At 71.9% G+C, this 48,434-nt stretch carries 46 protein-coding genes and 3 tRNA genes (1 of these 49 only partly in view); 24 read left to right on the top strand and 25 right to left on the bottom strand.

All coding sequences use genetic code 11. From position 1 onward, the window contains the following. Window positions 1-1,134 carry the 5' portion of a D-mannonate dehydratase ManD gene (gene manD / locus FYX01_RS00955; protein WP_150236491.1) on the bottom strand. The gene continues 81 nt to the left of window position 1, outside the view, so the window shows 1,134 of its 1,215 coding nt (coding positions 1-1,134); its start codon is at window positions 1,132-1,134; its stop codon lies off the left edge, out of view. A 76-nt stretch (window positions 1,135-1,210) separates the two neighbouring features. Beyond that, window positions 1,211-3,154 carry a cellulase family glycosylhydrolase gene (locus tag FYX01_RS00960; protein WP_150236493.1) on the bottom strand — a complete coding sequence of 648 codons (1,944 nt, stop codon included), beginning with the start codon at window positions 3,152-3,154 and terminating at the stop codon, window positions 1,211-1,213. Window positions 3,155-3,418: 264 nt separating this feature from the next. Between FYX01_RS00960 and FYX01_RS00965 the strand changes: the two genes are divergently transcribed. Then, the gene (locus FYX01_RS00965) at window positions 3,419-4,459 is read left to right on the top strand and encodes a LacI family DNA-binding transcriptional regulator (RefSeq protein ID WP_150236495.1); all 1,041 of its coding nucleotides are present in this window, start codon (window positions 3,419-3,421) and stop codon (window positions 4,457-4,459) included. A gap of 432 nt (window positions 4,460-4,891) precedes the next feature. Further along, window positions 4,892-6,463, top strand: coding sequence for a glycoside hydrolase family 10-like protein (locus FYX01_RS00970; RefSeq protein WP_150236611.1), 1,572 nt, complete (start codon window positions 4,892-4,894; stop codon window positions 6,461-6,463). Between the two features lie 189 nt (window positions 6,464-6,652). Here FYX01_RS00970 and FYX01_RS00975 read toward each other — a convergent pair whose 3' ends face one another. Further along, complete coding sequence (locus FYX01_RS00975; protein WP_223830243.1) at window positions 6,653-7,222, bottom strand: suppressor of fused domain protein; 570 nt, start codon at window positions 7,220-7,222, stop codon at window positions 6,653-6,655. Between the two features lie 124 nt (window positions 7,223-7,346). Further along, entirely contained in the window at window positions 7,347-7,820 is a 474-nt protein-coding gene (locus FYX01_RS00980; RefSeq protein ID WP_150236499.1) for a hemerythrin domain-containing protein, read from the bottom strand. A gap of 147 nt (window positions 7,821-7,967) precedes the next feature. On the opposite strand from FYX01_RS00980, the gene FYX01_RS00985 reads away from it, so the two are divergent. The 3 genes from FYX01_RS00985 to FYX01_RS00995 all read left to right on the top strand — a co-directional run bounded on the left by FYX01_RS00985 (window position 7,968) and on the right by FYX01_RS00995 (window position 13,538). Then, on the top strand, window positions 7,968-8,684 hold the full coding sequence (locus tag FYX01_RS00985) for a TetR/AcrR family transcriptional regulator (RefSeq protein ID WP_150236501.1): 717 nt from the start codon (window positions 7,968-7,970) through the stop codon (window positions 8,682-8,684). 347 nt (window positions 8,685-9,031) lie between these two features. Further along, window positions 9,032-12,409, top strand: a complete 3,378-nt coding sequence (locus tag FYX01_RS00990; RefSeq protein ID WP_150236503.1) for a pyruvate carboxylase — start codon at window positions 9,032-9,034, stop codon at window positions 12,407-12,409. 178 nt (window positions 12,410-12,587) lie between these two features. Beyond that, on the top strand, window positions 12,588-13,538 hold the full coding sequence (locus FYX01_RS00995; protein WP_223830244.1) for a Sir2 family NAD-dependent protein deacetylase: 951 nt from the start codon (window positions 12,588-12,590) through the stop codon (window positions 13,536-13,538). Here the strand turns inward: FYX01_RS00995 and FYX01_RS01000 are convergent. Both FYX01_RS01000 and FYX01_RS01010 read right to left on the bottom strand, forming a co-directional pair. Next, on the bottom strand, window positions 13,489-14,472 hold the full coding sequence (locus tag FYX01_RS01000; protein ID WP_150236505.1) for an alpha/beta fold hydrolase: 984 nt from the start codon (window positions 14,470-14,472) through the stop codon (window positions 13,489-13,491). The two genes, FYX01_RS00995 and FYX01_RS01000, sit on opposite strands and share 50 nt — an antisense overlap. Before the next feature lie 271 nt (window positions 14,473-14,743). Further along, window positions 14,744-15,310, bottom strand: a complete 567-nt coding sequence (locus FYX01_RS01010; protein WP_150236509.1) for a PadR family transcriptional regulator — start codon at window positions 15,308-15,310, stop codon at window positions 14,744-14,746. Between the two features lie 141 nt (window positions 15,311-15,451). Here FYX01_RS01010 and FYX01_RS01015 point away from each other — a divergent pair, with 141 nt between their 5' ends. The 3 genes from FYX01_RS01015 (at window position 15,452) to FYX01_RS01025 (ending at window position 18,749) form a co-directional block, all read left to right on the top strand. After that, on the top strand, window positions 15,452-16,186 hold the full coding sequence (locus FYX01_RS01015) for a HEAT repeat domain-containing protein (RefSeq protein WP_223830245.1): 735 nt from the start codon (window positions 15,452-15,454) through the stop codon (window positions 16,184-16,186). Beyond that, complete coding sequence (locus tag FYX01_RS01020; RefSeq protein WP_150236613.1) at window positions 16,173-17,207, top strand: HEAT repeat domain-containing protein; 1,035 nt, start codon at window positions 16,173-16,175, stop codon at window positions 17,205-17,207. The genes FYX01_RS01015 and FYX01_RS01020 overlap by 14 nt, the downstream gene beginning before the upstream one ends. Before the next feature lie 321 nt (window positions 17,208-17,528). Then, a complete protein-coding gene (locus FYX01_RS01025) occupies window positions 17,529-18,749 on the top strand; it encodes a cytochrome P450 (protein WP_150236511.1) in 1,221 nt (406 codons plus the stop codon). A gap of 87 nt (window positions 18,750-18,836) precedes the next feature. Here the strand turns inward: FYX01_RS01025 and FYX01_RS01030 are convergent, their stop codons facing one another. The 8 genes from FYX01_RS01030 to FYX01_RS01065 all read right to left on the bottom strand — a co-directional run bounded on the left by FYX01_RS01030 (window position 18,837) and on the right by FYX01_RS01065 (window position 25,529). After that, window positions 18,837-20,099, bottom strand: a complete 1,263-nt coding sequence (locus FYX01_RS01030; protein ID WP_150236513.1) for a cytochrome P450 — start codon at window positions 20,097-20,099, stop codon at window positions 18,837-18,839. Next, a complete protein-coding gene (locus FYX01_RS01035; protein WP_150236515.1) occupies window positions 20,096-20,740 on the bottom strand; it encodes a GTP-binding protein in 645 nt (214 codons plus the stop codon). The genes FYX01_RS01030 and FYX01_RS01035 overlap by 4 nt, the downstream gene beginning before the upstream one ends. Continuing rightward, the gene (locus FYX01_RS01040) at window positions 20,721-21,080 is read right to left on the bottom strand and encodes a DUF742 domain-containing protein (protein ID WP_150236517.1); all 360 of its coding nucleotides are present in this window, start codon (window positions 21,078-21,080) and stop codon (window positions 20,721-20,723) included. The genes FYX01_RS01035 and FYX01_RS01040 overlap by 20 nt, the downstream gene beginning before the upstream one ends. After that, window positions 21,077-21,547 carry a roadblock/LC7 domain-containing protein gene (locus tag FYX01_RS01045; RefSeq protein ID WP_150236519.1) on the bottom strand — a complete coding sequence of 157 codons (471 nt, stop codon included), beginning with the start codon at window positions 21,545-21,547 and terminating at the stop codon, window positions 21,077-21,079. Before FYX01_RS01045 ends, FYX01_RS01040 begins: the two co-directional genes overlap by 4 nt. 103 nt (window positions 21,548-21,650) lie before the next feature. Then, the gene (locus tag FYX01_RS01050; RefSeq protein WP_190394135.1) at window positions 21,651-23,261 is read right to left on the bottom strand and encodes a sensor histidine kinase; all 1,611 of its coding nucleotides are present in this window, start codon (window positions 23,259-23,261) and stop codon (window positions 21,651-21,653) included. A gap of 235 nt (window positions 23,262-23,496) precedes the next feature. Continuing rightward, entirely contained in the window at window positions 23,497-23,916 is a 420-nt protein-coding gene (locus tag FYX01_RS01055; protein ID WP_223830246.1) for a hypothetical protein, read from the bottom strand. After that, window positions 23,916-24,989: a serine hydrolase domain-containing protein gene (locus tag FYX01_RS01060; protein ID WP_223830247.1), complete on the bottom strand. Its 1,074-nt coding sequence runs from the start codon at window positions 24,987-24,989 to the stop codon at window positions 23,916-23,918. Before FYX01_RS01060 ends, FYX01_RS01055 begins: the two co-directional genes overlap by 1 nt. A 15-nt stretch (window positions 24,990-25,004) precedes the next feature. Further along, entirely contained in the window at window positions 25,005-25,529 is a 525-nt protein-coding gene (locus FYX01_RS01065; RefSeq protein WP_150236621.1) for an ArsR/SmtB family transcription factor, read from the bottom strand. A 179-nt stretch (window positions 25,530-25,708) separates the two neighbouring features. Here FYX01_RS01065 and FYX01_RS01070 point away from each other — a divergent pair, with 179 nt between their 5' ends. Beyond that, complete coding sequence (locus FYX01_RS01070) at window positions 25,709-26,206, top strand: DUF7144 family membrane protein (protein WP_150236521.1); 498 nt, start codon at window positions 25,709-25,711, stop codon at window positions 26,204-26,206. Window positions 26,207-26,516: 310 nt separating this feature from the next. On the opposite strand, the gene FYX01_RS01075 is transcribed toward FYX01_RS01070, so the two are convergent. Then, a complete protein-coding gene (locus FYX01_RS01075) occupies window positions 26,517-26,963 on the bottom strand; it encodes a carboxymuconolactone decarboxylase family protein (protein ID WP_150236524.1) in 447 nt (148 codons plus the stop codon). Window positions 26,964-27,224: 261 nt separating this feature from the next. Here FYX01_RS01075 and FYX01_RS01080 point away from each other — a divergent pair, with 261 nt between their 5' ends. After that, window positions 27,225-28,580, top strand: coding sequence for an MATE family efflux transporter (locus FYX01_RS01080; protein WP_150236526.1), 1,356 nt, complete (start codon window positions 27,225-27,227; stop codon window positions 28,578-28,580). A gap of 21 nt (window positions 28,581-28,601) precedes the next feature. Here FYX01_RS01080 and FYX01_RS01085 read toward each other — a convergent pair whose 3' ends face one another. From FYX01_RS01085 to FYX01_RS01095, 3 genes are all read right to left on the bottom strand, one after another. Continuing rightward, entirely contained in the window at window positions 28,602-29,294 is a 693-nt protein-coding gene (locus FYX01_RS01085; RefSeq protein WP_150236528.1) for a response regulator, read from the bottom strand. Between the two features lie 61 nt (window positions 29,295-29,355). Then, a complete protein-coding gene (locus FYX01_RS01090) occupies window positions 29,356-29,799 on the bottom strand; it encodes a nitroreductase family deazaflavin-dependent oxidoreductase (protein ID WP_150236530.1) in 444 nt (147 codons plus the stop codon). A 56-nt stretch (window positions 29,800-29,855) separates the two neighbouring features. After that, a complete protein-coding gene (locus FYX01_RS01095; protein ID WP_394350416.1) occupies window positions 29,856-31,178 on the bottom strand; it encodes a sensor histidine kinase in 1,323 nt (440 codons plus the stop codon). A gap of 101 nt (window positions 31,179-31,279) precedes the next feature. Here FYX01_RS01095 and FYX01_RS01100 point away from each other — a divergent pair, with 101 nt between their 5' ends. The 4 genes from FYX01_RS01100 to FYX01_RS01115 all read left to right on the top strand — a co-directional run bounded on the left by FYX01_RS01100 (window position 31,280) and on the right by FYX01_RS01115 (window position 35,783). Then, a complete protein-coding gene (locus tag FYX01_RS01100; protein ID WP_223830255.1) occupies window positions 31,280-31,450 on the top strand; it encodes a hypothetical protein in 171 nt (56 codons plus the stop codon). Between the two features lie 100 nt (window positions 31,451-31,550). Further along, window positions 31,551-32,600 (top strand): hypothetical protein, encoded by a 1,050-nt coding sequence (locus FYX01_RS01105; RefSeq protein ID WP_223830248.1) that lies wholly within the window; start codon window positions 31,551-31,553, stop codon window positions 32,598-32,600. Next, entirely contained in the window at window positions 32,552-33,211 is a 660-nt protein-coding gene (locus tag FYX01_RS01110; protein ID WP_150236532.1) for a TetR/AcrR family transcriptional regulator, read from the top strand. The genes FYX01_RS01105 and FYX01_RS01110 overlap by 49 nt, the downstream gene beginning before the upstream one ends. Window positions 33,212-33,254: 43 nt before the next feature. Then, on the top strand, window positions 33,255-35,783 hold the full coding sequence (locus tag FYX01_RS01115) for an MMPL family transporter (RefSeq protein ID WP_150236534.1): 2,529 nt from the start codon (window positions 33,255-33,257) through the stop codon (window positions 35,781-35,783). A 55-nt stretch (window positions 35,784-35,838) separates the two neighbouring features. Here the strand turns inward: FYX01_RS01115 and FYX01_RS01120 are convergent, their stop codons facing one another. Then, a complete protein-coding gene (locus tag FYX01_RS01120; RefSeq protein ID WP_150236536.1) occupies window positions 35,839-36,474 on the bottom strand; it encodes a TetR/AcrR family transcriptional regulator in 636 nt (211 codons plus the stop codon). Window positions 36,475-36,732: 258 nt separating this feature from the next. Between FYX01_RS01120 and FYX01_RS01125 the strand changes: the two genes are divergently transcribed. After that, window positions 36,733-37,908 (top strand): acyl-CoA dehydrogenase family protein, encoded by a 1,176-nt coding sequence (locus tag FYX01_RS01125; RefSeq protein WP_150236538.1) that lies wholly within the window; start codon window positions 36,733-36,735, stop codon window positions 37,906-37,908. Between the two features lie 89 nt (window positions 37,909-37,997). Here FYX01_RS01125 and FYX01_RS01130 read toward each other — a convergent pair whose 3' ends face one another. Together FYX01_RS01130 and manA are read right to left on the bottom strand one after the other, a co-directional pair. Further along, a complete protein-coding gene (locus FYX01_RS01130) occupies window positions 37,998-38,372 on the bottom strand; it encodes an FKBP-type peptidyl-prolyl cis-trans isomerase (protein WP_150236540.1) in 375 nt (124 codons plus the stop codon). Between the two features lie 103 nt (window positions 38,373-38,475). Beyond that, window positions 38,476-39,660, bottom strand: a complete 1,185-nt coding sequence (manA, locus tag FYX01_RS01135) for a mannose-6-phosphate isomerase, class I (protein WP_150236543.1) — start codon at window positions 39,658-39,660, stop codon at window positions 38,476-38,478. Between the two features lie 404 nt (window positions 39,661-40,064). On the opposite strand from manA, the gene FYX01_RS01140 reads away from it, so the two are divergent. Further along, the gene (locus FYX01_RS01140) at window positions 40,065-40,562 is read left to right on the top strand and encodes a GNAT family N-acetyltransferase (protein WP_150236545.1); all 498 of its coding nucleotides are present in this window, start codon (window positions 40,065-40,067) and stop codon (window positions 40,560-40,562) included. A gap of 37 nt (window positions 40,563-40,599) precedes the next feature. Here FYX01_RS01140 and FYX01_RS01145 read toward each other — a convergent pair whose 3' ends face one another. Then, on the bottom strand, window positions 40,600-41,151 hold the full coding sequence (locus FYX01_RS01145) for a TetR/AcrR family transcriptional regulator (protein ID WP_150236547.1): 552 nt from the start codon (window positions 41,149-41,151) through the stop codon (window positions 40,600-40,602). 190 nt (window positions 41,152-41,341) lie between these two features. On the opposite strand from FYX01_RS01145, the gene FYX01_RS01150 reads away from it, so the two are divergent. Further along, window positions 41,342-42,943 carry an MFS transporter gene (locus tag FYX01_RS01150; RefSeq protein WP_150236548.1) on the top strand — a complete coding sequence of 534 codons (1,602 nt, stop codon included), beginning with the start codon at window positions 41,342-41,344 and terminating at the stop codon, window positions 42,941-42,943. A gap of 108 nt (window positions 42,944-43,051) precedes the next feature. On the opposite strand, the gene FYX01_RS01155 is transcribed toward FYX01_RS01150, so the two are convergent. Further along, window positions 43,052-44,221 (bottom strand): molybdopterin molybdotransferase MoeA, encoded by a 1,170-nt coding sequence (locus FYX01_RS01155; RefSeq protein WP_150236550.1) that lies wholly within the window; start codon window positions 44,219-44,221, stop codon window positions 43,052-43,054. A gap of 169 nt (window positions 44,222-44,390) precedes the next feature. Here FYX01_RS01155 and FYX01_RS01160 point away from each other — a divergent pair. From FYX01_RS01160 to FYX01_RS01180, 5 genes are all read left to right on the top strand, one after another. After that, a tRNA-Gly gene (locus FYX01_RS01160) sits at window positions 44,391-44,463 on the top strand. Between the two features lie 41 nt (window positions 44,464-44,504). Further along, window positions 44,505-44,575 (top strand) — tRNA-Cys (locus FYX01_RS01165). Between the two features lie 15 nt (window positions 44,576-44,590). Beyond that, window positions 44,591-44,667: transfer RNA gene (locus FYX01_RS01170), tRNA-Val, on the top strand. A gap of 584 nt (window positions 44,668-45,251) precedes the next feature. Next, complete coding sequence (locus tag FYX01_RS01175; RefSeq protein ID WP_150236552.1) at window positions 45,252-46,112, top strand: hypothetical protein; 861 nt, start codon at window positions 45,252-45,254, stop codon at window positions 46,110-46,112. A gap of 486 nt (window positions 46,113-46,598) precedes the next feature. Then, entirely contained in the window at window positions 46,599-46,802 is a 204-nt protein-coding gene (locus tag FYX01_RS01180; RefSeq protein WP_150236554.1) for a DUF2795 domain-containing protein, read from the top strand. Window positions 46,803-46,902: 100 nt separating this feature from the next. Here the strand turns inward: FYX01_RS01180 and FYX01_RS01185 are convergent, their stop codons facing one another. Both FYX01_RS01185 and FYX01_RS01190 read right to left on the bottom strand, forming a co-directional pair. Beyond that, window positions 46,903-47,145, bottom strand: a complete 243-nt coding sequence (locus FYX01_RS01185) for a hypothetical protein (protein WP_150236556.1) — start codon at window positions 47,143-47,145, stop codon at window positions 46,903-46,905. Between the two features lie 148 nt (window positions 47,146-47,293). Further along, window positions 47,294-47,656: a hypothetical protein gene (locus tag FYX01_RS01190; protein ID WP_150236558.1), complete on the bottom strand. Its 363-nt coding sequence runs from the start codon at window positions 47,654-47,656 to the stop codon at window positions 47,294-47,296. A gap of 104 nt (window positions 47,657-47,760) precedes the next feature. Here FYX01_RS01190 and FYX01_RS01195 point away from each other — a divergent pair, with 104 nt between their 5' ends. Both FYX01_RS01195 and FYX01_RS01200 read left to right on the top strand, forming a co-directional pair. Further along, a complete protein-coding gene (locus tag FYX01_RS01195; RefSeq protein WP_150236625.1) occupies window positions 47,761-48,168 on the top strand; it encodes a MerR family transcriptional regulator in 408 nt (135 codons plus the stop codon). A gap of 17 nt (window positions 48,169-48,185) precedes the next feature. Continuing rightward, a partial coding sequence (locus tag FYX01_RS01200) for a GTP-binding protein (RefSeq protein ID WP_263363597.1) occupies window positions 48,186-48,434 on the top strand: 249 nt, incomplete at its 3' end.

A 48,434-nucleotide genomic window follows, 5' to 3' on the forward strand; every position in this document is an offset into this window, starting at 1 on the left:
CTCGTCGATCTCCACGCCCAGGCCCGGCGCGTCGCCCGGGTGCATGTAGCCGTCCTCGAACGTGTGGGTGGTCCGGAACACCTCGCTCGCGGGTTCCAGGTGTCCCATGTACTCCTGGATGCCGAAGTTGGGCACGGTGAGGTCCAGGTGCAGGGCAGCGGCGAGGGAGACGGGCGACAGGTCGCCCGCGCCGTGCGAGCCGGTGCGCACGCCGTACAGGTCGGCGAGGTCGAAGACCCTGCGCAGGTGCGTGATGCCTCCGCTGTGCGAGACCGACATCCGTACGTAGTCGATGAGCCGCTCGGTGATCAGGTGCTGGCAGTCCCAGATCGAGTTGAAGACCTCTCCCACGGCCAGCGGGGTCGTGGTGTGCTGGCGGATCGTGCGGAAGGCCTCCTGGTCCTCGGCCGGGGTCGGGTCCTCGATCCAGAACATGCGGTAGGGCTCCAGCGCCTTGCCCAGCTGGGCCGCCTCCAGCGGGGAGAGCCGGTGGTGGACGTCGTGCAGCAGGTGGAAGCCGTAGCCGAACCGCTCCCGGACCGCACGCACCATCTCGGGCGCGAAGTCCAGGTAGGCGGGGGTGTGCCACACGTTGTCGGTGGGCACCGCGCCGTCGGCGGGCTCGTAGGTGGCGCCGGTGCCCGGGTGGTGCAGGCCGTAGGTGCTCTCCAGCCCGGGTACGGCGGCCTGCACGCGGACCGCCCGGTACCCCCGGTCCAGGAACTCCGCGACCGAGTCGAGGAGTTCGTCGACGGACCCGCCGCTGGCGTGGCCGTAGACCATGACGCCCTCACGGGCCGCACCGCCCAGCAACTGGTGGACGGGCCTGCCGACCTCCTTGCCGAGGATGTCCCACAGGGCGCAGTCCACGGCGGCGATCGCGGTCATCGTCGCGGGGCCGCGCCGCCAGTAGGCGCCCCGGTACAGGTACTGCCAGATGTCGTTGATCCGCCCGGCGTCGCGGCCGACGAGCAGGGGGCAGACATGGTCGCGCAGGTAGGAGGCGACGGACAGCTCACGGCCGTTCAGGGTGGCGTCGCCGAGGCCGGTCACACCGTCCTCGGTGGTGATCCTCAGGGTGACGTAGTTGCGCCCCGGACACGTCACGATGACGTCGGCGGAGGTGATCCTCATGGGTGCTTCCTCGTGTGTCGGTGTCCTCGGTCCGGTCGGCGGCGGAGGCCTCGCCCCGCCCCCGTCCCGGCGTGGTTCAGGTGATGAGTTCGGCGACCCTCACCCCGTAGGCGGGCAGGTCGACCGAGCGGATCCCGGCCCCGTCGAGGTCGGCCAGGCGGCCCCGGTCCAGGACGGGCTCGGCGCTCAGGGGCTCCGGGTGCTGGCTGAGGAACCAGACCAGCTCCCGGCCGCCCTCGTGGCGCATCGTGCCCACCAGGACCCTGGGGTCCTCCACCCGCACGTGGGGGCGGACCCCCGCCTCCACCGCCAGCGCCGCGTACAGCCGCCACGTGGGTTCGGGGTTGACGGCCGGGGTGAGGGCGGCCATGTGCTCCAGCGGGTAGGTGCACAGTACGAGCTGTCCCCGGCCGGTGCGCCTGCGCAGCAGTGCGGGGCGCCCGTGCGCGTCGGTGGCCACGACCTCGGCGCCGTCGGGCACGACCGGGAGGAAGGTCCGTGAGTGCGCGTTGCCCGCGACGGGGAACTCCAGCGTCTCGCCCGCGCCGACACCGCCGAAGTCCAGCCGGAAGGTCATGCGCAGCCGGTCGTCCTCGATGGGGTCGGTGAGCCCGTAGCGCAGCTGCTTGACCACCCCGAAGGTCTCGTCCAGCCTGGGCCACCACGGCCCGCGCTGGGTCCCGTGCTCGCCGACGAAGTAGGAGGCGTAGACGGTGGCGCCCTCCTCCGCCCGGCGCACGAGCTGACGCCAGGCGGGCGCGGTGAGCTGTTTGGCGGACGGCAGCAGGTACAGGGCGCAGTCCTCGGGCAGCCCGTCGGCCTCCCGGGCGACGCCCACGGGCAGGTCCGCCTCGCGCGCGGCCACGTAGGCCTGCCGGGTGTGGGCCAGGACGCTGCTCGCGTCCTGCGGCTGGGTGAAGGGGTACATCCGCTCCAGGAAGGAGGACACGACCAGGGCGACCGACGTGTCCGGGCGTGACAGGCGCGCGAAGTCGGTGCGACGCAGCAGGTCGGTGAACTCCCGGACCTCCCTCAGCTGCGCTTTGGGCCTGCCCTGGTCGTCGGTGAGGCCGAAGTGCATCTCGAAGGGATGGTGGCTGTAGGGCTCCTGGTCGTACAGCGCGTCGTAGTCGGTGTTGTTCCACGGGATCCAGCCGGTGGCGCCCGCCAGCAGGGTGTTGTGCAGGGTCTGGCGGTAGTAGTGCGCCGCGTTCTCCTCGGAGGTGTAGTCCGAGGTCACGCCGAACTCCTCCATGACCACCGGCTTGCCTCCCAGGTCCAGGAGTTCGCAGGTGAAGGCGGCGCCGAGGTTCTGCCGTACCGGGTCGTCCTCCATCCGGTACACGTGCGGGCCGTGGAAGTCGATGAGGGGTTCGAGTTCACGCACCCGGAAGCCGTTGTCGGCTCCGGTCGTCTCCACGCCCCAGGCACCGTCGCCGACGGAGACGGGCTGCTGCGCGCCCGCCTCGCGCAGCGCTCCGACCAGGGACCGGGCCCAGGCGGTGACCGCACGGTGGTCCAGGGTGCCGATGCCGCGCCCCCGCCAGTCGGCGTAGATGGGGATCTCGTTGGTCAGGAGCCACCCGGCGATGCTCTCGTGGTCCTTCCAGCGCTCGGCGACGCTCCGTACGTACCAGGCCTGGCGGTCCACGAACCACGCGTCGGTGAAGATGTCGCGGCCCTCGCGCCATGCGGGGTCCCAGTTCTGCCCCGACATGTGGCCGACGATGAACGTGGGGATGGTGTGCATGCCCAGGGCCCGGTGGCGTTCGAGGAAGTCGTCGAACCGCTCCAGCATGTGCGGGTCGAGGGTGTCGGGGGCGGGCTGGAAGTCGGGCCAGTACAGGAAGCTGCGCGTCACGGTGATGCCGTGGTCGCGCAGGACGCGCAGTTCCCCGTCGATGACCGCGCCGTCGTAGTCCCGCCACATCAGCGGTCCCCCGGTGCGGGACCAGAAGTTGACGCCGACCCAGGTCCGGGGCTCGTCGGCCGTACCGAGTTTGGCGGAGTTGCGCTGCATACCGGTCCTTCCTCATGTGGGCTCCCGGTGTAGGTATATCGTTTTCCTTCCGGGGTGTCGATCCCCCCGGCCGCTGTGAGGAGAGGACTCCGGACAGGTGGTCGCTCCGGATACGTGCCCGTGGCGACTGGTAATCTGACCGCCCCCGGTCGGCGCCGCCCCTCCCGGCGGCGGGACGCGGGACCCCACGATCGCGAAGGGAGCGGCACTGGTGCGCGAGACGGCCCCCGTACCCGGTGCCCCGCCCGGGCCCGGAGCACGGTGATGGGCGCCCGTAGGAGCGGCGGCCGTCCCACGATCTCCGATGTCGCCGCACTGGCGGGGGTGTCGGTCTCGGCCGTGTCGAAGGTGGTCAACAACAAGGGCAGCATCGCCGAGCCCACCCGCAGGCGCGTCCTGGACGCGGTCGGCGAGCTCCAGTGGTCGCCCTCGGCCGCGGCCGTGGCTCTGCGTGGAGCGCGCACCCGGGCCATCGGCATGGTCTCGCGCCGTCCGCCGGACCTGCTGACCTCCGATCCGCACTTCACCGTGCTGATATCGGGGATCGAGCGCGAACTCGCCCCCGTGGACTACGGGCTGCTGCTGCACATCGTGGGCGAGCAGGAGGACGCCGAGCGGCGCGCCTACCGGCGCCTGGCCGAGGAGCGCAGGGTCGACGGCGTCATCCTCACCGAGAGCCTGGTCAGCGACACCCGCTTCGACCTGTTGCGGGGGCTCGGGCTGCCCGCGGTGCTGATCGGCACGCCGTGGCGGGAGGACCCCGTACCCGTGGTGCGCGCTCCCCACCAGGAACGGGGCGTGACCGAGGCGGTCGAGCACCTGGCCGCGCTGGGCCACCGGCGCGTGGCCTACGTCCTCGGCCCCGAGGACCGCGTGCACACAGGCTTCCGCCGCCGTGTCCTCGAGGAGGCGGCCCTGCGGCACGGGCTCTCCCCCGTCCTGCTGCAGGTCTCCGACTTCACCGCGGAGGCCGCGGCGGTCGCCACGGAGGAGTCGCTGTCCCTGGCCGGGCGGCCCACCGCGATCCTGTACGCCAACGACATGATGGCGATCGCGGGGATCAACGCGGCGCGCAGGCGGGGGCTGGAGGTGCCCCGGGACCTGTCGGTGGTCGGCCACGACGACCTTCCCCTGGGGGCGCTGGTGCAGCCGCGGCTGACCACCGTCGGCCAGGACCTGGTCGGACTCGGGCGCGCGGCCGCGCTGCGGCTCGTCGCCGAACTCGACGGCACGGCGGCCGAGGTCCCCGCCATCGCCCCTCCCCGGCTCGTGGTGCGCGAGTCCACGGCGGCGCCCGGCGCTTGAGCCGCGCCACGAACACGAACAGCACGCGGCCGGCCACCTCGCCGACCGGACGGGCGGGCCCCGCTCCGGCCGCTACGCGCTCTCCGCGGAGCGGTGGCCGTGTTCCTCCTCGCGCGCTCCTGCCCGCGGGAGTGCGCGGACCCTCCTGAGACGGCCTGACCTCCCAGAACAATGTGCGCGAGCGGGAACGTTCACGCCGTCGGCGGTGTTGGAGGGAGGAACACTCAGAAGGCACCTCCCAGAGGCCGACAAGTTGTTCTCCCCGGCTAGATGAGATCCAAACCACGAATCGGCCCAGCGTTGTCCAAAACGTTACTCCTTCGCCTACTCTGAGGTCCGATACGGCGTCGACCCGACGTCACCCCAGCTCAAGGAGTTCTCTTGACCCCTGGACGACGAGCCGGCCTCTCACCGCGCTGGCGCTCCCGGTGGATGGCCGTGGCCGCCGCCACGGGACTCATGGTTTCCGGATACGCCATCGTCGGTGCCGCCGACAACCCGACCGCACCGGGAACCAGTCCCGGTCCCGGCCCGGGATCCGCCGCCGGGTGCGCGGCGACGCAGGACAAGCGCGAGATGCGCGGTGCGTGGCTGACCACGGTCGGCAACATCGACTGGCCCTCCGAGTCGGGCCTGAGCGCGGACGAGCAGAAGAAGGAACTCGGCGAGCGCCTCGACCAAGCGGTCGATCTCGAACTGAACACGGTGTTCCTGCACGTGCGCCCCACCACCGACGCGTTCTACGAGTCGGACCTGGAGCCGTGGTCCAAGTACCTGACCGGCGAGCAGGGCGGCGACCCCGGCTACGACCCGCTGAAGTACGCGGTGGCCGAGGCCCACGAGCGCGGTCTCGAACTGCACGCCTGGTTCAACCCCTACCGGATCGGCATGGACTCCGACATCGAGGAGCTGGCCGACGACCACCCGGTCAAGGAGCACCCCGACTGGATGATCCGCTACGGCGGTGAGGGCTTCATGGACCCGGGCAACCCCGAGGTCCAGGAATGGGTGACCCGCGTGATCATGGACGTGGTGAACCGCTACGACGTCGACGGCGTGCACTTCGACGACTTCTTCTACCCCTACCCCGACGGGGACGAGGAGTTCGACGACGACGAGTCGTGGGAGAGGCACGGCGAGGACTTCGACGACCGCGAGGACTGGCGCCGCGACAACGTCAACGAGTTCGTCGGCGGCGTGCACGACCAGATCCAGGAGACCAAGCCCTGGGTGCGCTTCGGGATCTCGCCGTTCGGCATCTGGCGCAACGGCACCAGCGACTCCAACGGTTCGGACACCTCGGGTCTGGAGTCCTACGACGTCCAGCACGCCGACACCCGGACCTGGATCAAGGAGGAGATGGTCGACTACATCGTGCCCCAGCTGTACTGGGAGCGCGGATTCGACGTCGCCGACTACGAGAAGCTGGTGCCGTGGTGGTCCGAGCAGGTCAAGGGCACCGACGTGGACCTCTACATCGGCCAGGCCGCCTACCGCGCCGGTGACGAGGGCTGGGACAGGGACACGCTCAGCAGCCAGCTCCACTACACCGCCGACTACCCCGAGGTCGAGGGAGACGTCTACTTCTCCTTCAAGTCCCTGACGAACGTGGCCGACGAGGCCTACGAGGAACTGGCCGGCGACCACTACAGCGATCCCGCCCTGCCGCCGCTGTCCGACGACTCCCGTGAGGGAGAGCCGCTGGTCGAGGCAGTGAGCGGGCTGACCGCCACGTCCGAGGACGACCGGGCCAAGCTGGAGTGGGAGAGGACCGAGGGGGCGAGCTCCTACGCCGTCTACCGCCTCGACTCCGAGGAGGCCGAGCCGGTGGAGTCGGGCGACGTGGAGGAGTACTGCGAGGCGCTGTCCTCCGAGAACCTCGTGCGCGTGACCGGGGACACCTCGCTGGAGACCGAGGACAAGGACTCCGTGTACGTGGTCACCGCGCTGGACGACTACCGGGTCGAGGGGCCCGCCAGCAACCTCGCCGACACGCGGAGCTGACGGACCGGAGCCGCATCCGAGGGACCTGGGAGGTCCCGAGGAGCTGAGGGGCCTGAGGGAGGGGTCCGCCCGTCCCGTGTAGCTCCCCGTGTCCGAGCAGAGGACCCGCCGCCCGGAAGGGTGGCGGGTCCCCGCTGCCTCCGGGGCCAACGATCGCTCGCTCTCGGCCGGGGAGGACGGAAGTCCGCTTCACACGAGAGGGGCCCGGTCGAGGTCCAGGACGTTGACGCCCTCCGCCTCCAGGATCTCCTCGAAGGCGTCGAGCGACTCGGTTCCGATGAGGGCCGCCTCGCTCCGGTGGATCGGCAGCAGCCACAGGAAGCGCGCTTCCCCGGCCTCCTCCGGAGCCCGTTCGAGCGCGGGACCGTAGGAGTGGGGCAGGCACACCAGGAGGTGGTCCATGCGCGAGTCCTCCATCCACGGTCCGCCGATGTCGATCACGGAGCCGACGTCGAGCCGGTACTCCTCGAAGGAGTGCAGGTGGCTCACCATGGCCAGGGTCTCCGTGTGGGCCTCCGCCGCGGCCGGCGACATGACGAAGAACTCCGTGCCGCCCTCGGCCTCGTGGACGGACGAACCCGCCGTCACGTACACCCAGGCCTCGCCAGCGCTCCGGGGAGCCACCCGGTAGGTGGTGAAGCCCGGGACCCGGTCGAGGATGAGCCCCTGTTCCCAGGTGACGGCCTCCACCTCGTGCCCGTGCCAGAACTCCCGGACGTGCCGTTCGAGCGCGGAGATCCGCGCGTCCTCCCCGATCATCAAGGAACCCGGTCCCCCGCTCCGCCCCGGCCCCGGAGCCTTCCAGGCCCCGAGGTACCCGCTACGCCGACACTCTGAGGGCTCAGACTACGGTTCCCCGCCGCGAGCCCTCCGGCGGCACCCCTCAGATGGTGACGGGGCCGTAGGAGTTCAGGGCCTCCACGATCTGGCGCTCCTCGTAGTCCAGGTGCGCCTCCACCTCGGCGGCGAGGCGCTCGACGTCGTCACGGACGCGGACGGGGTCACCGCCCTCCACCAGTTCCTGTATCCGGTCCAGCGACCGGCTGATGGCCGAGTGCTCCCTGGTCAGGCGCTCAAGGACGGGCGCGAACCCGGGGTGGCTCTCGGCCAGCCCGGGCAGCAGGTGCTCGTCCTCCGCGGTGTGGTGGCCGTGCAGGAACCCGCAGAAGGACAGGCACTTCTTGCGGAGCTGCTGCTCGAAGGACGCCCCGTCGCTGGAGGTGCTCTTCCCCGCCGCGAGGTCTTCGCGCAACGAGGCCAGCTCTGCTCGCAGCATGTCGTGGACCTTGACGAGCTGGTCTCCCAGCGCCTCGACGCGCTGGCCCCGCGGGACGGGGGCGGTGCTCTCGTCGTTCATGTGCTCACTCTCGGAGGAGGGGGTGACCGGACATCCGGATAAACTGCCAGTTACTGGCATAATACCTTCATTGGCACTATGCCGTCACTGGCGCCTGTGGGCAACGGTTTTTCCGGCCCCGGAGCGCACCGCCGCTATGCTGGCCCGATGACCGTCGAGCCCCTGAGGAACGAGGAGTCCGCGCTCCCCCTGCGCGAACGCAAGAAGCTGCGTACGCGGCGCCTGCTCGCCGACACCGCCCTGCGGATGTTCCTCGAAGGGGGATTCGAGGAGACCACGCTGGACGACCTGGTGGACACGGTCGAGGTGTCGGTGCGCACCTTCTTCCGCTACTACTCCTCCAAGGAGGAGGTCGCCATGGCCGCCGAGGGCGAGCTGTGGGAGGCCTACGCCTCCGAGGTGGCCCGCCTGCGGATCAGCGGACCGGTGCTGCCCCTGCTGCGCGACTGCTACGCGGACGCGGTCCGGGGCCTGTCCGGGGACTGGGCCAGGCGCTACCTGGCCACCCGGAAGCTGGCAGCCCGCACCCCGGCCCTGCGCGTGTACCACGCGGGCACCACACAGGACCTGCAGGCGCGGCTGGTCGAAATGCTGGAGGACAAGCTCGGCGTCGACAGCCGCGAGGACGTGCGGTTGCGGCTCATCGGCGAGATGGCCCTGGCCTCGGTGCGTTACGGCACCAAGAACTGGATGCGCGCCCTCGGGCACCGTGGCGGCGCCGACGGCACCGAGACACTGATCACCGAGGTCGGGCGTGCCTTCGACGCCCTCCCCGGCGCACTGTCCCTGTCTCCGGACACCCTCGACCGTCCTCGTCGGCACGGTGACCAGAAAGGCGCACCGACCCGCCCTCCGCGCGGTTGATCCCGTACTCAGAGCGAGGTTGGAGCGTCGGACCTCGCCACGAGTACAAGATCACCGAGGTCCAGGGCCATCACGTCATACCAGCAACGTCTCCGGCCAGTCCGCCGGGGCGTCCGAGAGCGGCGCCGACGACGGTGCGGCGGGCCGCGGAGCCCGGGGCCGCCGATTCCTGCAAGGTAGCGTGACGTGACCAGCGGTGGAACGCCGCCACCTGCGTGAAAGACGTACCCGGGTGGTTTTCCCGAATCACCTTCTGGTTATCGTGCCCCTGACCCGCCCGACCGTGGGCCCGGCAACGACGCCGGACTCCCCCGGCATGACGCGTGACCGACCAGGAGGAGACCTCCGTGTTCCACAAAGTGCTCGTGGCCAACCGGGGCGAGATCGCCATCCGCGCAATGCGCGCCGGGTACGAACTGGGCGCCCGCACCGTCGCCGTCTTCCCCCACGAGGACCGCGGCTCGCTGCACCGGCTCAAGGCCGACGAGGCCTACCAGATCGGCGAATCCGGCCATCCGGTACGCGCCTACCTGTCCGTGGACGAGATCGTCCGCGCCGCCCGCGAGGCGGGGGCCGACGCCGTCTACCCCGGCTACGGCTTCCTGTCGGAGAACCCCGAACTGGCCCGCGCCTGCGATCGGGCCGGGATCACCTTCGTGGGCCCGCCGGTCGAGGTGCTGGAGCTGACCGGCAACAAGGCCAGCGCGGTGGCCGCCGCCCGTGAGGCGGGCGTGCCCGTCCTGGAGTCCAGCGAGCCCTCCGACGACGTGGAGGCCCTGTTGGCCGCCGCGGAGCGGATCGGCTTCCCGCTGTTCGTCAAGGCCGTCGCCGGTGGCGGCGGCCGGGGCATGCGCCGCGTCCAGGGGCCGGAGCAGCTGCGCGAGTCGATCGAGGCCGCCATGCGCGAGGCCGCCTCCGCCTTCGGCGACGCCACCGTGTTCCTGGAGCGGGCCGTGGTCGACCCCCGCCACATCGAGGTGCAGATCCTCGCCGACGGCGAGGGCGGCGTCGTCCACCTCTACGAGCGCGACTGCTCGGTGCAGCGGCGCCACCAGAAGGTGATCGAGCTCGCCCCCGCGCCCAACCTCGACCCGGACCTGCGCGAGCGCATCTGTGACGACGCCGTACGTTTCGCCCGCAGGATCGGCTACCGCAACGCGGGCACGGTCGAGTTCCTGGTCGGCGCGGACGGCAGCCACGTCTTCATCGAGATGAACCCGCGCATCCAGGTCGAGCACACGGTGACCGAGGAGATCACCGACGTGGACCTGGTGCAGTCGCAGCTGCGCATCGCCTCCGGCGAGACCCTGCCCGACCTCGGGATCTTCCAGGAGGGCGTCTACGTGCGCGGCGCGGCGCTGCAGTGCCGCATCACCACCGAGGATCCCGCCAACGACTTCCGGCCCGACACCGGCACCATCAGCGCCTACCGGTCCCCGGGCGGCTCGGGCATCCGCCTGGACGGCGGCACCTCCGCGGCGGGCACCGAGATCAGCCCGCACTTCGACTCCCTGCTGGTCAAGCTGACCTGCCGGGGCCGCGACCTGGCCACGGCGGTCAGCCGGGCGCGACGGGCCGTGGCCGAGTTCCGTATCCGCAGCATCGCCACCAACATCCCCTTCCTCCAGGCGGTGCTGGAGGACCCCGACTTCCAGGCGGGCCGGGTCACCACCTCCTTCATCGAGGAGCGCCCACAGCTGCTGACCGCGCGCCCCTCCGCCGACCGCGGCACCCGCCTGCTGACCTACCTGGCGGACGTGACGGTGAACAAGCCGCACGGGGAGCGCCCGCAACTGGTGGACCCGGCCACGAAGCTGCCGCCGCTGCCCGAGGCCGGATCGCCGCCCCCGGGCTCACGCCAGCGCCTGGCCGAGCTGGGACCGGAGGGGTTCGCGCGGTGGCTGCGCGAGTCCCCGGGCCTGGGGATCACCGACACCACCTTCCGCGACGCCCACCAGTCGCTGCTGGCCACCCGGGTGCGCACCCGCGACCTGTTGGCCGTGGCGCCCGCCGTGGCGCACACCCTGCCCGAGCTGCTGTCCCTGGAGTGCTGGGGCGGCGCCACCTACGACGTGGCGCTGCGCTTCCTGGCCGAGGACCCCTGGGAGCGGCTGGCCGCGCTGCGCGAGGCCGTGCCCAACATCTGCCTGCAGATGCTGCTGCGCGGGCGCAACACGGTGGGCTACACCCCCTACCCCGCCGAGGTGACCAGCGCGTTCGTACAGGAGGCCGCGGACACGGGCGTGGACGTCTTCCGGATCTTCGACGCGCTCAACGACGTCGAGCAGATGCGCCCGGCGATCGAGGCCGTGCGTGAGACGGGGACCTCGGTGGCCGAGGTGGCGCTGTGCTACACCTCGGACCTGTCCGACCCCGGCGAGAAGCTCTACACCCTCGACTACTACCTGAAGCTGGCCGAGAGGATCGTGGACGCGGGCGCGCACGTGCTCGCGATCAAGGACATGGCCGGGCTGCTGCGCGCCCCGGCCGCCGAACGGCTGGTCACGGCGCTGCGCCGCGAGTTCGACCTGCCGGTGCACATCCACACCCACGACACCACGGGCGGCCAGCTGGCCACCTACCTCGCGGCGGCGGACGCCGGGGCCGACGCGGTGGACGGCGCGGTGGCGTCGATGGCGGGCACCACCTCCCAGCCGTCGCTGTCGGCGGTCGTGGCGGCCTTCGACCACACCGAGCGCTCCACCGGTCTGAGCCTGGACGCGGTCAACGAGCTGGAGCCCTACTGGGAGTCGGTGCGCCGGGTCTACGCGCCCTTCGAGGCGGGGCTGTCCTCGCCCACGGGACGGGTGTACCACCACGAGATCCCGGGCGGGCAGCTGTCCAACCTGCGCACGCAGGCGGTCGCTCTGGGGCTGGGCGAGCACTTCGAGGAGGTGGAGGCGATGTACGCCGCCGCCGACCGGATGCTCGGCCGCCTGGTGAAGGTCACCCCCTCCTCCAAGGTCGTGGGCGACCTGGCACTGCACCTGGTGGGCGCGGGGGTGTCCCCGTCCGACTTCGAGGCCGACCCGGGGCGCTTCGACGTCCCGGACTCGGTGGTGGGCTTCCTCCGCGGTGAACTGGGCGTTCCCCCGGGCGGGTGGCCCGAGCCCTTCCGCACGCGGGCGCTGGAGGGACGGCCCCCGGCACGGGACACGGAGGAGCTGAGCGAGGAGGACCGCGCCGGACTGGCCGAGGACCGGCGCGCCACCCTCAACCGGCTGCTCTTCCCCGGCCCGACGCGGGACTTCGAGGAGCACCGGTCCGCCTACGGCGACACCAGCGTGCTGTCCAGCACGGACTTCTTCTACGGTCTGCGCGAGGGCGAGGAGTACTCGGTGGACCTGTCCCCGGGTGTGCGGCTGCTCATCCAGCTGGAGGCGGTGAGCGAGGCCGACGAGCGCGGGGTCCGCACGGTCATGGCCACGCTCAACGACCAGCTGCGCCCGCTGCAGATCCGCGACCGCGCTCTGGCCTCGCACGTGCGTACCGCCGAGAAGGCGGACAAGAACGACCCCGGGCAGGTCGCCGCGCCCTTCGCGGGTGCGGTCACCCTGACGGTCGCCGAGGGCGACGAGGTGGAGGCCGGAGCGACGGTGGCCACCATCGAGGCGATGAAGATGGAGGCCTCGATCACCACTCCCGTGGCGGGACGGGTCACGCGGGTGACTGTCGACCCGGTGCAGAAGGTCGAGGGCGGCGACCTGCTCGTCTGCCTCGGCTGACCCGGCGGCTCCGCGACCCGCGAACGGCGGGCGCCCCTGGTACGGGGGCGCCCGCCGCCGGGGCCGTTTCGACGGGGGCGCCGGGCGGCTCCCGGGCGTTCCGTGGAGAAGCTGGGGAGAAGCGTCTGACCGCCGGGGAGGCCGCGCGCACTCCGGACCGCCGCGTACCCTCGAAGGCGTGAGGAACACGCTCGACGCCGACGACCCGGAGGTCATGGCGGCCCGGATGCGCGAGGCCCTCGGCGAGGGGCCGGTGGTCGCACTGACCGGTGCGGGCCTGTCCACCGACTCGGGTATCCCCGACTACCGCGGCCCGGACTCGCCACCGCGCAAGCCGATGACCTACCAGCAGTTCGTCGGCGACGCCGCGTTCCGCCGCCACTACTGGGCCCGCAACCACGTGGGCTGGCGCCACGTGCACCGGACCCTGCCCAACGGCGGCCACCGCGCGCTGGCCGCGCTGGAGTCCTCCGGCGCCCTGGCGGGGGTCATCACCCAGAACGTGGACACCCTGCACGAGAAGGCGGGCAGCAGACGGGTGATCGACCTGCACGGCCGCTACGACCGCGTCATCTGCCTGTCCTGCTCCGAGGTGACCGCCCGCGACGCGCTGGCCGAGCGGCTCAGCGCGCTCAACCCCGGTTTCGCCGACGGGGTCCCCGACGTGGAGGTCGCCCCCGACGCCGACGCGGTCCTGGCCGCCACCGAGGGGTTCCGGGTGGCCGACTGCGGGTCGTGCGGCGGCATGCTCAAACCGGACATCGTCTACTTCGGCGAGAACGTGCCCAAGGCGCGCGTGATGGAGGGCTACGACCTGGTGGACGGGGCGTCGGCCCTGCTCGTGGCGGGTTCGTCGCTGACCGTCTTCTCTGGGCGGCGCTACGTCAAGCGCGCGGTCGAGCGGGGCAGGCCGGTGGTGGTCCTCAACCGGGGCGGCACCCGGGCCGACGACGTGGCCGCGCTCACCGTCCACGCGGGCTGCTCCGAGGTGCTGACCGCCCTCGTGGCGGTCTACGCCGATGGCCCCGGCCCGGACCGCGCTTCGACCCGCACGGCCCGGGTCACCGGTGGGGAACCGCTCAGTCCCGCGTCCCGAGGTGGGCGAGGAAGTCCACCAGGGCGGCGTTGACCTCCGCGGGGCGCTCCTGCTGGGTCCAGTGGCCGCAGCCGGGCAGGGTGACGTTGGCGTGCAGCTTCGGTGCGATCGTCGGCAGGGCCTCGCGCAGTTCGGGGATCCCCCGCATGACGGTGACCATGTCCATGTCCCCGACCATGTACAGGGCGGGGACGTCGATGCCGCGCCCCTGGAAGGGCGACATGAGCCCCTGGTTGCGCTCGATGTTGCGGTACCAGTTCAGAGGTCCGGTGTAGGCCCGGGCACCGTGCAGGGCGTGGTCGCGGGCGAAGGCTGCCACGTCCTCCTCAGTGAGCCACGAGGGCAGCTCCTCCGGCTCGGGCAGGGGCTCCAGCAGGGTGGCGCCCTCGGGAACGATCCACAGCCGCGGCTCGTCCGCGTACGGGTTGTCCCCCGAGGCGCCGACCAGGATCCGGCGCAGGAACGAGGCGGGATCGGCGGCCAGTTCGGCGTCGGCGACGCCGGGCTCCTGGAAGTAGACCTGGTAGAAGCCCTCACCGTAGATCTCGCGGGTGACCGAGGGCGCGGGCATCATGGCGGGCGGGAACGGCGGGACGCTCAGGCCAGCCACTCCGCGGACCAGGTCGGGACGCATCATGGCGGTGCTCCAGGCCACGGGCGCGCCCCAGTCGTGGCCGACAAGGACCGCGCTCTCCTCGCCCAGGGCCCTGATGAGGCCGACGACGTCGCCGACCAGGTGCGGCAGCGTGTAGGCGTCCACGTCCTCGGGCTGGTCGCTGCGGGCGTAGCCGCGCTGGTCGGGGGCGACCACGCGGTACCCCGCCTCGGCCAGCGGCCCGAACTGGTGGCGCCAGGAGTACCAGCTCTCGGGAAAGCCGTGCAGGAGCAGCACGAGCGGTCCGCTGCCCTGCTCCGCGATGTGCATGCGGATCCCGTTGACCTCGACGTCCCTGTGTTCCACGTTCATTGCGCGCTCGCTCCCCGGTACTGAGGTGGTGGTCGGAATCACGCTATCCCAGTGGTGGCCGGGCTTTCGGGCCGCCCCGGCAACGTGGGGAGGACACATCCGGGAAGGTGCGGGGACCTCCTTCGCGGTGGCCCGAGGAGGCCCGCCGCGCCCCTTCCCCGCGTCCGATCCCCCTGGTCAACCGCTTGTGGCCCGCCCTGGCCGACGGCGGGGCGCGGGTGGTGTCGGTGGCCTCCACCGGGCTCGGTCGTCCCCGGAGGAGTCGGTGCGGTCACTCCTGGCGGACGACGGCACGGCGGTCCAGGGCGTCCAGGACCCGCTCGCCCCAGCGCACGTTCTCGCGTTCGAGTGCCAGGCCTCCCATGAGGGTGAGGTAGGGGCCGATCCGCTCGGCGCGGGCCAGGTGCTCCTCCTCGGTGCGGCCGTCGAGCAGGCGCTCCCGCAGGCGCTCGTAGCGGGCCAGCCTGCCGCGCGCCCACTCGATCCTCTCGGCGACGGAGGCCCGTACCGCATCGGTGTCCCCGGCGTCGGCGGCCTGCAGCTGGACGAGGAACTCGTCGCGTAGCGCGGCCGGCCGGGGCGGTTTGGCGGTGAACTCGCGCAGGACGCGGCGTCCCTCGTCGGTGAGCGAGAAGACCCGCTTGTTGGGGCGCCGCTCCTGTTCGACGACGGTGGCCCCGACCAGCCCGTCCGCCTCCATGCGGTCGAGCTCGCGGTAGAGCTGTTGGGGGGTGGCCGCCCAGAAGTTGGCCACGGAGGCGTCGAAGTTCTTCGCCAGGTCGTACCCGGAGGCCGGGCCGTCCAGCAGGGCGGCCATCACGGCGTTGCGCAGTGCCATGCCGGCAGCATAACCGTCGCTAGGCAACGACACACCTAGACAACTCGTTGCCCCTGGACACCTGTGGCTGGCCGTTGCCACTCTCCACAACACCTGTTCAACGAACTGACCATCGCGTCGCCGGTCGATATCACCCCACGCTTGACATTGACACTGTGGCAAGGTCTTGGCTGGTCGCCGGAGGTGGTTCCCATCAACACGCCGCGCACGAACCCACTGGACGCGCACCTGGTCGACGCTCTGGCCGCCAGCGCCTCGTCAACGCGCCTCGAGGCCGCCCTCGCGGTCGGCGCCCGCCCCGACCCCGCTCTGCTCGACACCCTCGTGGCGCGGTGCGCGGTCGAACCCGACTTCTTCGTGCGCGACATGCTCACGTGGGCGTTGACCCGTCTCCCCCCGGCCATCACTGTGCCCAGACTGCGCGCGCAGCTGTGTTCGGAGAACGCCCGGGCCCGGAGCCAGGCATTGCATACACTGTCCAAGGTCGGGGACGCCAGCGCGTGGCCCGCGCTGACGCGGTCCCTGCTGCGCGACTCCGACGACGAGGTCGCCCGGAGCGCATGGCGTGCCGCCGTCGCCCTCGTGCCCGACGGGCGGGAGAAGGACCTGGCCGAGGAACTGGCCACGCAGCTCGGTCGCGGCGACCGGGAGGTGCAGCTCAGTCTGAGCCGCGCCCTCGTCGCACTCGGGGAAGCGGTCGAGCCGATGCTTCGGGCGGCGACGGGAAGCGACGACCCGGGCGTCCGCGCGCATGCGAGCGCCACGGAGCGGCTCCTGCGCGACCCCGACGCCGGTTTCGAGCTCGCCGTCGACGAGGCGAGACGATTAGTCGCGCTTGGCGGGGAACGGGGGCTGGGACAGCGTGCTGATCGGTGAGGTGGCGCGCCGCTCGGGTGTGAGCACCAGGATGCTCAGACACTACGACGCCCTCGGGCTGGTGCGGCCGACCGGCCGTACCGGGGGCGGCTACCGCGAATACGCCGACGAGGACATCAGGCGGATCTTCCATGTGGAGAGCCTGCGAACCCTTGGCCTGTCGCTGCGCCGGATAGGACGCGTCCTGGAGGATCCCGGCTTCGCACCGTCCGCGCTCATCGGCGAACTCGTCCGGGAAACCGAGGGGCGGCTGAGCCGGGAGCAGGAGCTGCTCACGAGGCTCCGCGCGGTCGAAGCGTCGGAGCCCTCCGGTTGGGAAGAGGTCCTGCGCATCGTCGAACTCCTGCACGGGCTCGGCTCGCCGAACGCCGCACGGCGACAGCAGGCCGTGCTGGCCCCGACCGCGGGTGTACCCGTCCGGCTGCTGGCCGAGATGATCCTGGCCGAGTCCGATCCGAACGTCGCCGGTGCCCTGCGGTGGGCACTCGCACGTGCGGACCACGACGCTGTGGCGAGCCTGGCACCAGGCTTGGGATCGGAGAACGTCGACGCCCGGCGGCGCGCGGTGATGGCGCTCGCCGAGATCCCCGGTGACGAGGCGGCCGCGGCGCTCGCAGACGCGATCGAGGATCCGGACACGACGGTCCGCGGGCACGCCGCCCTGGCGCTGGGAGCGCGTGGGATGCCCGAAGCGGCGCCGACGCTCGTCGGCATGGTGGTCGACGGCGCGAACGACGTCGAGGCGGCCGAGGTCCTGGGGACGTTGGCACGGGACCCGGGAAGGGCGGGCCGGATCAGGAACGCACTGGTCGACGGGCTCGCCGCCCATCGCGGGGATCTCGCGGTGCGGATGCGCCTGGTCCAGGCGCTCGCCGAGATGCCGGGTGCCGTCGCACTGGAGGTCCTACGGCGATTGGCCCACGACGACGACCGAGCCGTGGCCCGTACCGCATCGTCCTTCGCGAGAATGATCGAGGAGGAGCAGGCGCACGACGGCACCCGAGACATCGCGGATCCGTGAACCACGGCACGGGGAGGCAGGCCCCAGGCCGGGCACGATCCCTTCACGTGCGCGAGGGTGCCCTGAACCCCGGGCCCGCCCCCGGATGTGGCCCGGGAGGTGGTCGGAGCGGGTCCCGGCCTGGTCGGCGAACACGGTCGACCACGACAAGAGAACGATCCAGGAACCACCGAGTTACTGGTCAATATCTCCCATAAAGGAAATTACGACCATAAACAACTTAAGTCACCCAGGGTCGGAAAACACTTCTTCCTCTGGACCCGGTCTGGGGCGAAACCTACTGTGGAGACGCGATTCCCCCCACCGGTGAAGGAGATGGACATGACCGTGGCTCCCGAGGTCCCGGACATCCTTTCCCAGGAGTTCCTTTCAGACCCTTATCCCGCTTACCGCCTCATGCGCGAGCACGCTCCCCTCTTCTGGCACGAGGCCACACAGAGCTACGTCGCCTCCCGGTACGAGGACGTCAGACGGGCCTTCAAGGACCCGGTCTTCACCACCCGCAACTACGACTGGCAGCTGGAGCCGGTCCACGGGCGCACCATCCTGCAGATGGACGGACGCGAACACGCGGTGCGGCGGGCCCTGGTCGCACCGGCCTTCCGGGGCGCGGAGCTGCGGGAGCGGTTCCTGCCCGTCATCGAGCGCAACAGCCGGGAACTGGTCGACACCTTCCGCCACACGGGTGAGGTGGACCTGGTCTCGCAGTTCGCCACGCGGTTCCCGATCAACGTCATCGTGGACATGCTCGGCCTGGACAGATCCGACCACGACCGGTTCCACCGGTGGTACACGTCGATCATCGCCTTCCTGGGCAACCTCTCCCAGGACCCGGGGGTCGCGGAGGAGGGGCTGCGCACACGCGAGGAGCTCGCCGCCCACATGCTGCCGGTGATCCGCGAGCGCAGGGAGAACCCCGGCGAGGACCTGCTGTCCACCCTGTGCACCGCCGAGGTCGAGGGCACCCGGATGAGCGACGAGGACGTGAAGGCCTTCTGCAGCCTGCTGCTGGCCGCGGGCGGGGAGACCACCGACAAGGCGGTGGCGAGCATGTTCGCGAACCTGGTCTCCCATCCCGAGCAGCTGGAGCGGGTCCGGGAGGACCGGGGCCTGGTCCCGCGCGCGTTCGCCGAGACGCTGCGTTACACCCCGCCCGTGCAGATGATCATGCGCCAGCCCCGGCACGACGTGGAGCTGGACGGCGGGACCGTGCCCGCCGGCGCGACCCTCATCTGCCTGATCGGCTCCGCCAACCGCGACGGCGACCGCTTCACCGACCCCGACACCTTCGACGTGCTCCGTCCCGAACTGCGGGAGACCACCTCGTTCACCGCCGCGGCCGAGCACCTGGCCTTCGCCCTGGGGCGGCACTTCTGCGTGGGCGCCCTCCTGGCCGAGACCGAGGTCCGGGTGGCGACCAACCACCTGCTGGACGCCATGCCCGACCTCCGCCTGGCCGAGGGCGCGGTCCTGGAGGAGACGGGCGCCTTCACCCGGGGGCTGCGGGAACTGCCGCTGCGCTTCACTCCGGCCGCGGGCTGAGGGGCCGCAGGGCCCGGGCCGGCCGAGCCGCCGGGGCCACCGGGTCCGCGGTGGGCGGCGGGAGGGCGGACATCCCCTCCCGCCGCGCTACCTTCCCGGTGTGAACCGCACCGGGAGCTCGAACAGGCCGCGCATCCACACCGACGGCCGCCACTCCAGCCGCTCCGGCGGCACCGCCATCCGCACGTCCGGCAGCCGGTCCAGCAGGCTCTCCACGGCCGTGCGGGCGATCATCGTCGCCACCTCCGGTGCGGGGAAGGGGCACCCGTGCTCGCCGTGCCCGAAGGACATCTGCGCGCGGTTGCTGCCGTAGATGTCGGGGAGTCCGGCGTGCAGGCGGGGGTCGGCGTTGGCCGCGGACAGGCCCAGGACGAGCAGGTCTCCGCGGCGGATACGGCGCCCGCCCAGCTCGCAGGTCTGCGCGGCCCACCGGCCGATGAAGTTCTGGGTGGGGGTGTTCTTCCACAGGACCTCGTTGAGGGCCTCCCCGGAGCTGCCGCGTCCCCCCTGCAGGGTGAGGGAGAACTGGTCGTCGACCAGCATCAGCCGCAGGGTGTTGCCGATCCAGTTGCCGGTGGGCGCCTGGGCCGCGGCGAGGACGACGAGGAGGTCGATGACCGCCTCGGCGTCGCCCAGGCCCACCGGGTGCCGCAGGAGCCGGGAGGGCACATCGTCGCGGGGCGCGCGGCGGCGGTCGGCGACCAGGTTCCCCAGCCGGGTGTGGAGGCGCTGGTGGGCCCCGCCCGCGTCGGCGGTGACGTCGAGCGACAGGAGGATGTCGCGCACCATGGCCGGAACCTCCTCCTCCGGCATGCCGTACAGGCGGGCGATCACCCCGGCGGGGATGTGGTGCGCGTACTGGCCGATCAGGTCGGCCTCGCCCTCGGCGGAGAAGGTGTCGATGAGCCCGTCGGCGACCTGCTGGCACAGGGCCTTGAGGTCGATGCGGTCGATGGCGTCCAGGGCGTCGCCGATCGCCCCGGCGCGCCGCTGGTGCTCGGCCCCCTCGGCGAACATGACCGAGGGCGTCCACATCACGTAGGGCATGAGCGGCCAGTCCTCGGGGATGTTGTCCCACTGGTTCCAGCGGCGGCAGTCCCGGGCGAACCACTCGGGCCTGCTGGTGACGTGGTGCAGTTCCCGGTAGCCCAGCACGAACCACGCGGGGACGTCCCCGTCCAGCAGGATGGGCGCCACCGGACCGAAGCGCCCGCGCAGCTCCTCGTAGAGCCCGGCGGGATCGCGGGCGATGTCGGGACCGTAGAAGCGGACGGCCTCGGCGTGGTCGGGGAACGGCGGACCGCTGCTGGGCGGGGCGGCGGCCTCCGTCAGGCCCGGGGTGTCGTTCACTGCGTGTCCTCGGGAGTGGATGCGGGTGTGGGCGCGGACCCGTGCACGGGTCCGGACACGTGCTGGACGAGGGTGACCAGGACGTCGCGGCTGGACTCGCGGCTGCGTGCGTCGCAGTCCACCAGGGGCACCCGGTCGGAGACGTCGAGGGCCCGGCGCACCTCGGCGAGGCCGGGACCGGGTCCGGGACCGAAGCGGTTCACCGCGACGACGAAGGGCGTGCGGTGGTGTTCGAGCCGGTCGATGGCGTACCAGGAGTCCCGGACGCGGTCGGTGTCGACGAGGACGACCGCGCCGAGGCTGCCCGTGAACAGTTGGTTCCACAGGAACCAGAACCGCTTCTGGCCGGGGGCGCCGAAGAGGTAGAGCACGCGCCGCTCGTCGATGGTGATGCGTCCGAAGTCGAAGGCCGCGGTGGTGGTGCGCTTGTCGCGGACCGCGCTGATGTCGTCGACACCCGCGCTGGCCTGGGTCATGATCTCCTCGGTGCTCAACGGGCGCATCTCGCTCACGGAGCCGACCAGGGTGGTCTTGCCGACGCCGAAGCCGCCGACGACGACGATCTTGAGGGCGTTGTCGGCCGTTGTGGCGAGCGGGGCCCGGGTCGGCGCGGTCCGCTGTTCAGAGGCGTTGGAGGGCAAGGAGCACCTGCTTCAGGGTCTCGGGGTCGTGTCCCTCGGCACGCTGGACCGAGGAGGCGGGGTGGCGGGCCGCCACCCGCCCCGTGTCCAGCAGGTCGAGCAGGAGGATCCGCACGACGCTGACGGGCAGTCCGAGTTCCGCGGAGACCTCCACGACGGCGGTCGGGAACACGCACATCCGCAGGATCGCGGCGTGCTCGGACTGCATTCCGGGCACAGGCTCGCACTCGGACACGATGAGGGTGACCGAGTCGAGTGTGCGGGTGTCCGTGTCGCCGCGTCCTCCGGTCACGGTGTACAGGCGGTCCGGGGACTCCCGCTGGAGAGGGTCGTGGTTCATCGTGTCTGTTCGGCGCCCGTTCCGGTTCCGGCCCACCTGTTCCGCTCGCCCCGTTCGCCCTCCCCGGCCCGGTCGATCCGGCGCGGCGCCGCCGTCAGGAATCCACCGATCTGCTCGACGAGCTCGTTCATGTTGTGGCCGACCACGCCGACGTCGGCGTCCTGGGCGGTGACGACCGCCAGGTGGGCGCCCTCGCCCGCGCAGACGATGAGCAGGATCCCGCCGCCGAACTCGGCCATGGCCTGGCCCGCCCCGCCGCCGTTCCCGAACTCGGCGGAGGCGCTCAGGGACAGGCTCTGGATGCCCGCGGAGATCGCGGCGAGCTGGTCGGCGCGGTCCACGTGCAGTTCGCGGGTGTGGCACATCTTGAGTCCGTCCCTGGACAGGACGAGGACGTGGCGGATGCCCGGTGTCCTGTGGCGCAGGTTCTCCAGAAGCCAGTCGAGACTGGTGTCCATGGTCTCCATCGGGCCTTCGCTCTTCCCTTCGGCTTGTCTGGGCTCTTCGTCGTGTCATGCGGTCGGTGAGGCCGGATGGGCCCGGTGCGGCCTTAGTGGTGGAGTGGGTGTGTCACCGCGCCCCGGGCGGGGCGTCACCGGTGCCGCCCGCGTCGCGGAAGGCGGCGAACCTGGTGCCGGGGTCGCCGGTCCCGGGCGTGTGCGTCGGCTGCGGGGAGAGCTGGCGCGGCTCCTCCCGCAGCGCCGCCGCGAGGGTCTGGCCGCGCCGCCGCTGGGGCAGCCCGGACGCGCGGCGCGCGGGCGCGGCCGGGGCGGCGGCCGGGACACGGCCGTGGACCGTGTCCTCGGCCTCACGGGGGCGCTGCCCGTTGTGGCGGGGGGACCCGAACCCGCCGAGCGCGGGATGGGAGTCGATGACCAGGTGGGGCGGGACGAGGACGACGACGCCGATACCGCCGCGCGCCGAGGGCCGGAAGCTGACGCTGAGCCCGTACTTGTCGGCGAGGCGGCCCACGACCGCCAGGCCCATGCGGGTCCCGCGCAGGGTGGACAGGTCGCGCGGGTGGGTGACCAGGCTCTCGGCCAGTCCGCGCTCGCGCACGCGCATGCCCAGGCCGCTGTCCTCCACGGTGATGGTCAGGCCGGTGTCCTCCTCCTGGACGTAGACGTGGACCTCGGTGTCGTAAGCGGAGAAGTTGGCGGCGTTGTCCATGAGCTCGGCCAGGGCCTGCATGACGCCCTCCGCGGCGTATCCGGCGATGGCGGCGGTGCTGACGTTGTGCAGCCGCACGCGGCGGTAGGCGCTGATCCGGCCCATGGCGCCGCGCAGGATGCTCTCCATGACGATGGGGCGGGTCCAGCGCCGGCCCGAGCGGCCCCCGGCCAGGACGACGAAGCCGTCGGTGAGGCGGCCGGTGCGCGACACCCCGTGGTCGATGTCGAGCAGGTCGCCGAAGATCCCGGGAGCGTCGCCGTAGCGGTCCTGGAGTTCGCGGAGTTTGGCCAGCAGGGCGGTCAGGTGGGCCTGGACGCGGGCACCGGAGGCGGAGGCGGCCTCCATGGCCGAGGCGGAGCGGCGCGCGGCCGCCAGCAACTCCTCCAGGACGTGCCGGCGCAGCCGGGCGAGCGCGTCGTCGACGGGCGGCAGTTCGTTCCGGAGGGCCTCGGTGGCGCCGACACGGTTCTCGCGGATACGGGTGACCATGAGCGGCAGACCGGTGCGGTCCAGGTCGGCGACCTGCTCCTCCAGGTCGGCGCGGCGGACCCGGTCGTGGGCGGCACGGGCCTCGACGGCGTCGAGTTCGGCGCCGACGGCGCGGGCGATCCGGTGCAGCGCGGCGTGGCTGGGCCGCGGGTGGCGTGCGAGGACCTCACGCGCGGAGCGGCCCTCGCGGACACCTTCGGAGAGGGCCGGCAGGAGTTGGTCGACCAGGTGGGCCGTCTCGCGTTCGAGTGTCCCGGCGGCGGCGTCGGCCCGGGCGCCGTGGTCGCGGGCGACACGGGCGGCCGCGGCCTGGTGGGCGGCGACGGCGACGGCCACGCACAGGGCGACTCCGGCCGTTCCGACGGCGACGGCCACGCTCTGGCGCGCGTCGGCGTGGGTGGTGATCACCACCCACGACCAGGCGGGGGCCGCCAGCGCGGTCACGAGGAGGAACGCGACCAGGGCCTGTTGTCCGGGGCGGAGGCTGTGCCGTTTCCGGCCGGACGCGTGTACTGACATGGGCGGAATCCTCGCGGAGCGATCGTGCGAAGGGGCGGGGCGGCGCCCGCCTCCGTCGCCCGGTCTCCGGGCAGGGGAGGTCCACCCGGATATCCCTCGGGGTATTCGAAGGCGGACGGAATTTACCGTAGACCACATACGAGAGGCACGTGGGCGTTCTGGCCAGGAATACCCCCGCCCCCACGGGGAAACAGGGCGTCTCGTCGTTTCTGAATTCTGGCATTTCCTGCATTCATCACTTTCCGCCCATCGTTTCCCCGTCAGCCGAAGACGCCGAGGACGAGGAGCGCGGTGACGGCCGCCGCGAGGAACACCAGCGTGCCGACCGCGGAGATCCACCTCGTGGCCGCGCCCCGGTCCGCCCCCGCGCGGGCAGTTCCGGCCAGCGCAGCACCACGCCCGCGGCGGCGGCCGCCGTCAGGGCCACGACCAGGTACCACACCACCACGGGGAAGACCGCCCACGAGGTCATGAGCAGGGCGATCAGCAGGTAGAGGAACGCGCCGGACAGCCTGGCCAGCGCGTCCCAGCGGTCCGGGAAGCGGCGGCGGCCCTCGCTACGCCACGCCCGCAGGAGGACGTCCGACGCGGTCAGGACGCAGAGGCCGTTGAAGAACACCCCCAGGAGGTAGGGGAGAAGGCCCGTCACGTCCATCAGGAGTCCTCCCCCGTGAGCAGTTCCAGCGCCAGCGGCTCCAGGCCGGCGGTGGTGTTGCCGAAGGCGAGCACGGCCCGGCCCGCCCCCCGGTCCAGGGCGACCATGGCGGAGAACCCTCCGGTGCCCCCGTTGTGCCAGGTGACCTCGGTGTCGCCGTGCTCCTCCACGACCCAGGCGTAGCCGATCCGGCCGCCGCTCCCGTCGTCCCAGCGCGGTTCCAGGGCCGCTGTGCCGGGGGAGGTGCCCTCCAGCAGGGCGCGGGCGTAGCGCTCCATGTCGGCGGGGGTGGAGCGGACCCCGCCCGCGGGCGCGTAGGCGTGTGCCAGCCAGGGGTCGGCCGGGCGTCCGCGGTCGGTGTACCCCGCGGTCGCGTCCTCGGGCAGGTCCTCCCGGGAGTCGGGCAGGATCGTCTCGTCCATCCCCAGCGGGTCGAGCAGCCGCTCCCGCAGCAGGGTGGCGTAGTCGGTCCCGGCGGCGTTGGCCAGGGCGTGTCCCAGAACGGCCGTGCCCATGTTGGAGTAGCTGGACTCGCCGCGGCCGGACAGTTCGGCGGCGGCGACCTGCTCGACCAGGGTGCCGTAGTCGTAGGGGTAGGGGTCGAGGCCCAGGTTGGCGGCCACCAGCGAGGTGACCCAGTCGGTCGGACGGCTGGGCAGCCTGGGCAGGCCTGAGCGGTGGCTGGACAGTTCGGCCAGGGTGACGTCGGCGGCCGGGGCGCCGTCCAGGTCGACGAGCTCGCCGAGCCGGGTGTCCTCGGTGACCTCGCCCCGCTCGACGGCGTCGGCCAGCAGCGCCCCGGTCATGGTCTTGGCCACCGATCCGATCTCGTAATCGGTGTGCTCGTCCGCGCCGAAGTGCGCGGAGCGGGTCCGGTCGCCGTCGACCTCGACGACGCCGACCCGGTCGTGGGTGCCCCCGGCCAACAGCGGCCGGGCCCGGTCGAGCAGGCCGGGGTCACCGGTCTCCTCGGTGGACAGGGTCGGCGTGTGCGGCCGTACGGCGATCCCGACGGCGACGACCAGGACGGCCACCGCGCAGGCGGCCGCGACGACCCACGTTCTGGATCCCACGGGTCCTTACCTTTCCTAGGGTGTGCCTCCCGCCGCCGTCAGGATGGCGAGCAGGGGGACGACGCGTTCCGGGGGAATCGCGTAGTGGCCGCGCCGGACGGTGGTGAGCCATCCGGCCGCGGCGAGCAGGTTGACGTGGTGGTAGATCTGGCCGGTGGTGCCGAAGTCGGAGCGCTCGGCCAGTTCGGCGACGGTGCCGGTGCCGTTCCAGACGGCGTGCAGCAGCTGGAGGCGGACGGGGTTGCCCAGGGCGTCGAGGCCGGCGGCGTGCCGGGACCAGTCGGCCCCCTCCAGGCGCTCGACCGGCAGTCCCTGCTGCCACTCCAGCCCGTTCTCCTCCCCCTCTCCGCGGACGATCCCGGCGAAGACCACGCCGCCGCGCCCGGTGACGTGCTCCCGCAGGGCGTTGAGCGCGAAGAACACGTCCTCGGTCGGCCGCGCCGCGGCTCCGGCCCGCGCGGACCGCCCGTCCGCGCCCTCCTCCAGAGCCGCGACCCGTGCCTCCAGGTCCGCCAGCCGCTCCTCCGTCGTTCTCTCCACCACGCCTCCACGATACATGTTGTTCCGTAACTACGTAATAGCGTTACTCTGGCAGCCGTGCCCGGGAGCTTTGCCCGATCCGGAGACGGGGGTGAGGTGCCGCTGACCGTCCGGATCCGATGATGGGTGTAAGGCTCGCGGACCGCGCACCCGCCAGGGACGGCCGGAAAGGAGCGGACATGCGAAAGCAGGGAGCCGACGGCTGGGAGTTCTTCGTCGCGACACTGCTGCTCATCACCGGGGCCGTCAACGTCGTCCAGGGGATGGTGTCGTTCTTCACCCCCGCCTTCTACACCGCCACCGGTGCGGACGTGCTCTTCCCGGAGTACGCCTCCTGGGGCGTCCTGCTCGGCCTGTGGGGCGTGGCCCTGATGGTCGCCGGACTGGCCGTGCTGTCCCGCAGCACGTGGGCCCGGTCCTTCGCCCTCGTGCTCGCCGCGCTGAACGCCGTCGCCCAACTGGGCTTCGGCACAGCGGTCCCGTGGTGGTCCGTGGTGGCCATCGCCGTGGACATCGTGGTGATCTACGGCCTGACCGCGGGCTGGCCCTCCGGGGAGTCGGCGGGCACGGAGGGCTCGGAGGAGGGCGGGGCCGTCTACCGCAGCGGGTACGAGGCCTCCCACGCGGCGCCCCGGCCCACGCGGTCGCCCGAGCAGACCACCGGCCGAGGTTCCTGAGAGCCCCTCCCGAGCCGCCTCCGTTCCCCAGGACGGGGGCGGTTCTGCTCGGCCGGCCCCCGCCCGGGCCCCGGAGGCCGTGGACGCGCGGGAGAGGCGGGTCCTCGGCTGGCTCGCCGGGAGCCGGGGCCCCGGCGCGTTCCCAAGGGCTGCGCCGTGTGCGCGGGAGTGCGGTCCCGGACGTGACGGGGGACGGCACGGGGAGCGTGCGCCGCGCCCCCGCCACCGGCGCTGACCGCGCCGGAGGAGAGGTAGCGCGCGTTCCGGCCTCGGGCCACCGAACCGCTTCGCCGGTGGCCCGCTACCGGATTCAGCGCTTGCGCGGGTGCAGGTGGCTGGTGACGGCCAGCCGGTTGTAGAGGTTGATCATCGAGGCGGCGGTGATGAGCGCGGCCAGGGCCTGGTCGTCGAAGTGCCCGGAGGCGGCGTCGTAGGCCTCGTCGGACACCCCGTGCTCGCCCATCCGGGTGATCTCGTCGGTGAGCGCCAGGGCGGCCCGCTCGGCGTCGGTGAAGATCTCGCCGGCCTCGTACCAGGCGGAGACCAGGAAGAGCCGCTGCTGGGTCTCCCCCGCGTCCAGGGCCGCCCGGGTGTGCAGGTCGACGCAGAAGGAGCAGCCGTTGAGCACCGAGGCGCGCAGTTTGACCAGTTCCAGGACACCGGTGTCGAGGTGTCCGGCGATGATCTTGTCGATTTCGTCCAGTTTTCCGTAGACCTCGGGAAGTTTCTTCGCCCAGATCACGCGTTCTTTGGCCACGGAACAGCCCTCCTCGTCGGACGCTTTCGCCGCCCCGGTCCGGGAACCGGGGCCCGGACGACAACGCTACCAACGCGCCGCCCTCCCCCGAGGGGCCGGGATCCGGACGGGACAGGAAAAGCCGATTCCGGGCGTTTTTCGACTTTCCCAAAAAGGCTCGACACGGTGAAGGAAGGGGATTCAGGGTTCGGTATCGCCTTTGTCGGTCGGGATGTTAGGTTCTCCGTTGCCCAGGAAGCGACCTTCCCCGGAGGGAAACCGATGTCCACCGCCCCCGCGTCCGGAGGAACCGGGAAACCGCTGGGCGACTCCGGGACCGTGGGCGCTCTGGCCCGGAGGATCGCGGGCAAGGCGGGCCCGCTGTACCTGTCCATGCTCGCCACCATGGCGGGCGGCATGGTCACCGCGGGAGTGCTCGGCAACGCCGGGACCGCGCAGCTCGCGGCCTACGCCCTGGTCATCGCGGTGTTCAACCCGGTACTGATGGTCATTCAGGGTGCGTTGCGCGGGTCGACGCCCTTCGTCGCCGAGAACGGGGAGGATCCCCGGAAACTCGCCCCGGTGGTCCGCGACAGCCTGTGGCTGGCCCTGACCATGGGCGCGCTCGGCGCCCTCCTGATCACCACCGTGCCCCTGTGGGGGCGGCTGGCCGGGGTGGCCGCCCCCACACTGGCCGCGCTCGGCCCCTATCCGCTGCTCATGGGCCTGTACGTGGTCGTCGCCTCGGTGGGGGCCTCGGTGACCGTGCTGCTCATCGGGTTGGGGCACAACCGCGCCGTCCTGGCGCTGAGCCTGGTCACCACCGTCCTCGCGGTCGCCCTCGTCCCCGCGCTCGTGCTGGGACCGGGCCCGGTCCCCGCGATGGGGCTTCCCGGCGCCGGACTGGCGGTGCTGGCCGGCGGGGGCGCCACCGTCTGCCTGTCGCTGTACGTCGCGCGCCGTGTGACCGTCCTGCGCGAACAGCCGGTCGGACTCGGCGCGCCCCACTGGGCGGGTGTTCGACGGATCGCCCGGGTGGGGCTGCCCTCCGGCTCCACCCTGCTGGTCAAGTTCGGCACGATGGGCGTCCTGGCACTGGCGGTGGCCCGGATCGGTTCCGCGGAGGCCGCCGCCCACCAGCTGCTCGTGGTCGTGGCCACCTTCGTGTTCCTCGCGGCCACGGCCACCGGGCAGTCCACCGTGCCCCTCACCGCCCGCGCGGCCGGGAGGGGCGACCGGGCCGGGGTGCGCCGGTCCCTCCTGGCGGGCTACCTGGTGGCGGTCCCGGTGGTCGTGGTGAGCGCGGCGCTGGTGTGGGCCGCGTCGGGGACGGTCGTCGGCCTGTTCACCGACGACCCCGACGTGGCGGCCCTGGTGACCGCGCTGCTGCCCGTGCTGTTCGCGGTGGTCGTGGCCGACACCGTGCAGGCACTGCCCGGCATGGGCCTGTTGGGCCTCAAGGACGCCAGGCCCTCGATGTACACGTTCGCGGTCTGCTACGGGCTGTTGGCCCTGGTGGCGGTGCCCGTCGCCGGGGCCGGAGGGCTGACGTCGGTGTGGACCGTGTACGCGGTGGCGACCGCCGGGCTGGTGGCCGGGCAGGGCCTGGCGTTCTGGCGGCTGTCCGCGCGGATCTGACACCGCGGGAACCGTACGGGACTACCCGGGGCCGCGGGCGTCGTGGGTGAGCAGTGCCAACTGCACCCGCCCGGACAGGTCCAGTTTGGCCAGGGCGCTGGACACGTGCGCCTTCACCGTGCCCATCGACATGTACAGCCGCTCGGCGACCTCGGCGTTGGACAGCCCGTCGGTGACCGCCTCGGCCACCTCCCGCTCGCGGCCGGTGAGCAGTGCCAACCGCTCCCGGGCCCGTTCACGGCGCGAGGGCGCCTCGGTGCGCTCCACGGGGTCGGCACCGGCCACCCGGTCCATGAGCGCGCGGGCCACGCTCGGCGACAGCACCGGCTCACCCGCGGCCGCGCGGCGCACCGCCTCCACGATCCGCTCCGGCGGCGTGTGCTTGAGCAGGTATCCGGCGGCACCCGCGCGCAGCGCCCGTACCACGGTGGCGTCGGCGTCGAAGGTGGTGAGCACCAGGACCTGGGGAGGGACGCCCCCGCCGCCGCGCAGAGCCTCGGTCGCCGCGATCCCGTCCGTTCCGGGCATGCGCACGTCCATGAGCACCACGTCCGGCCGGTGCTCGGCCACCGCGGCGGCCACCTCGGCGCCGTCCCCGGCCTCGCCCACCACCTCGATGTCCCCGTCGCCGGCGAGCATGATGCCCAGACCGGACCGGACCAGCGGGTCGTCGTCGACGAGCAGGACGCGCACGGGAGTGTTCACGGTCTCCATCCTGGCGTCCTTCCCTCCGGAAAGGGGGCTCCCGCCCGTGGGGGCACGGCCCCGGGAGGGCTCACTGGTCGGTGACGGGCTCCAGCACGAGGACCGGGATCTCGCGGTCGGTCTTCTCCTGGTAGTCGGCGTAGTAGGGGAACGCCGCCACGGCGCGCTCCCACCACAGCGCCTTCTCCCCACCCGTGACCTCACGGGCGGTCATGTCCTTGCGTACGGTGCCGTCCCGGAGTTCCACGTGGGGATCGGCGACGGCGTTGCGGTACCAGGCAGGGTGGTTGGGCGCGCCGCCGAGCGAGGCGACGGCGGCGTAGCGGCCCTCGTGCTCCACCCGCATCAGCGGTGTCTTGCGCAGCCTGCCGGTCTTGGCACCGCGCGTGGTGAGCAGGATGACGGGCCGGCCGCGCAGGGTCATCCCCTCGGCCCCGCCGGAGCTCTCGATCCGCTCGACCTGCTTGCGCACCCACTCCACCGCGTTCGGCTCGTACACACCTTCGAGCGGCATGGAATCCGTCCCCTCGTCGTGGCCCGTCCCGCCACAGGACCCTACTCCCAACACCATCACCTGGGGGGTACGGGCCAGGGCAGCGTGGCGGCCAGGCGGAACACCCCGTCCGAGGGGCCGTGGGCCAGGGCGCCGCCGTCCAACGCGACCCGTTCGGACAGGCCGGTCAGGCCCGCTCCCGCACCCGGGATCTCGGCGGGGGCCGTCCCCACCGGCAGCGGGTTGGCCACCGACACCTCCAGGTCCCGGCCGGGACCTCCGCTGATCCGTACCTCCACCCGGGCACCGGGTGCGTGCTTGCGGGTGTTGGTGAGCCCCTCCTGCACCACCCGGTAGGCGGTACGGCGCACCTGGCCGGGAGGTTCGGCGCCGTCGGGGACGTCGAGGACGTGCCCGACCCGCTGACCCGCCCGGGCCGCCTCCTCCACCAGCCGGGTGACGTCGGCCAGGACGGGCGGTTGGGGCACGGCGGTGCCCGCGTGCTCCTCGTCCTCCCCCGACACGGTGTCGGCCGAGCGCAGCACCGACAGGATGCCGCCCAGCTCCTCCAACGCCTGGTGGGCGTTGTCGCGGATGACGCGCACCGCCGAGCCCAGCTCCGCCGGGTCCAGGGGGTGGGCCCGGCCCTGTTCGGCGCGTTCGGTCCGGTAGGCCAGCGCACCGACGTGCACCGACAGCAGCGACATGCGGTGGGCGACCACGTCGTGCATCTCTCGGGCGATGCGCCGGCGCTCCTCGGTCCGGGCCGCGGCCAGGCGACGCTCGCGGTCCTCGCGCTCGCGCCGCACGTCGGCGCGCAGCCGTTCGACCAGTTCGCGGCGGGCCCGGATGGCCACGCCCCAGCCCATACTGCCCACGATGATCGACATGGCCGCGACCAGCACGATGATGCTGTCCACCCAGCTCGGGAGCACCAGGAAGATCCAGGGCAGGCCCAGGACCAGGCACGCCGCCACCACCACCGCCGCCTGCTGCAACGGTCGGCGGGCGGCGAGGCCGACCAGGGCGATGACCAGCGCGGCGGTGGCCGAGTCGGAGGCCGCCTGGACCACGCACAGCAGGATCCCGACGCCCAGAGGGTGGCTGCGGCGCCACCACAGCGCGAGGCAGCCGAGTGCGCCCAGGACCACATCCGTCGGAACGAGCCAGTCGGGCACATGGTCCTGTAGGCCGAGGCCGTAGGAGAGGGCGGTGTGGGCCCACCACAGCACCGCGACCAGGAACAGCAGGGTGTCGACCGCCCACGCGCGAAGGCCGTGCCGTCCCCCGCCACGGGTTCCCCCGGTCGCCGACCCGGTCACCGGATCGCCCGACGGGCAGGGCACCAGGTCGGCCGAAGGTCCGGTGCCCGTGCCGCCCGCGGCCGGTCTCGTGTCCACGCCCTCCCCCTCTCCTCCTGCCCAGAGTAGGACGGCCGTCCTCGCGCCGCCCCGGTCGAGGGGCTGCCGTTTCCCCGGGCGGGTGGCCGGACGGACAGGCGGTGGTGGAGCGGCTCCCCGACCGGGTGGCCGTCATCGCCCGGGGGAGGGTGCTGACCGACGGTTCGCTGGAGGAGGTACGCGGGGCGGACGCCACCCTGGGGGACACCTTCGTGCGGCTGGTGGGCTCGCGTGGGATGGAGGAGGGTGAGCTGGCGTGGCTGGCCTCCTGATCCGGCTGAAGTTCACCCTGCTGCGGCACTCGTCGAGCGGGATGCGGCTGTTCTGCATCGTCCTGGCCCTCGGGGGTCTGCCCTGACCTGGTATTTCGCGGTGGCGGCGGCGTCGGACGGCGTGCGCGCGGATCTGCTCTCGCTGGTGTTCGCCGTGTGGGCGGCGGGCTGGATGCTCGGCCCGACCGTGGCCAACGGCACGGGGGTGCTGCGTTCGCAGTACTTCGCGCTGCTGCCCCTGGACCGACGCCGGGTGGGCGGACTGCTGCTGGTGACGATGTTCTTCGACGTCGGCCCCGCGCTGACACTGGTGGCGCTGGCCGCGCTGGCCTGGCACGCGCTGGCGCTGGACCCGGCGTCGCTGCTGGTTGCGGTACCGGGTGTGCTGCTGCTGTGGGTGTTCGCGATCACCCTCTCCCGGCTGGTGTTCCGGGCTCTGGGCGCGGCGATGCACTCACGGCTGGGTGTGGAGATCGCGTCGGTGCAGTGGGGACTGATCCTGGCCGGGATGTTCTTCGGGTGGATGGCGGTGCAGCCCGCGTTCCGGGCGACGCTGAGCCTGAGTGAGAACGGCCTGGGCGAGGGTGCCACGGGCACGGTACTGGCCGTGCTGCCGACCTCGTGGCCGCTGCTGGCGGTGGAGGCGGCGGCCGGTTCCTGGACGGCGGCCACGGCCTGGTTGGGCGGCTTCGCCCTGGTCACCGCCGGAATGGTGGCGGTGACCAGCGTGCTGCTGGCGCCCCGGGTGGAGGCGCGCGGGCTGCGCCGCCGTGTTCCTCTCCCTGTGGGGCCTGCCGTGGCTGTCGGTGCCGGTGGGCGCGGCCAAGGGGGTGTTCGTGGCCTGGTGGCTGGGCCGGGTCGCCCACCGGAGGTTGGAGGCGCGGCTCCCGGAGGCGTTCACCCGGACCAGGTACGGCGGGAAGGTCGCGCTCCAGGCCCTGCAGGAGAACGGGTCCCTGCTGGGCCGGCTGGAGCGCACCGCGATGCGGGGCAACTCCGAGACCAGGCCCACCGGCTCCTGAAGGACCCCGGCCCCGAATGTGACTGGGTGCACTCAGTGCTTCGTTGCACTGAGTGCAACCGTGTCCGTAACGTGGGAACGTGGACAAACCGCAAGAACCGCCCTCACGTGATCGGCGTGAGGCACTGAAGTCGCGCCATCGCCGCGCCATCGTCGACGCCGCCGCCGCACTGATGACCGAACGCGGGGACACGGGCTTCACCGTCGACCAGCTCGCCGAACGGGCCGACGTCTCCCGCAGAACCGTGTTCAACCACTTCAGGTCCCTGGACGACATCGTCCTCGAGGTGTTCGGCGAGATGCTGGAGGCGATCGTCGACAGCATCGAGGCCAACCTCACCGCCGCCGGCGACCACGCGGGGAACATGTTCGACGAGTTCGCCGCGGCGATACGCGAGACCGACCTGGTCACCCCGGTCACCCGGCTCAAGCACTTCCTCAGGCAGAAGGGGCACGAGCCCGCCCCGAGCCAGGCGGCGCTGTTCGAGCGGGCCATCAACGACGTGAGCACCCGCCTGGCGGCGATCATGATGCGTCGCCATCCGCGTGCCGACCCACTCGTGGTCGACCTCATGTGCGGCGCGGTCATCAGCGGCGGCACGGTCATGGTCCAGCGCTGGGAGCAGACCACCGGAGGAGTCGACAGCGAAGACTCCCGCCGGGTCTGGGCCGATCTGCTGGACCGCATGCTCGCCGTGAACCGTGACGGCTACGGAAACCTCGGTCCGCACACCTCCTGAGCGCGACCCCGCGCTCCCCTCACCCACTCCGTTCGCAGGGACCATGGCTGAATTTCTCTACAGACTCGGGCGTGCGTGCGCACGTCGCGCCCCAACCGTCATCGCGATCTGGCTGGCCCTCCTGGTGGCCTCCGGTACCGCGTTCTTCCTCTTCTCAGGCGACTTGGAGGACAGTTTCTCCATTCCCGGGACGCCCACCGACGAGGTGGAACAGCTCCTGTCGGAGGAGTTCTCCGGGATGGGCGGCGGCACGGGCACCGTCGTCTACCAGACCGAGGACGGCTCGGACTTCACCGAGGAGCAGCAGGACGCGATCGCCGACCGCGCGGAGGAGGCCACCGGGGTCTCCGGCGTGGAGGACGCGATCGACCCGTTCGCCACGGAGCACGAGCGCGCCGACCGGCGGCAGGAGCTGGAGGCGGGCCGCGAGGAGCTGGAGGACGGGCTCCAGGATCTCGAAGCCGGTCAGGCGGAGCTCGACGAGAGCCGGTCCCAGGCCGAGTCCGCCGGGACGCTCGACCAGGCCGAGGCCGGGCTCGACGCCGAACAGGCCGTGATCGACCAGAACCGTGAGGAGCTGGAGGCGGGCCTGGAGGAGGTCGAACGGGGCGAGGCCATGCTGGAGACGGCCTCCGGGATCCGCTCGGTCTCCGAGGACGGCGACACCGCCCTGGTCCGCATCGCCTTCACCGACAGCCAGACGGAGGTCTCCCAGGAGATCCGCGACACCGTCATGGAGGTCTTCGAGAGCGACCCCGTGCCCGGCACCACCGTCGACTTCGGCAACGACATGGCCATGACCATGCCCACCCTGGTCAGCGCCGCCGAGGTGATCGGTGTGATCGTGGCCGGCGTGGTCCTGGTGGTCATGCTGGGCACCCTGGTGGGCGCGGGCCTGCCGATCCTGACGGCGCTCGTCGGTGTCGGCGTCGCCACCCTGATCGCGATGTCGCTGTCCGGAGTGCTGGAGATGGCGTCGGTGACACCGATCCTGGGCCTGATGCTCGGCCTGGCCGTCGGTATCGACTACGCGCTGTTCATCATCAACCGGCACCGCCGCCAGCTCAAGCAGGGCGTCGACGCCGGTACGTCCATCGGCCTGGCCAGCGGGACCGCGGGCAACGCCGTGGTGTTCGCGGGAACGACCGTGCTCATCGCGTTGCTGGGCCTGAACCTGACCGGGATCGGGTTCCTGGGCCTCATGGGCAGCGTGGCCGCCGTCTCCATCGCCATCGCCGTGCTCATCGCGATCACGCTCGTCCCGGCGCTGCTGTCGCTTCTGGGCACGCGTATCCTGTCTCGCCGTGAGCGCGCCCGCCTCTCCGAGAGCGCCTCCGCTCCCGGGGAGGGCGCGGGTCCGGCGGATCGGACCCGGCCGATGTCGAACGGCCGTGCGCTGGTCCAGGCCGCCGTCGCCGTGATCGCCCTGGGCGTGGTCGCCCTGCCCGCCCTCGACCTGCGGCTGGGCATGCCCGACGGCTCCTCGGAGCCCACCGACTCCACCCAGTACCGGGCCTTCACCGCCGTGGAGGAGAACTTCGGCGCGGGGCAGAACGGCACGCTCCTGGTCGTGGCCGGGCTCACCGGAGGGCCGGACGAGGAGGCCGCGGAGCAGAACGCCCAGGAGGAGCAGGCGCTGGTCGCGGAGGAGCTCTACTCCCACGACGACGTGGCGGCGGTGGCCCCCGTCGCCGTCTCCGACGACCACGCCCTGGCCATCTTCCAGGTCGTGCCCGTCGAGGGCCCGGCCAGCGCCTCCACCGAGGACCTCGTGCACACCCTCCGCGACCTGGAGCCGATCGAAGGCACCGGACCGCTGGGGGTCGCGGGTATGGCCAGCGGCAACATCGACATCTCCGAGACCCTGAGCGAAGCGCTGCCGACCTACCTCACGGTGGTCGTGGGCCTGTCCCTGGTGATCCTGCTGCTGGTGTTCCGGTCGGTCTTCGTGCCGGTCGTGGCCACGCTCGGGTTCATCCTGTCCTTCTTCGCCGCGCTGGGCGGCGTGGTGGCCGTCTACCAGTGGGGGTGGCTGGGCGGCCTCTTCGGGCTGGAGAACACCGGACCGGTGCTGAACTTCCTGCCCACGCTCCTGGTCGGGATCCTGTTCGGCCTGGCGATGGACTACATGCTCTTCATCGGCACGGGCATGCGCGAGGCCTACGTGCACGGCTCGCCCTCACGGATCGCCGTGGTGCGGGGCTTCCGGGCCGGGCGCGCGGTGGTCACCGCCGCGGCGGTCATCATGATCTCGGTGTTCGGCGGGTTCGTCTTCTCCCACAGCGTCATGATCAGCTCGATCGGTTTCGCGCTCGCCTTCGGTGTGCTCATCGACGCCTTCGTCGTGCGCATGGCACTGATCCCCGCGCTCATGCACCTGGCCGGGAACGCGGCGTGGTGGCTGCCCAGGTGGCTCGACCGGATCCTGCCCGACATCGACGTGGAGGGCGCCTCCCTGGAGAGCCGCCATCCGCGTGAGCAGGCGCCCGGGGCCGGCGACGCACCGGCCGCCGAGGACACGCGTTCCTCCTCCGAGGAGGCCGCGGACCGCGTGGCCTCCGAGCGGGGCTGAGGCACACGTGGTCCAGGGGCCCGGGAGCGGTGGTCACCGCTCCCGGGCCCCGTGCTCAGTCCCGGTTCCTGACGCGGTCGAAGACGCCGGTGAGCCCGTCCAGGAAGGCCGACAGCGCCAGCTCGAAGCTCGCGTCGTCGATCTCGGTGGCGTGCTCGGGCAGGCGGTGGGCCTGCGACAGGTTGGGGTAGCGGTCCCGGTAGACGCGCACGTCGTCGTCGAACCCGCGCGCGAAGGAGTTGGTGGCGGCCCCCACGACCAGGTACTTGGTGGAGGCGCCGATCATCGTGGCGTAGCGGGGCGGCCATCCGGCGCCCACCAGGCCGCCGTGCACGGCGTCGGCGCGGCGCAGCGCCTCCTCACGGCGTCCGGGCCCGGAGGAGACCACCGGCAGCAGGTGGGGGTGCTCGGTGAGGGCGTCGCGGTAGGACCGGGCCCAGACGGTGAGCCCCTCACGCCAGTCGCCGCCCTCGAACCCCGAGACGTCGATGTACGAGGTGACCTCGTTGGCGACGTCGGTGAGCAGCTCCTCCTTGGTGCGGTAGTGGCTGTAGAGGGAGGCCGCCTGAACGTCGAGTTCCTGGGCGAGCTTGCGCATGGACAATCCGTCCAGCCCGGCCCGGTCGATGAGCGCGAGCGCGGACGTGCGGATGGCCGGTTTGCTCAGGATCGGCGTCTTGGGTCGGGCCACGGAAGGATCCCCTTCTCCACTGCGGCGGACGGACCGGTCCCTCCGGCGTCCGGCCTGATCATCGCATGTCGGTGCGCCGTACGCGGCCCCTTGGTGGTTTTCGCGTACACGGCCGCCCCGTTCCCGGGCGCTTCCCCGGTCCGCGCGACGGCACCGGCGCCCGCTCCCACCTGCTCGTAGCCCTCCCCTTGCACGCACCGCCATGAACACCGTACCCTCACATAACCGAACACTGTTAGGTTACTGGGGAGACAGGCCGTGATCGATTTCTCACTGAGCGAAGAGCAGCGCGCCGTCCGTGACTGGGTGCGGACCTTCGTCGAGCGGGAGCTGATGCCTCTGGAGAACGAGGTGCTGCGCCGCGAGCGCGAGGGGCACCCGCCCGGACTCAACGCCGAGGAGAACACCCGCCTGCGCGCGCTGGCCCGCAAGTCCGACTTCTGGGGTGTGGAGACCCCCGAGGAGTACGGCGGCATGGGCCTGGACCCGATCACCGCCGCGATCATCGAGATCGAGCTGGGCAGGACCTTCCTGACCTTCAAGTTCGGCGGTGAGGCCGACAACATCCTCTACTACGCGAACGAGGAGCAGAAGGAGCGCTACCTGCTGCCCACCATCGCCGGTGAGCGCCGCTCCTGCTTCGCCATCACCGAGCCCGGCGCGGGCTCCGACGCCAAGGCCATCCGCACCCGCGCGGTCCGCGACGGCGACGAGTGGGTCATCAACGGTGAGAAGACCTTCATCACCGGCGGCAACGAGGCCGACTTCACCATGGTCTTCGCCGTCACCGACCCCGAGAAGGGCGCCAACGGGGGCGTGACCTGCTTCCTGGTCGACCGTGAGGCAGGCTGGACCTCCGAGCCCATCGACACCATGGGCGAGCGCCGCCCCGCCGCCCTGATCTTCCAGGACGTGCGCGTGCCCCACGCGAACATCCTGGGCGAGGAGGGCCGCGGCTTCGAGCTGGCCATGAAGTGGATCGGCAGGGGCCGCTACCTGCTGCCCGCCCGCGCGCTCGGCGGCTGCGAGCGCCTGCTGGACATGGCGATCGAGTACTCCCTCACGCGCGAGACCTTCGGCGCGCCCATCGCCGACCGGCAGGCCATCCAGTGGATGATCGCCGACTCCCAGACCGAGATCGAGGCACTGCGCCTGCTGGTGCTGCACGCCGCCTGGCAGGTGTCGGTGGGCAAGGACTCCCGGCACGCGCAGTCCATCGCCAAGCTCTTCGGCGGCGTCAAGGCCAACGAGATCGTCGACCGCGTCATGCAGATCCACGGCGGCATGGGTTACACCCGTGAGCTGCCCATCGAGCGCTTCTACCGCGACGTGCGGCTGCTGCGCATCTTCGAGGGCACGGACGAGATCCAGCGCCGCACGATCGCCCGCGACCTGCTCAAGGGCCATGTGAAGGTGGGCGCAACCTTGGGATAGGAGCGGGAGAAGGGGCCCGTGCCGCACGTGAGAGCGCGGCACGGGCCCCTTCGTGTGTCCGGCCGCCAGAAGGGCCCGGCGCACGCTCCCTAGCGCACGCCGACCAGGTCGCAGACGAAGATCAGGGTCTCGTTCGGCTTGATGGCGCCGGGGGCGCCGCGCTCGCCGTAGGCCAGGTGCGGCGGGATGACCAGCTTGCGGCGGCCGCCCACGCGCATGCCCATGACGCCCTGGTCCCAGCCGGGGATGACCTGGCCGGAGCCGAGGCGGAAGCTCAGCGGGGCGCCGCGGTTCCAGCTGGCGTCGAACTCCTCGCCGCTGGAGAAGGCCACGCCGACGTAGTGGACGTCGACGGTGCTGCCGTGACCGGCCTGCGCGCCCTCACCGATCTCGATGTCGGTGGCCTCCAGGTCGGCGGGCGGCGGACCCTCGATGAAGTCGATCTCCGGACGCTCAAGCGCCATGGTGGTACCCCTTGCGTTGTCTATGAGAACAGAGAGGCCCAGGGTATCGGCGCGCCGGGGTGCCCCGGCGCCCTCCGGACACGACGCGGACCCGGTCCGCCCCTCAGCGGTCCCCGACCGTCGCGGCGACGACGTGCCCGTGCCCCTCGACCTTGATCGGACCGCTGTCGGCCTGCACGAACACCGACTCGCCGCGCTGCAGGGTCAGCCCCTGACCGACCTCGGCGACCAGTTCCACCTGCCCGTGCAGGGCGAGCACGACGGTCGGCCCCTCCCCCGGCAGGTGGGCGGTGATCCGGCCCGGACCGATCTCGTGCAGCGCGAACTCGGGTGCGGCCGGACGGAACTCCCGGCGCCCCTCCAGGTGGTCGGGCCGGGCGTAGGGAATGGGCAGCACCGAGAAGTCGACCACGTCCAGTAGCTCGGGCGCGTCCACGTGCTTGCGGGTCAGCCCGGCGCGCAGCACGTTGTCGGAGCTGGCCATCACCTCGACCGCGGTGCCCTGGAGGTAGGCGTGCATGTTGCCCGCGGGCAGGAACAGGGCCTGCCCCGGCCGCAGGGCGACCCGGTTGAGCAGCAGGGCGGCGACCGCGCCCGGGTCACCCGGATAACGGGCGGCCAGGTCCGCGACGATGCCGCGGTGGGGGCCGTGCCCGCCGGAGGCCGACCACTCGCACACGAACTCGCTGATCAGCCGTCCGCGGCCGTCCTCGGGGAGGGTCAGCAGGCGGGTCAGGGCGGAGCGCAGGGCGGCGTGGGTGTCGGGCAGGGCCAGGTCGGCGCGCAGCGAGACGGCCAGCTCGCAGGTGAGTCCGCTCAGGTCGGCGTGGGCGGCGGAGGGCTCGCGGAAGCCGGACAGCGCCTCGAAGGGTTCCAGGGCGAGGAGGAGTTCGGGTTTGTGGTGGGGGTCGCGGTAGTTGCGGTGGGGAGCGTCGAGGGGGATGCCCGCGCGCTCCTCGGCCTCGAACCCGGCCCGGGCGCGGGAGGCGTCGGGGTGCACCTGGAGGGACAGGGGCTCCTCGGCGGCCAGGACCTTGAGCAGGAAGGGCAGCCGTCCGCCGAAGCGCTCGGCGGTGCGCCGCCCCAGCACGCGGTGGGGGTTCTCGGCGATGAGGCCGGGCAGGGGGCGCGGGCCGTCCTCACAGTGCGCCGTGCTCGGTGCACCGTGGTGGGCGCCCAGCCAGAGCTCGGCCTGGGGTCTGCCGTCGGGCTCGGTGCCCAGCAGCCGTGGGATGGCCGTGCGAGCTCCCCAGGCGTAAGGTCTGACCTGGTTGGTGAGCCTGTGCATCCGCCCCCCGCTTTCCCGTCTTCGTGTTCTCACCCCGTGGACGTCTCCGCGAAGTGGCAACAGTCTCGCGAAGAGAGCCGCTCGAGGTCGATACGGCGCGCCCCACTCATGGCGATAGTGCACACTTCACCTCGCGGGGTGGGCGGGCACCCCACGAGCACGGGGCCCGGCTGCGGCAACGAAGTTACCGGGAAGTAAATCACGATCCCGGACACGTGAAAAGCACTGCATGATCACCTTCCCGGGACGCGGACGCCGGTGGGGGTACCGGCGCGTTCGGGCCGCTCGGGCCCCACCGTGGCGGCTCCTCCCCTCCGTCTCGGGCGCATCCGGATGCCGGACGGACCGCCGACCAGCTAGCGTGTGCTGGTTGTGTTTGTTCCCCCGACCTGTGAGGCGGACACATGAAGCTGCGCCAAGGCGGGCCGGCGGACCTGCCGGCGGTGCTGGAAACGTTCGACTCCACCGTGGCCTGGCTGGCCGCGCACGGCCGCTCCGGCCAGTGGGGTGACCGGCCCTGGTCACGCGACCCCGCCAAGGTCGCCCTGGTGGAGGCACTCGTCTCCGAGGGACTGTGGGTGGCCGAGATCGGCGATGACATGGCCGGGTTCCTCACCATCACCGAACAGGCCCCCGACTACGCGCCCCCGGTGGCCGAGCGCGAGCTCTACGTCCGCCTGCTGCTGGTCTCCCGTGCGCACACCGGACGGAACGTGGGCGGCACGCTGCTCGCCCTCGCCCGCAGACAGGCACGCGTGCGCGGTATCGGGCTCCTGCGCGTGGACTGCTGGGCGGGCGGCGACGGAGCCCTCGTGCGCTACTACGAGAGGCAGGGCTTCACCCCCATCGAGCGGGTTCCCGCGGGGGACAAGGAGGTCCAGGTGTTCCGGCAGAGGGTCTGAGCGGGAACGGGGGCCGGGCCCGGGCGGGGCCGCCGCCTCAGCGCTCGCGGCGCACCTTGTCGGCGGCCCCGGTCAGACGGTCGATCATCCGCTGGGTCAGCTCCGGGTCGGGCTGGGGCAGCCCGGCGATCGCCGACATGTACAGCCCGTCGCCCGCGCGCAGGATGATCTCGGCCGTGACGGGGTCGTCGAGTTCGGCGTGCAGCAACTCGCCCCAGCGGCTGAAGAGGTACTGGACCTTGCGGGTGGCCTCCTCCGGCATGTCCTCCTGGCCGCGCAGGGCCGCGATGACCGCCCAGTACAGCTCGCGCTCCTGCGGGCTGCGGGGCAAGGAGGTGCGCAGGAAGACGCGCACGACGCCCTCCCCTCCCTCCACGGCCTCACGGAACTCCTCCTCCGCCAGTGCGCTCAGGCGCTCGATGAGCCCCGTGAGCATGGCGGCCTTGGACGGGAAGTGGTACAGCAGCCCGCCCTTGGACACCGAGGCGTCACGGGCCACGGCCTCCAGGGTCACCCCCGAGTAACCCTCGCTGACGAGGATGTCCTGGAGGGAGTCGAGGATACGGTCGCGGGTGTTCGAGGCATTCACGATTGACACTGTACCGTCCGGACGGTACTGTACCGTCCGGACGGTTGAAGAGTCCCGGAGTGTGTCCTCCGGTCGACCAGACTTCCCGTTCTCGCCCGCCCGGCCGTTCGCCTTCCCGCCTCCCGCCGGGCCGCGACCGCGCCCTCACGAACCGAGCGGCGCGCCACCAGCGATCACGTAACGAGGAAAGATGAGTTCCGCCAAGGCCGGAAACGGCACCACTGGCGTGCGCGGCCGCGATGACGCGGCGCCCGCCCTCGCGGGTCCGCGCGAATGGGCCGCCCTGGCCGTCCTGGTCCTGCCGGTGGTCCTGATCTCGGTCGACTCGACCGTGCTCGGGTTCGCCGTCCCCGAACTGAGCGAGCAGCTGCGGCCCACCTCGGGCCAGCTGCTGTGGATCGTCGACGTCTACGGCTTCGTCCTGGCCGGGCTGCTGATCACCATGGGGTCGCTGGGTGACCGCATCGGTCGGCGGCGCCTGCTCATGATGGGCTCGGCGGCCTTCGGCGTGGCCTCCCTGATCGCCGCGTTCTCCCCCACCGCCGGAGTGCTGATCCTGGCCCGGGCCCTGCTCGCGGTGGCGGGCGCCTCACTGATGCCCTCCACCCTGTCACTGCTGCGCAACACCTTCCTGGACCCGCGCCAGCGACTGCTGGCCATCGCCCTGTGGGCCTCCGGGTTCTCCGGTGGCGCGGCGCTCGGTCCGATCCTGGGCGGCTGGCTGCTGGAGCACTTCTTCTGGGGCTCGGTCTTCCTGATCAACCTGCCGGTGATGGCGCTGATCCTGGTCCTGGTCCCGCTGCTGGTACGCGAGTCGCGCGACCCCGAGCCGGGCCGTCTGGACCCGCTGAGCGTGGTGCTGTCGATGGCCGCGATGCTGCCCGCCGTGTACGGGATCAAGCAACTGGCCACCGACGGGTTGGACATCGTCCCGGTGGTGTCTCTGGCGGTCGGCCTGACCCTGGGCTACGTGTTCGTCCGGCGCCAGCGGGGACTCCGTGACCCGCTGATCGACGTGGGCCTGTTCCGGTACCGGGTGTTCGGTGTGGCCGTGGCCACCAACCTGATGATCGTGTTCTCGCTGGTCTCGTCGCTGTTCTTCCTGACGCAGTACCTGCAGCTGGTGCTGGACGTCTCTCCGATGCGGGCCGGTTTCGTGCTGGTCCCGGGCCTGGTGATGTCGGTCCTGGCGAGCCTGGTCGCGGTGCGGCTGTCGCGCCGCCTGAGCCTCGCCACGGTGGTCGGCGGGTCCCTCCTGGTGACCGCCACGGGGTTCGCGGTGCTGGTGTTCGCGCCGCAGGACGGTGTGGTCACCGGTGTGACGCTCGTGGCGGTGGGCTTCGCCCTGATCGCCACGGGCTCCGGATTCGCCGAGACGCTGACCAACGGCGCGATCATGTCGGCCTCCCCGCCGCGCCGCGCCGGCGCCGCCTCGGCCATCTCCGAGACCGCCTACGAACTGGGCGCCGCACTCGGCGTCGCGGTGCTGGGCAGCGTGCTGACCGCGTCCTACCGGGCGAACCTGACCGCGGTGGAGGGCGTGTCCCCGGGTGCCGTGGACGCCGCGCGGGAGACGCTGGGCGGTGCCGCGAACACCGCCGCCGGCCTGGACGGCGGCGCGGGCGGGGCCCTCATGGGCGCGGCACGGTCGGCGTTCACCGACGGGATGCACCTGACCAGCGTCATCGCCGTCGTGATCGTCCTGTACGCCGCCGCGCAGGCCTGGGTGCTGCTGCGCGGCCGGGGCAACCCGGCGGTGGAGCCGGCGCCCGCCGAGCGAGACAAGGGGTAGGCCGGCGCGGGACGGCCCCGGAGGGAGCGGTTCCGGGGCCGACGTGTGTCCGGGGACGGCCGACCGGCGTGGCCGGGGCGGTGGTCGAGACGACCGGGATCCACCGTCTCAGGGAAGGCGGAGCAGGTCCGCCACGGCGCCGTCCCAGCCCGGAGGCACCACCGCGTAGGCGTCGGCCAGGGCCGCACCGCGCAGACTGCCCGGCCGGTCGTGGCCGACCGGACGGGCCCGGTCGCCGTCCAGGCGGACCGGGACGAGCCTGGTGTCCCTGGGATGGGCGCTCACCCGCCCTTCCAGGACGGCCGGGGGGAGTCCCCCGCAGGGGTCCGCGCGGCCGGCCATGGCGGCGAGCAGGGGGATCAGCAGGGTCACCGCCGCGACGAGTGCGGCGCCGGGGTTTCCCGGAAGGCCCACGAACACGGTCCGGTCGGTGTGCGCCAGCAGTTGCGGGTGGCCCGGACGACAGGCGACGCCGTCCACGACGACGAAGGCGTCCAGCTCCGCCAGGACCGAACGCAGGTGGTCGGCCGGTCCGCGGGAGGAGGATCCGCACACCGCGACCACGTCGTAGTCCGCGCCCGCCACGGCGTCGAGCATCGGCCTCCGGTCGTCGCCCAGGTGCCGTACGTCCTCGACCCGGCCGCCCGCGCGGTCGACGATCCCGGGCAGCATCGGGCCGATGGCGTCGCGCACGCTCCCGTCGCCGGGCAGGCCCGAGGTGGTGACCTCGTCCCCGGTGACCAGCACCGAGACCCGGGGCCGCAGTACGGGCAGGGTCTCGTGGCCCAGGCTGGCGGCCAGGCCCAGCGCCGCCGGGCCGACCACCGTCCCGCGCGTGAGGACGGTCTCGCCGGGGGCGGTCTCCTCCCCCGCCCAGCGCACGTGACGGCCCTCCTCGGCGGGTCCGTCCACCGTCCCGTCGCGGGTGACGGCCGACTCGTAGGGCAGAACGGAGTCGGTGTCCTTGGGCACCCGGGCGCCCGTGGCGATCTCGACGGCCTCGCCGGGACGCAGGACCGCCGACACCGAGGGCGCTCCCGCCAGTTGCGTGCCGACCAGCCGCCAGGGGCCCCTGCCCGCCACGGCGAAACCGTCCATGGCCGAGGCGTCGAAGGCGGGCAGGCCCGCCAGGGCGCGCACGTCCGCGGCGAGGACCGCGCCCAGGGCGTCCGCGAGGGGAAGGTCACGCGGGTCGGGGTACCTCCGTCCACCCAGAAGCCCGGCGGCCTCGTGCGCCCGCGGCCACGGGCGGTGCGCGCCGTGTCCCCTCCCGCTCATACCGTCTCCCCTCGCCACGCTGATATGCCCCATTGTCCACCCAGCCACCCTCCCCGACCCGGGAGCGGCGGACCAGTCTCCCCCTGCGCCGATTTGCCGTATCCCGACTTTCCGCTAGAGTTCTTACCAGCGGCACGGCGTGGACCACGGTTCACACGCCAGGCAGCAAGCGGACGTGGCTCAGCTGGTAGAGCATCACCTTGCCAAGGTGAGGGTCGCGGGTTCGAATCCCGTCGTCCGCTCGGAGGAGACGCGAAGCGCCCAGGCGCTTCTCGTGTAACTCGGTGGAGTGGCCGAGAGGCGAGGCAGCGGCCTGCAAAGCCGTCTACACGGGTTCGAATCCCGTCTCCACCTCACATCGCTTCACGCGGGCGATTAGCTCAGTTGGTTAGAGCGCTACCTCGACACGGTAGAGGTCACAGGTTCGAGTCCTGTATCGCCCACCAGTATCATCCCAGGCCAGAGCTTCGGCTCTGGCCTGAGGCGTTTCCGGGGTCCCCGGGTGGGAGGCATCCGGGAGGCCATCTTCTGAGCGGGCTCCTCCGGGAGCCCGTTTTCGCCGTCTCCACGGCCCTTCTGAGCACCGGCGCCCGGCCGGGGATCCGTCCGCTCCCGCACGGGGAGAGCCGCCACGGGACCCGCTGAAGAGGTAGGGGTGGAGCGGTGGCCGTCCAGCAGCAACACCCGTAGCCGCGGCCGTGGGGTTCGTGGTCTCATCGCGTGGTCGGCCGGTGCCGAACGCCCCTGTCCATCAAGAGGACCGAGAGACCTGATTTCGCTCACGTGGTAACACACGGCGCGTACGCAAGACCCTCTCCCGGATCCGGGGTAATGGCACCTGTGACCGGGGCCGGCCCGCCACGAGACGGGGCATTCGGTGGATCTCCAGCACGGGGCGTTGTCCTCGCCGAGGTTGTCGGGCCACGACTCGTGTCTGGGGTGTCTGGTTCTTCGGCCCCCAGACGGACCGGGACCGGGTTCGCACAACAGCGACATGATCGACGCCACGTACTAGCCAGGAGGATCCGCTGTGTCTCGTATCAGCAAGCGCGCGTGGATGTTCACCGCTGCGGGTGTGGGCGTGGCCGCCGCTGCGGCCACCGTCGGTTTCAACGTCGCGACCCACGAACCCGACCCGGACGAGTTGCCCCTGACCAACGCCAGCGCCTCCTACCGCAGATCCGGCGAGAGCGCCCAGGACTGGGTGACCCACGCCGACCACGTGATCCTGGCGCGCGCCGTGGACGAGGTGGTGCACGAACCGCTGCCGATCGAGGTCGAGCGCGGGGAGGGGATGGTCGGCCGCACGGTCACCTTGGAGGTGAAGGAGGTCCTGTGGTCCGCGCCCGACCCGGCGCAGCCGGCGCCGACGACCTACGAGTACCCCGCGTGGGGTTTCGTGTTCAACGGCGGCGTGGACAACATGACCCCCATCGGCACCCAGGACGAGCCGCGCGTGGAGGTGGGCCACGACTACGTCATCGCGATCGACTGGGAGGAGGCCCGCTGCACGCCGGGCGACGAGCCCCAGCCGGCCATGTGGATGGGGCTGGACAACAACTCCGTGATCCCGGCCGACGACGGTGTGGTCGGCAACGGTGAGAGCGGGGGGAGCGTGGCCTCGGCCCAGGCGCGCCGGAACTCATCCGAGCCGCTGCTGCGGGGTGAGGGGACCTTCGAGGGGCAGATGATGGGCGACTCCGTTGAGTCGCTGGCGCGCGAGCTGGCGCAGGCCGAGCCGCACGCGAACCCCCTGCGCTCCGACGAGGCGCCGCAGGAGCCCGCGCCCCTGCCCGAGGACATGGAGGTCCACGATGAGATCCTTCCCGAAGGCATGACGGTGCAGGACCTGATGGAGGTCGAACCCGAGGACACCTCGTGCACGGAGTAGGGGCGGGGCCTCGACTCCGACATGCCGTGTGAGGTCGCTGAGCACCCATGTCCGCGGACATAGCCACGGAGACGCCCCACCGCGCCGAGGAACACGGTGAGATGACGACGGTCCCCGCGCAACCGAGCGTTGCGCGGGGGCTTTTCCGTGTCCACACGGCGAGACGGTTCGTTTCGCCAACGGCAAAGGCCCACCTTTCCGCGGTGAGCACCCCCATGGCCAAGGGATGACCGTGGGGCGCTGGACATACCCGGCGTCCTGCACCGAACCGGCCGGAGACTCTGGTGTGTGCCGGGTCCACGAGCGCGAACCCGGACATGACTCTAACCTTACGAGAGGGTAGAGTCCTCCTTGAAGGGTGGTCCTGCTTCCTTGCGCTCACCGCCCTTCTCGTGGTGGCACGGGACAGGACTCCGCTTCACGCCGGTATCCGTGCCACCACCCACCCGTGTGCGCCGCACACACGGACTCCTGGAGGTACGGACGATGGCCACTCGGACAGAGATAGCGAAACACCTGGACGGAGCGTTCGCCTCCGGCGGGATCACTCGGGGACAGGTCATCGCCGCCGCCGATCTGCACGAAGCGCCCGAGCACGTCCTCAACACCCTCAACCTGCTGCCCGAGGGCACCTACGCGAACCTGAGGACGCTCTGGCCGCATCTGGCGGAAGTGCCCCGCTCGGCGTGAGTGCGAGGGTTCCCGGCCCGGCGCGTGCGGGGCCGGGCCGGGAACAGGAGAAGGACGGACCACCGTCCTGGCGCGGTGTCCGCCCTCGGGAAAGCGGGTGTCACTGCCAGCCGCGCACTCCGACCGGGACCGGCAGGGGTTCGTTCAGCCAGGTCCAGGAGCCGTCGTTCTCGGTGAAGCGCCGGTGCAGGGCCTCGACGTCCTCCAGCGGCACCGCGGCGACCTCACGCCAGGAACCGGCAGCACGTTCCTCCAGGTAGAGGGTGTGTACGTCGGTGCGGGTTCGCGTCGCCTGCCGGGTGCGCCGGGAACCGTCCCTGAGGAGGATGCGGTAGTGGGCCATACTGCTCCGTCGTCGGGGCGTGGCTTGGACGGGGCGGCGCTCCCCGGTGCACATGCCACGAGGGGGAAGGGCTGGAGCGCAGGGGGAGGCCGCCGCCAGTCACAGGGGTACTCTACCCTCACGTAAAGGTGCAAACCAAGCGCCGTCCTCAACGGGGCAGGATCAGCGACCCGGACTCCTCGCCACCCTCACGCCTGCGGGTCGCGGCGGGCTGGTACTGGCCGGGCACGGGTTTTTGCCGGTTGGCCCGGGCGAGCATGCCGGCGTCGCACTCCGCGCACAGTGGGACGTAGTGCAGGGAGACGATGGAGAGCTGGGTGCCCCGCGAGTACTGGGTCAGCGCCTGCGGCCTCATGTGGATGTCCTGGCCCTGACAGGTCGCACAGGTGCAGGGGGTGTCCCGGGCCCACCGCACGCCGCAGGAGCCGCAGCGGATGTGGATCCCCGACTCCGCACGCTCTCCGGTGAGCTCCTCCTCTCCACAGTCCGGGCAGGTCATCTGGCGCGGCATGGAACCCTCCTGGCTTACGGGCGCGCTAACCTGGCGCGTCCAATGACCGACAACACCCAAACGAATCTAACGTTAGAGTAGAGTTGATGAAAAGGGGTGCCGCGATGTCCGGAGCGGACCACATGCAGATCGGCGAGGTCGCCGAACGCACCGGTCTGTCCCTGCGCACGATCCGCTACTACGGCGAGGTCGGCCTGGTCGAGCCCTCGGCCCGGTCCCGTGGGGGCTTTCGCCTCTACACCGAGGCGGACGTGGACCGGCTGAACCTGGTCAAGCGGATGAAGCCCCTGGAGTTCAGCCTGGAGGAGACCCGCGAGCTCCTGGCCGCGCTGGACCGGCTGGGCGAGTCCGAGACCGGTTCGGAAGAGCGGGCGTCGCTGAGCGAGCGGTTGGACGCCTTCGAGGCGGCCATCGCCGCCCGCTGCCAGGCCCTGCGCGGCCAGCTGGCGATGGCCGAGGAGTTCGCCGGGCGGCTGCGCGAGCAGCGGTCCCGGCAGCACATCAGTACCTGAGACACCCGGAGGACACAGTGACGACGACGGCGGCGGTTCCGCAGAAGGTGGCGGCCGAGGTCGCCCAGGAAGCGGAGCGTCGGCGGACGTTCGCGGTGATCTCCCATCCCGACGCCGGTAAGTCCACGCTGACCGAGGCGCTGGCGCTGCACGCCGCGGCGATCTCCTCCGCCGGGGCGGTGCACGGCAAGGGCGACCGCCGGGGTGTGACCTCGGACTGGATGGAGATGGAGCAGGACCGCGGGATCTCCATCACCTCCGCCGCA

Source organism: Nocardiopsis quinghaiensis (genome assembly GCF_008638365.1).
GTDB classification, from domain to species: Bacteria; Actinomycetota; Actinomycetes; order Streptosporangiales; family Streptosporangiaceae; genus Nocardiopsis; species Nocardiopsis quinghaiensis.

Bases quoted from the DNA above. Each gene is read 5' to 3' on its own strand.
- FYX01_RS00960 (WP_150236493.1), bottom strand. From the start codon at position 3,154: ATGCAGCGCAACTCCGCCAAACTCGGTACGGCCGACGAGCCCCGGACC.
- FYX01_RS00965 (WP_150236495.1), top strand. From the start codon at position 3,419: ATGGGCGCCCGTAGGAGCGGCGGCCGTCCCACGATCTCCGATGTCGCC.
- FYX01_RS00970 (WP_150236611.1), top strand. From the start codon at position 4,892: ATGGCCGTGGCCGCCGCCACGGGACTCATGGTTTCCGGATACGCCATC.
- FYX01_RS00975 (WP_223830243.1), bottom strand. From the start codon at position 7,222: ATGATCGGGGAGGACGCGCGGATCTCCGCGCTCGAACGGCACGTCCGG.
- FYX01_RS00980 (WP_150236499.1), bottom strand. From the start codon at position 7,820: ATGAACGACGAGAGCACCGCCCCCGTCCCGCGGGGCCAGCGCGTCGAG.
- FYX01_RS00985 (WP_150236501.1), top strand. From the start codon at position 7,968: ATGACCGTCGAGCCCCTGAGGAACGAGGAGTCCGCGCTCCCCCTGCGC.
- FYX01_RS01000 (WP_150236505.1), bottom strand. From the start codon at position 14,472: ATGAACGTGGAACACAGGGACGTCGAGGTCAACGGGATCCGCATGCAC.
- FYX01_RS01010 (WP_150236509.1), bottom strand. From the start codon at position 15,310: ATGGCACTGCGCAACGCCGTGATGGCCGCCCTGCTGGACGGCCCGGCC.
- FYX01_RS01025 (WP_150236511.1), top strand. From the start codon at position 17,529: ATGACCGTGGCTCCCGAGGTCCCGGACATCCTTTCCCAGGAGTTCCTT.
- FYX01_RS01040 (WP_150236517.1), bottom strand. From the start codon at position 21,080: ATGAACCACGACCCTCTCCAGCGGGAGTCCCCGGACCGCCTGTACACC.
- FYX01_RS01045 (WP_150236519.1), bottom strand. From the start codon at position 21,547: ATGGAGACCATGGACACCAGTCTCGACTGGCTTCTGGAGAACCTGCGC.
- FYX01_RS01050 (WP_190394135.1), bottom strand. From the start codon at position 23,261: ATGTCAGTACACGCGTCCGGCCGGAAACGGCACAGCCTCCGCCCCGGA.
- FYX01_RS01055 (WP_223830246.1), bottom strand. From the start codon at position 23,916: ATGGACGTGACGGGCCTTCTCCCCTACCTCCTGGGGGTGTTCTTCAAC.
- FYX01_RS01070 (WP_150236521.1), top strand. From the start codon at position 25,709: ATGCGAAAGCAGGGAGCCGACGGCTGGGAGTTCTTCGTCGCGACACTG.
- FYX01_RS01080 (WP_150236526.1), top strand. From the start codon at position 27,225: ATGTCCACCGCCCCCGCGTCCGGAGGAACCGGGAAACCGCTGGGCGAC.
- FYX01_RS01085 (WP_150236528.1), bottom strand. From the start codon at position 29,294: ATGGAGACCGTGAACACTCCCGTGCGCGTCCTGCTCGTCGACGACGAC.
- FYX01_RS01090 (WP_150236530.1), bottom strand. From the start codon at position 29,799: ATGCCGCTCGAAGGTGTGTACGAGCCGAACGCGGTGGAGTGGGTGCGC.
- FYX01_RS01115 (WP_150236534.1), top strand. From the start codon at position 33,255: ATGGCTGAATTTCTCTACAGACTCGGGCGTGCGTGCGCACGTCGCGCC.
- FYX01_RS01130 (WP_150236540.1), bottom strand. From the start codon at position 38,372: ATGGCGCTTGAGCGTCCGGAGATCGACTTCATCGAGGGTCCGCCGCCC.
- manA (WP_150236543.1), bottom strand. From the start codon at position 39,660: ATGCACAGGCTCACCAACCAGGTCAGACCTTACGCCTGGGGAGCTCGC.
- FYX01_RS01140 (WP_150236545.1), top strand. From the start codon at position 40,065: ATGAAGCTGCGCCAAGGCGGGCCGGCGGACCTGCCGGCGGTGCTGGAA.
- FYX01_RS01150 (WP_150236548.1), top strand. From the start codon at position 41,342: ATGAGTTCCGCCAAGGCCGGAAACGGCACCACTGGCGTGCGCGGCCGC.
- FYX01_RS01155 (WP_150236550.1), bottom strand. From the start codon at position 44,221: ATGAGCGGGAGGGGACACGGCGCGCACCGCCCGTGGCCGCGGGCGCAC.
- FYX01_RS01180 (WP_150236554.1), top strand. From the start codon at position 46,599: ATGGCCACTCGGACAGAGATAGCGAAACACCTGGACGGAGCGTTCGCC.
- FYX01_RS01185 (WP_150236556.1), bottom strand. From the start codon at position 47,145: ATGGCCCACTACCGCATCCTCCTCAGGGACGGTTCCCGGCGCACCCGG.
- FYX01_RS01190 (WP_150236558.1), bottom strand. From the start codon at position 47,656: ATGCCGCGCCAGATGACCTGCCCGGACTGTGGAGAGGAGGAGCTCACC.
- FYX01_RS01195 (WP_150236625.1), top strand. From the start codon at position 47,761: ATGTCCGGAGCGGACCACATGCAGATCGGCGAGGTCGCCGAACGCACC.